The sequence below is a fragment of the Glutamicibacter sp. MNS18 genome (genome assembly GCF_026107515.2).
Lineage (GTDB): Bacteria > Actinomycetota > Actinomycetes > Actinomycetales > Micrococcaceae > Glutamicibacter.
Genome location: NZ_JAPCHW010000008.1, coordinates 57,672 through 115,342 on the forward strand (window position 1 = coordinate 57,672; position 57,671 = coordinate 115,342).

The 57,671-nt window shown below is 63.5% G+C and carries 51 protein-coding genes and 2 pseudogenes (2 of these 53 cut by a window edge); 30 read left to right on the forward strand and 23 right to left on the reverse strand.

All coding sequences use genetic code 11. The features are described 5' to 3' along the window. Both OK351_RS12500 and OK351_RS12505 read right to left on the reverse strand, forming a co-directional pair. Positions 1–39 carry the start of an IS110 family RNA-guided transposase gene (locus OK351_RS12500; protein ID WP_265159422.1) on the reverse strand. 1,026 nt of this gene lie to the left of the window's left edge, so only the first 39 of its 1,065 coding nucleotides appear in the window; its start codon is at positions 37–39; its stop codon lies beyond the left edge, outside the window. Between the two features lie 289 nt (positions 40–328). After that, positions 329–1,276 (reverse strand): annotated as a pseudogene (locus OK351_RS12505) (IS256 family transposase); the annotation flags it as partial. Positions 1,277–1,543: 267 nt separating this feature from the next. Here OK351_RS12505 and OK351_RS12510 point away from each other — a divergent pair. Both OK351_RS12510 and OK351_RS12515 read left to right on the forward strand, forming a co-directional pair. Beyond that, the gene (locus tag OK351_RS12510) at positions 1,544–1,705 is read left to right on the forward strand and encodes a hypothetical protein (RefSeq protein ID WP_265159424.1); all 162 of its coding nucleotides are present in this window, start codon (positions 1,544–1,546) and stop codon (positions 1,703–1,705) included. Between the two features lie 9 nt (positions 1,706–1,714). Continuing rightward, complete coding sequence (locus tag OK351_RS12515) at positions 1,715–2,167, forward strand: HutD/Ves family protein (protein WP_306349490.1); 453 nt, start codon at positions 1,715–1,717, stop codon at positions 2,165–2,167. 240 nt (positions 2,168–2,407) lie between these two features. On the opposite strand, the gene OK351_RS12520 is transcribed toward OK351_RS12515, so the two are convergent. The 5 genes from OK351_RS12520 to OK351_RS12540 are packed head-to-tail and all read right to left on the reverse strand — an operon-like array spanning position 2,408 to position 8,808. Beyond that, positions 2,408–3,883, reverse strand: a complete 1,476-nt coding sequence (locus OK351_RS12520) for a rhamnulokinase (RefSeq protein WP_265159426.1) — start codon at positions 3,881–3,883, stop codon at positions 2,408–2,410. After that, on the reverse strand, positions 3,880–5,931 hold the full coding sequence (locus OK351_RS12525; RefSeq protein WP_265159428.1) for a bifunctional aldolase/short-chain dehydrogenase: 2,052 nt from the start codon (positions 5,929–5,931) through the stop codon (positions 3,880–3,882). The genes OK351_RS12520 and OK351_RS12525 overlap by 4 nt, the downstream gene beginning before the upstream one ends. Positions 5,932–5,939: 8 nt before the next feature. Continuing rightward, positions 5,940–7,232, reverse strand: coding sequence for an MFS transporter (locus tag OK351_RS12530; protein WP_265159430.1), 1,293 nt, complete (start codon positions 7,230–7,232; stop codon positions 5,940–5,942). 16 nt (positions 7,233–7,248) lie between these two features. After that, positions 7,249–8,421, reverse strand: coding sequence for an L-rhamnose isomerase (gene rhaI / locus OK351_RS12535; RefSeq protein ID WP_265159432.1), 1,173 nt, complete (start codon positions 8,419–8,421; stop codon positions 7,249–7,251). A gap of 51 nt (positions 8,422–8,472) precedes the next feature. Further along, positions 8,473–8,808 carry an L-rhamnose mutarotase gene (locus OK351_RS12540; RefSeq protein WP_265159434.1) on the reverse strand — a complete coding sequence of 112 codons (336 nt, stop codon included), beginning with the start codon at positions 8,806–8,808 and terminating at the stop codon, positions 8,473–8,475. A gap of 242 nt (positions 8,809–9,050) precedes the next feature. Here OK351_RS12540 and OK351_RS12545 point away from each other — a divergent pair, with 242 nt between their 5' ends. Beyond that, the gene (locus OK351_RS12545; protein WP_265159436.1) at positions 9,051–10,055 is read left to right on the forward strand and encodes a LacI family DNA-binding transcriptional regulator; all 1,005 of its coding nucleotides are present in this window, start codon (positions 9,051–9,053) and stop codon (positions 10,053–10,055) included. 15 nt (positions 10,056–10,070) lie between these two features. Here the strand turns inward: OK351_RS12545 and OK351_RS12550 are convergent, their stop codons facing one another. After that, positions 10,071–11,837 (reverse strand): plasmid pRiA4b ORF-3 family protein, encoded by a 1,767-nt coding sequence (locus tag OK351_RS12550; RefSeq protein ID WP_265159438.1) that lies wholly within the window; start codon positions 11,835–11,837, stop codon positions 10,071–10,073. A gap of 58 nt (positions 11,838–11,895) precedes the next feature. Between OK351_RS12550 and OK351_RS12555 the strand changes: the two genes are divergently transcribed. The 6 genes from OK351_RS12555 to OK351_RS12580 all read left to right on the forward strand — a co-directional run bounded on the left by OK351_RS12555 (position 11,896) and on the right by OK351_RS12580 (position 19,601). After that, positions 11,896–12,279, forward strand: a complete 384-nt coding sequence (locus OK351_RS12555) for a ParD-like family protein (RefSeq protein WP_265159440.1) — start codon at positions 11,896–11,898, stop codon at positions 12,277–12,279. Next, positions 12,276–12,842, forward strand: a complete 567-nt coding sequence (locus OK351_RS12560) for an ATPase (RefSeq protein WP_265159442.1) — start codon at positions 12,276–12,278, stop codon at positions 12,840–12,842. Before OK351_RS12555 ends, OK351_RS12560 begins: the two co-directional genes overlap by 4 nt. A gap of 96 nt (positions 12,843–12,938) precedes the next feature. Next, the gene (locus OK351_RS12565) at positions 12,939–14,387 is read left to right on the forward strand and encodes a DUF3375 domain-containing protein (protein ID WP_265159444.1); all 1,449 of its coding nucleotides are present in this window, start codon (positions 12,939–12,941) and stop codon (positions 14,385–14,387) included. Then, on the forward strand, positions 14,384–15,064 hold the full coding sequence (locus OK351_RS12570; protein ID WP_265159446.1) for a DUF4194 domain-containing protein: 681 nt from the start codon (positions 14,384–14,386) through the stop codon (positions 15,062–15,064). Before OK351_RS12565 ends, OK351_RS12570 begins: the two co-directional genes overlap by 4 nt. Next, on the forward strand, positions 15,061–18,453 hold the full coding sequence (locus OK351_RS12575) for an ATP-binding protein (protein ID WP_265159448.1): 3,393 nt from the start codon (positions 15,061–15,063) through the stop codon (positions 18,451–18,453). The genes OK351_RS12570 and OK351_RS12575 overlap by 4 nt, the downstream gene beginning before the upstream one ends. Further along, positions 18,450–19,601, forward strand: coding sequence for a Wadjet anti-phage system protein JetD domain-containing protein (locus OK351_RS12580; RefSeq protein ID WP_265159450.1), 1,152 nt, complete (start codon positions 18,450–18,452; stop codon positions 19,599–19,601). Before OK351_RS12575 ends, OK351_RS12580 begins: the two co-directional genes overlap by 4 nt. On the opposite strand, the gene OK351_RS12585 is transcribed toward OK351_RS12580, so the two are convergent. Further along, a complete protein-coding gene (locus OK351_RS12585; RefSeq protein ID WP_265159452.1) occupies positions 19,576–19,902 on the reverse strand; it encodes a hypothetical protein in 327 nt (108 codons plus the stop codon). The two genes, OK351_RS12580 and OK351_RS12585, sit on opposite strands and share 26 nt — an antisense overlap. Positions 19,903–20,003: 101 nt before the next feature. On the opposite strand from OK351_RS12585, the gene OK351_RS12590 reads away from it, so the two are divergent. The 8 genes from OK351_RS12590 to OK351_RS12625 are packed head-to-tail and all read left to right on the forward strand — an operon-like array spanning position 20,004 to position 28,521. Next, positions 20,004–21,029, forward strand: coding sequence for a LacI family DNA-binding transcriptional regulator (locus tag OK351_RS12590; protein ID WP_265159454.1), 1,026 nt, complete (start codon positions 20,004–20,006; stop codon positions 21,027–21,029). Positions 21,030–21,073: 44 nt separating this feature from the next. After that, entirely contained in the window at positions 21,074–22,750 is a 1,677-nt protein-coding gene (locus OK351_RS12595) for an ABC transporter substrate-binding protein (RefSeq protein WP_265159456.1), read from the forward strand. 47 nt (positions 22,751–22,797) lie between these two features. Then, positions 22,798–23,775, forward strand: coding sequence for an ABC transporter permease (locus OK351_RS12600; RefSeq protein WP_265159458.1), 978 nt, complete (start codon positions 22,798–22,800; stop codon positions 23,773–23,775). Between the two features lie 5 nt (positions 23,776–23,780). Continuing rightward, entirely contained in the window at positions 23,781–24,755 is a 975-nt protein-coding gene (locus OK351_RS12605; RefSeq protein ID WP_265159460.1) for an ABC transporter permease, read from the forward strand. Next, positions 24,752–25,669, forward strand: coding sequence for an ABC transporter ATP-binding protein (locus OK351_RS12610; RefSeq protein ID WP_265159462.1), 918 nt, complete (start codon positions 24,752–24,754; stop codon positions 25,667–25,669). The genes OK351_RS12605 and OK351_RS12610 overlap by 4 nt, the downstream gene beginning before the upstream one ends. Continuing rightward, the gene (locus tag OK351_RS12615) at positions 25,666–26,610 is read left to right on the forward strand and encodes an ABC transporter ATP-binding protein (protein ID WP_265159464.1); all 945 of its coding nucleotides are present in this window, start codon (positions 25,666–25,668) and stop codon (positions 26,608–26,610) included. The genes OK351_RS12610 and OK351_RS12615 overlap by 4 nt, the downstream gene beginning before the upstream one ends. Next, positions 26,610–28,199: a glycoside hydrolase family 32 protein gene (locus OK351_RS12620; RefSeq protein ID WP_265159592.1), complete on the forward strand. Its 1,590-nt coding sequence runs from the start codon at positions 26,610–26,612 to the stop codon at positions 28,197–28,199. Before OK351_RS12615 ends, OK351_RS12620 begins: the two co-directional genes overlap by 1 nt. Beyond that, positions 28,180–28,521, forward strand: coding sequence for a Wadjet anti-phage system protein JetD domain-containing protein (locus OK351_RS12625; protein ID WP_265159466.1), 342 nt, complete (start codon positions 28,180–28,182; stop codon positions 28,519–28,521). Before OK351_RS12620 ends, OK351_RS12625 begins: the two co-directional genes overlap by 20 nt. Positions 28,522–29,089: 568 nt before the next feature. Here the strand turns inward: OK351_RS12625 and OK351_RS12630 are convergent. Next, a complete protein-coding gene (locus tag OK351_RS12630; protein ID WP_265159468.1) occupies positions 29,090–29,593 on the reverse strand; it encodes a nucleotidyltransferase family protein in 504 nt (167 codons plus the stop codon). Positions 29,594–29,780: 187 nt separating this feature from the next. Next, positions 29,781–30,143, reverse strand: a complete 363-nt coding sequence (locus OK351_RS12635; RefSeq protein WP_265159470.1) for a ribbon-helix-helix domain-containing protein — start codon at positions 30,141–30,143, stop codon at positions 29,781–29,783. Between the two features lie 483 nt (positions 30,144–30,626). On the opposite strand from OK351_RS12635, the gene OK351_RS12640 reads away from it, so the two are divergent. From OK351_RS12640 to OK351_RS12650, 3 genes are all read left to right on the forward strand, one after another. Beyond that, positions 30,627–31,499 (forward strand): hypothetical protein, encoded by an 873-nt coding sequence (locus OK351_RS12640; RefSeq protein WP_265159472.1) that lies wholly within the window; start codon positions 30,627–30,629, stop codon positions 31,497–31,499. A gap of 223 nt (positions 31,500–31,722) precedes the next feature. Then, positions 31,723–32,766 (forward strand): CobW family GTP-binding protein, encoded by a 1,044-nt coding sequence (locus OK351_RS12645; RefSeq protein WP_265159474.1) that lies wholly within the window; start codon positions 31,723–31,725, stop codon positions 32,764–32,766. Positions 32,767–32,937: 171 nt separating this feature from the next. Beyond that, the gene (locus OK351_RS12650; RefSeq protein WP_265159476.1) at positions 32,938–33,231 is read left to right on the forward strand and encodes a hypothetical protein; all 294 of its coding nucleotides are present in this window, start codon (positions 32,938–32,940) and stop codon (positions 33,229–33,231) included. Positions 33,232–33,681: 450 nt separating this feature from the next. Here the strand turns inward: OK351_RS12650 and OK351_RS12655 are convergent, their stop codons facing one another. Genes OK351_RS12655 through OK351_RS12670 form a run of 4 tightly spaced genes read right to left on the reverse strand, consistent with a single transcriptional unit; the run spans position 33,682 to position 38,824 of the window. Further along, positions 33,682–34,515: a bifunctional allantoicase/(S)-ureidoglycine aminohydrolase gene (locus OK351_RS12655; protein ID WP_265159478.1), complete on the reverse strand. Its 834-nt coding sequence runs from the start codon at positions 34,513–34,515 to the stop codon at positions 33,682–33,684. 10 nt (positions 34,516–34,525) lie between these two features. Continuing rightward, the gene (locus OK351_RS12660) at positions 34,526–35,779 is read right to left on the reverse strand and encodes a DUF6986 family protein (protein WP_265159481.1); all 1,254 of its coding nucleotides are present in this window, start codon (positions 35,777–35,779) and stop codon (positions 34,526–34,528) included. Beyond that, the gene (aceB, locus tag OK351_RS12665) at positions 35,779–37,404 is read right to left on the reverse strand and encodes a malate synthase A (protein ID WP_265159483.1); all 1,626 of its coding nucleotides are present in this window, start codon (positions 37,402–37,404) and stop codon (positions 35,779–35,781) included. Before aceB ends, OK351_RS12660 begins: the two co-directional genes overlap by 1 nt. Before the next feature lie 34 nt (positions 37,405–37,438). Continuing rightward, positions 37,439–38,824, reverse strand: coding sequence for an NAD-dependent malic enzyme (locus OK351_RS12670; protein WP_265159485.1), 1,386 nt, complete (start codon positions 38,822–38,824; stop codon positions 37,439–37,441). A gap of 234 nt (positions 38,825–39,058) precedes the next feature. Between OK351_RS12670 and OK351_RS12675 the strand changes: the two genes are divergently transcribed. Continuing rightward, positions 39,059–39,829 carry an IclR family transcriptional regulator gene (locus tag OK351_RS12675; protein WP_265159487.1) on the forward strand — a complete coding sequence of 257 codons (771 nt, stop codon included), beginning with the start codon at positions 39,059–39,061 and terminating at the stop codon, positions 39,827–39,829. A gap of 204 nt (positions 39,830–40,033) precedes the next feature. On the opposite strand, the gene OK351_RS12680 is transcribed toward OK351_RS12675, so the two are convergent. Beyond that, a complete protein-coding gene (locus OK351_RS12680; RefSeq protein ID WP_265159489.1) occupies positions 40,034–41,887 on the reverse strand; it encodes an ABC transporter ATP-binding protein in 1,854 nt (617 codons plus the stop codon). A gap of 168 nt (positions 41,888–42,055) precedes the next feature. After that, a complete protein-coding gene (locus OK351_RS12685; RefSeq protein WP_265159491.1) occupies positions 42,056–42,385 on the reverse strand; it encodes a hypothetical protein in 330 nt (109 codons plus the stop codon). Between OK351_RS12685 and OK351_RS12690 the strand changes: the two genes are divergently transcribed. Further along, positions 42,375–42,620, forward strand: coding sequence for a MetQ/NlpA family ABC transporter substrate-binding protein (locus OK351_RS12690; protein ID WP_265159493.1), 246 nt, complete (start codon positions 42,375–42,377; stop codon positions 42,618–42,620). The two genes, OK351_RS12685 and OK351_RS12690, sit on opposite strands and share 11 nt — an antisense overlap. A 68-nt stretch (positions 42,621–42,688) precedes the next feature. On the opposite strand, the gene OK351_RS12695 is transcribed toward OK351_RS12690, so the two are convergent. Beyond that, positions 42,689–43,330, reverse strand: a complete 642-nt coding sequence (locus tag OK351_RS12695) for a TetR/AcrR family transcriptional regulator (protein ID WP_265159495.1) — start codon at positions 43,328–43,330, stop codon at positions 42,689–42,691. Between the two features lie 255 nt (positions 43,331–43,585). Between OK351_RS12695 and OK351_RS12700 the strand changes: the two genes are divergently transcribed. From OK351_RS12700 to OK351_RS12730, 7 genes and pseudogenes are all read left to right on the forward strand, one after another. Continuing rightward, a complete protein-coding gene (locus tag OK351_RS12700; RefSeq protein ID WP_265159497.1) occupies positions 43,586–44,380 on the forward strand; it encodes a carbon-nitrogen hydrolase family protein in 795 nt (264 codons plus the stop codon). A gap of 61 nt (positions 44,381–44,441) precedes the next feature. Beyond that, positions 44,442–45,140 (forward strand): response regulator transcription factor, encoded by a 699-nt coding sequence (locus OK351_RS12705; RefSeq protein ID WP_265159499.1) that lies wholly within the window; start codon positions 44,442–44,444, stop codon positions 45,138–45,140. A gap of 467 nt (positions 45,141–45,607) precedes the next feature. Beyond that, positions 45,608–46,657, forward strand: coding sequence for a HAMP domain-containing histidine kinase (locus tag OK351_RS12710; RefSeq protein ID WP_265159501.1), 1,050 nt, complete (start codon positions 45,608–45,610; stop codon positions 46,655–46,657). Positions 46,658–46,837: 180 nt separating this feature from the next. Further along, positions 46,838–48,097 (forward strand): glycosyltransferase family 87 protein, encoded by a 1,260-nt coding sequence (locus OK351_RS12715; RefSeq protein ID WP_265159503.1) that lies wholly within the window; start codon positions 46,838–46,840, stop codon positions 48,095–48,097. 158 nt (positions 48,098–48,255) lie between these two features. After that, a pseudogene (locus OK351_RS12720) lies at positions 48,256–49,654 on the forward strand (IS1380 family transposase). A gap of 333 nt (positions 49,655–49,987) precedes the next feature. Further along, positions 49,988–50,872: a sugar phosphate isomerase/epimerase family protein gene (locus OK351_RS12725; protein WP_265159505.1), complete on the forward strand. Its 885-nt coding sequence runs from the start codon at positions 49,988–49,990 to the stop codon at positions 50,870–50,872. A 26-nt stretch (positions 50,873–50,898) separates the two neighbouring features. Continuing rightward, positions 50,899–51,906: a Gfo/Idh/MocA family protein gene (locus OK351_RS12730; protein WP_265159507.1), complete on the forward strand. Its 1,008-nt coding sequence runs from the start codon at positions 50,899–50,901 to the stop codon at positions 51,904–51,906. Between the two features lie 62 nt (positions 51,907–51,968). On the opposite strand, the gene OK351_RS12735 is transcribed toward OK351_RS12730, so the two are convergent. From OK351_RS12735 to OK351_RS12745, 3 genes are read right to left on the reverse strand one after another with little or no spacing between them, the layout of a single operon-like run. Beyond that, positions 51,969–52,964, reverse strand: coding sequence for a substrate-binding domain-containing protein (locus OK351_RS12735; RefSeq protein WP_265159509.1), 996 nt, complete (start codon positions 52,962–52,964; stop codon positions 51,969–51,971). A 26-nt stretch (positions 52,965–52,990) separates the two neighbouring features. Then, on the reverse strand, positions 52,991–54,175 hold the full coding sequence (locus OK351_RS12740) for a Gfo/Idh/MocA family protein (protein WP_265159511.1): 1,185 nt from the start codon (positions 54,173–54,175) through the stop codon (positions 52,991–52,993). Positions 54,176–54,201: 26 nt separating this feature from the next. Beyond that, complete coding sequence (locus OK351_RS12745) at positions 54,202–55,137, reverse strand: sugar phosphate isomerase/epimerase family protein (RefSeq protein ID WP_265159513.1); 936 nt, start codon at positions 55,135–55,137, stop codon at positions 54,202–54,204. Between the two features lie 232 nt (positions 55,138–55,369). On the opposite strand from OK351_RS12745, the gene OK351_RS12750 reads away from it, so the two are divergent. Beyond that, positions 55,370–56,368, forward strand: a complete 999-nt coding sequence (locus OK351_RS12750) for a LacI family DNA-binding transcriptional regulator (protein WP_265159515.1) — start codon at positions 55,370–55,372, stop codon at positions 56,366–56,368. Positions 56,369–56,438: 70 nt separating this feature from the next. Here the strand turns inward: OK351_RS12750 and OK351_RS12755 are convergent, their stop codons facing one another. Both OK351_RS12755 and OK351_RS12760 read right to left on the reverse strand, forming a co-directional pair. Next, positions 56,439–57,332, reverse strand: a complete 894-nt coding sequence (locus OK351_RS12755) for an ATP-binding cassette domain-containing protein (protein ID WP_265159517.1) — start codon at positions 57,330–57,332, stop codon at positions 56,439–56,441. 26 nt (positions 57,333–57,358) lie between these two features. Beyond that, a protein-coding gene (locus OK351_RS12760) for an ABC transporter permease (protein ID WP_265159519.1) crosses the window boundary here: on the reverse strand, positions 57,359–57,671 show its 3' end. It continues 743 nt past the right edge of the window; 313 of the gene's 1,056 nt are visible here — the last part of the coding sequence; its start codon lies off the right edge, out of view; the stop codon is at positions 57,359–57,361.

Here is a 57,671-nt window from a genome sequence, read left to right on the forward strand (position 1 = left end):
GCCGACGATGAATCGATAGTGATCTGCCACAATTGACATGCGATGTCTCCTTCTAACGTGCGGACGTCGTGACCGGCGTCGGCCCGGGAGAAGATCACTACGAGACATGCCTGTAAGGGGCCACAATCCCCAGGGATCGGGCAGGCTTCTAATCAAGTCATCGCGGTGGGCCGGGGCGGCGCCGGCCCTTCCAACCAGGTGGACAGATCCCGGAAATGACACCCCGAAAGGGTCAGACGGTTCAAGAGTCACACCTGGTCGGAGGAACCAGTACCACTCTGCCAGCTAGCCCCAGGCCAGCCACCTTCAACACTTACAGACGGTTCACGAAGTCCTCCAGGGCCTTGGCCGCGGATTCGATACTCGGAGCGGTATAGATCCCTTTCAGTTGCTTGCTCACAGCCTTGCGGTCAGTGTAGGACACGAACCGGTTCGCCGCCCTGATCAGGTTCACCACACAGGTCTGCACGGTCGCTTTCGCCCATGTTGCCTCGATCGCTTCAGGGAAACCGGTCAGTCCGTCGCAGCAGGCGATGAGCACATCCTTCACCCCGCGGTTGGCCAGTTGGGCGCAGACCTAGGCCCAGAACTTCGCGCCCTCGTTCTCGGTGACCCCGATGGCCAGATGCGCGGCATTGTTCCTCACTTGGTGCCCATCGCGGACCTTGATCACGATCGTGTCCAGGTACAGGATCGGGTAGAACTCCTCCAACGGGCGTTCCTGCCACACGGCAACTTCTTCGAGCACCTCGTCGGTGATCTTTTCAGATCGTGTCGTGGGACAGCTGGGTGCCGATGGTGGTTTCCAGGTGGTAGGCGATATCCCGCACGGGTCTCGACCCGGCATACAGGGAGACGATCATCTCGTCCACCCCGCCGGTGCGGCGTGAGTCCTTGGGTACCAAGGTCGGGGTGAAGGTGCCGGCCCGGTCCCGCGGGATCTGCAGGTCGATATCGCCGACGATGGTGGACACGATTTCGGGTGGGACCCGTTGCGGGAGTTTGGGATGAACCGGCCCTCGGTATCCCCTTGTTCGTAGCCCAGGTGGCTACTCAGTTCGGCTTTCAGCCCGCGTTCCAGACCCGCGCGGATCAGCTGCGCGATGAACCCGTCCTTGCCGTCGAGTTGGATCTCTCCTCGATCGATGAATCCCATAAGCTCATCGAACGCGCCGGAGTCCTTGACCGCGTCCATGGATCCGAGGTTGGCGAGTTTCTCAGCGATGCCGGAGGCGTTTTCCATGAAGGTATCGGCCTGGTCTTTCTGGATGGTCATATCGTGTGTTTCCTAGTCTGCTTGTATCAGTTGACTAGGGCTCTTACACAATCCACCTGACAGGCCCCCGGTATAGTCGCATTGAACCAGCACCGACACTACCCGATCCCACACTGTTGCTACCGGTTCGTCTTACCGGCGCTATCCGAAGCCCCGGCTAAACAGTTAACGAACCGCGAAGCGGGATCTTTAGTGTACGTGACTGCCCAGAACCGACTTTAACGACAATCGTGTCAGCTCTGCTCTTCGAAAGGAAACAACTCTCCGATGAACCCCAAGGAACACCCCGGGACAATCCCGGGCCTCGTGCGGCCCTATGCGGGATCGCACCCGACCCCGTGGCGCAATGGAGGCGGAATCACCCGCGAGATTGCCCGCGGAACATTGGAGGACACCGGTGCGCTGGAAGCCCTCGAAGACGGGCAGTGAGACTGGCGGCTGAGCATTACCGACGTCGATGCGCAGGGCGAATTCTCGGCATTCCCCGGCCTCACCCGGATACTCACGATCATCCGAGGCGAAGGAATGTCCCTGACCATCGACGGAACCGAACAATGGCTGGACAGCTACCGTCCGCTGCGTTTCGATGGCAGCGCCACCACCAGCGCCACCTTGCCCCGCGGACCCATCCGGAACCTGAATCTCATGTTCCGCAGCAGCCGGCTGAACGGCGAGGTTGAACTCAGGAACCTCATCGGGCCCGGCCAACTCACGCTGGGCCAGAGCCAACTGGCCATCCTGCTGCAGGGTGCCGCCCAAGTCACTGCTGGGCACGATGGGCACGCCGTCTTGTCGGAGTTCGACAGCGTCATCGGCAACCAATCCGCCAGCACCACCGTGACCGGCAGCGGGATGCTGGCGGTCATCACCCTTACCCGCATCGAGGGGTGAGGGCCGAATCCGCGATTGCATCAACCCAGCAAAGCGTAGCTTCATGCGCCAGCGGCCAGGTCCCCAGCCGGCTTGGCAGGACCATGAAACGCGGGGCAGTCATCGGGCGGGTGCGCACCGGGTGCCGCGCTTTTCAGGAACCAAAAAAGATCCGCCGTCTTTCGGGTTACGAAAGACGGCGGATCGCATGCCACCGCACCATCAATACGGCGGCATCGACACTAGACGCCCACACGGTGCCTAGGCCACACTGTTAACCTTCTCAGGTTGGTGATGTGTCAAGGAAATCGAGTTTCTCACCAAGTCACGAAGTTTTCCGGGCTCCCAATCGTGTTCATCCAGAGCCCGCAATTGCACCAGGACGTTGCCCAGCGCGGTGCATTCCACCGGGCCGGCAACCACCGGAACCCCGGCCCGGTCGGCGGTGCGTTGGCAGAGCAGTTCACCCTGTGACCCTCCCCCGACCACGTGGATGGATTCGGGTTCGAATCCGGCGAAACGCGCCGCCGCAAAGGACTGCCGCGCGAAGCTCTCGGCCAGCGATTCAATCACCACACGCACCACCTGCGCCTTGGTCCGCAGCGGCTGCCCGCCGGCCGCGACCACTTCCCGGTTGATGCGTTCGGGGATATCCCCCGGGGCCAGGTAGCGTTCGTCCTGCGGATCGATCAGCACCTGGGGAACGGGCAATGTCCCGGCTTCGGCCAACACCTCGGCCAAGGTCACCTGGTGCGAGGCGTCCTGCCCGTTCCAGTAGCTGATCGATTCGCTGAGCAGCCAGGTTCCGGTGACGTTCTTCAGGAACCTCACCGTGGAGTCGATTCCCAGTTCGTTGGTGAATCCGCTGGTCCGCGCCTGCTCGGTGAGGACCGGGGACTGCAGTTCAACCCCGACCAGCCCCCAGGTTCCACAGGACACGTAGGCGCTGCGGCTTCCCTCCAGCGGAGCCGCGGCCACCGCGCTGGCGGTATCGTGCGAGGCCACGGCGATGACTTGCACCCCGACCGGGGCGCCCAATTCCTCGGCAAGCCCGGGACGCAGCGCACCCACGCTCTGCCCTGGCTGGATCAGCTCGGGAAGCTTGCCGGCCAGCTGCAGGTGTTCCACCAGCCCGGTGTCCCAGGTTCCGGTTCCCTGGTCCAGCAACCCGGTGGTGGACACGTTGGTCCATTCACTGCGTGTCGCACCGGTCAGCAACCAGTTGATGTAATCCGGTACCAGTAGCAGCGTGTCCGCCTCGGCCCACCGGGCCTCGTCCTGTTCGGCCTGCAGCTGGTAGACGGTGTTGAACGGCAAATACTGCAGGCCGTTGCGGGCATACAGCTGCTCGCGGCCGAAGTGCTGTTCCAGCACCGTGACCGCACGCTCGTTACGTGGATCCCGGTAGTGCCGCACCTGGCCCAGCCGTTCCCCGCCCTTCAGCAGCGCGTAGTCCACCGCCCAGGAGTCCACCCCGATGGAGGCGATATCCGGGCGCTGGGCGAAGGCCAGCCGCAAGCCGTGGCGGATCTCGGTCCAGAGCCGGTCCAGGTCCCAGGCCAGCGATTCCGCGGGGGCCTGCGGTTCGAAGGTGGCCAGTGGCAGCGCGCCATTGGCGAAGCGGTGGACCAGCTGCAGTTCGACCCTGCCGCCAACCATTTCGCCGATCATCACCCGGCCACTGGTGGCGCCCAGATCGATCGCTGCTACCGGGGCGCCGGAAACAGCCGTACTCATCGCAGGAACGCCGCCGCAACACCGGAGTCCACCGGAATGTGCAGGCCGGTGGTGCGGGTCAGTTCCGGGCCGGTGAGCACGTACACGGCATCTGCCACGTTTTCCGGGACCACCTCGCGCTTGAGGATGGTGCGGTTCGCGTAGAACTGGCCCAGGTCCTGTTCGTCCACACCGTAGGTGGCGGCACGGTTGGCACCCCAGCCGGAGGCGAAGATGCCCGAGCCGCGCACCACCCCGTCGGGGTTGATGCCGTTCACGCGTACCCCGTGCTCACCCAGTTCCACGGCCAGCAGCCGCACCTGGTGGGCCTGGTCGGCCTTGGTGGCCGAATAGGCGATGTTGTTCGGTCCGGCGAACACCGAGTTCTTGGAGGAGATGTAGATGATATCCCCACCCATCTGCTGCTCGATCAGGGCCTTGGCCGCGGCCTTGGAGACCAGGAAGGAGCCCTTGGCCATCACATCATGCTGCAGGTTCCAGTCCGCTTCGCTGGTTTCCAGCAGCGGCTTGGACAGCGACAGTCCGGCGTTGTTCACCACCAGGTCGATCCCGCCGAAGGCCAGCACGGCCTCGTCGATGGCGGCCTGCACCGCCTGCGCGTCGGCCACGTTGGCGGCCACGCCGATGGCCACGTCGCTGGTGCCCAGTTCGGCGGCCGCGGCCTGCGCCTTGGACAGGTCCAGGTCTGCCACCACAACGCAGGCGCCTTCGGCGGCCAGACGGGTGGCAATGGCCTTGCCGATCCCGGAGGCGGCACCGGTGACCAGTGCGATCCTCCCGGCATGGCTCTTGGGCTTGGGCATGCGGGCCAGCTTGGCTTCCTCCAGTGCCCAGTACTCGATGCGGAACTTCTCGGCATCGGAGATCGGGGTGTAGGTCGAGAGCCCTTCGGCACCGCGCATCACGTTGATGGCGTTGAGGTAGAACTCGCCGGCCACCCGTGCGGTCTGCTTGTTCGCCCCGTAGGAGAACATGCCCACCCCCGGGATGAGCACGATCAGCGGATCCGCGCCGCGCATGGCCGGGGAGGCCTCGTCCCTGTGCGCCTCGTAGTAGGCCCGGTAGTCGGCGCGGTACTCGGCGTGCAGTTCCCGCAGCCGGGAGACCTGCTCGTCGAGGCCGGCGGTGGCCGGCAGGTCCAGCACCATCGGCTTGATCTTGGTGCGCAGGAAGTGGTCCGGGCAGCTGGTACCCAGGGCGGCCAGCTGGGCCAGCTTTTCACGGGACAGGAAATCCAGCACCCGCGCATCGTCGGTGAAATGCCCGACCATCGGCTTGTCCCGGGAGGCCAGGCCGCGGATGGTCGGGGCCAGGGCGGCGGCCCGGGCACGGCGCTCGGCCTCGGGCAGGGCCTGGAAGCCGGGTACTTCGGCGCCGAATGGTTCGGGAACCGAATGCTCGTTGATGTACTTCGCGGCGGTGTCGATGATCCACAGCGAGTTCGCCTCGGACTCCTCGCTGGTCTCGCCCCAGGCGGTGATCCCGTGGCCGCCCAGGATGCAGCCCACGGCCTGCGGGTTGGCTTCCTTGACGGCGGCGATATCCAGGCCCAGCTGGAAGCCCGGCCGGCGCCATGGCACCCATACCACCTTGTCGCCGAAGATCCTGCCGGTCAGTTCCTCGCCGTCCCGGGAGGTCGCGATGGCGATGCCGGAGTCCGGGTGCAGGTGGTCCACGTGTGCCGCATCGACCAGCCCGTGCATGGCGGTATCGATCGACGGGGCGGCCCCGCCCTTACCGTGCAGGCAGTAGTCGAAGGCCGCGACCATCTCGTCCTCGCGGTCCACGCCCGGGTAGCTCCCCACCAGCGAACGCATGCGATCCAGGCGCAGGGTGGACAGCCCCTTCTCGGTGAGCGTGCCCAGGTCACCGCCCGATCCCTTGACCCAGAGCAGCTCGATCTGCTCACCGGTCACCGGATCGGTGGCGGCGCCCTTGGCCGAGGTGTTGCCGCCGGCGAAGTTGGTGTTCTTCTTGTCCGCACCCAGCCGGTTGGATCGTTCGATCAGTTCCCGGGCGACGGTTTTACTGATGGTTTGCTCGCTCATGTTCTTCCCTATGCGTTCTGGTTGGCGCCGTAGCGTTCGGTTTCGATTTCTTCCAGGGTCTTGCCCCGGGTTTCCGGGGCCCAGATGGTGCCGATCAGCAGCGCCGCCACCAGCAGTCCGATGATGATCAGCCCGACCTTGGCCAGCCCGATGCTGCCCAGCAGCACCGGGAAGGCCAGCGAGAGCAGGCCGACCATGACCCGGGCGAGCATGAACAGCATGCCCTGGGCGCTGGCCCGGTACTTGGTGGCGAACAGCTCCGCGGTCCACAAACCGTAGAAGGCCTGGGCCCCCAGGCCGGCCGAGATACCCCAGCAGATGGCGAAGGTGAACAGCGAGAACATGCCCGGAGGGGCGAAGACCAGCACCACCCACGCCACGATGCCCAGCAGTGCCCCGCCGAAGTACAGCCAGCGGCGCGAGACCCGGTCCCCGTAGCGCATGAAGCCGAAGTAGGTGGCCAGCGCGGTCAGGGTCCAGACCAGTACCTGCAGCAGGTTCTGCTGGGTGGCGCTTTCCACCCCTGCCGCGGCGTAGACGCGCGGCTGGAAGATGCCGGACTGGCCGGCCACGGTGTTCCACAGGCCGTAGACGCCCAGCAGGAAGGCCAGGGCGCCCCAGTTCTTGCGATCGGAAAGCAGCCCGGCCACCCCGGAGAAGAAGGAGACCTTCACCCCGGTGCGGACCTCCTGGGCACGCTGTTCCTTCCAGCGGGTGGATTCGGGCAACCCGCGGCGGACCCACCAGGTGATCAGCGCGATCACGAACAGGTGGAAGAAGATGATGCGGCTGCCGGTGACCCCCAGCGGGCCGACCAGGATGGCCAGCGCGAATCCGATGGCCGGTCCGACGGACCAGGCCAGCTGGGCGGTGCCCACATGCGCGGCTCGGTGCTCGCTCGGTGCTTCCTCGGCGATGTACGTCCAGGAGGCCGGCACCCCGGCGCCCACGGCGATACCCATCAGGATCACCCCGATCAGCAGCAGCACCAGGCTGGTGCAGAAGGTGATCATCAGGGCACCGACCATGAACACGATCAGGTCGTAGGTGTAGATGAACTTGCGGCCCAGCCGGTCGCACAACGGTCCGCCGATCATGGCGCCGAGGGCCGCGCCGAAGGCGTTGGCCGACAAGGCGGCGATGATGCCCACCATGGAGTCGTCGAAACCGAAGGCGTTCTGCCACAGGGTCAGGCTGGTGGCCAGGGCGATGATCGCACCGGCCTCGATGTAGTTGCTCATGGCCACCGCGATGGTGGCCTTCCATGCGCTCATCGGGCGACGGCCCGCGCGTGGTGTCATGGTCCCGGTGCTCATCCTAGGCACCCCACCCCGCCTGGACCCCGCCCACACGCTCGGCGGCGATCTGCTCGGCGTAACCGGATGCGCGGTAGGCGGCCATCGGGTCCGCCGGCAGGGACCGCGATTCGCGCCAGGCGGCGAGCTCGGCGCGCACATCGGTGTAGAACGCGTCCATGAACACTTCCTGGGCGCCGAGCACGTCACCGGTTTTCTGGGCCACGGCCAGCGCCTCGCGGTCCACCAGCAGTGCACGGGCGGTCATTTCCTGGACGTTGAGCACGCTGCGGATCTGGCCCAGCACCTTGTCCTCCACATTGTGGCACTGGTCGAGCATGAAGGCGATCGGGCTGTCCTCTTCCAGGCCACCGCCGCGCAGCACCTCGAACATGATGCGGAAGAGCTGGAACGGGTCGGCCGCGCCGACGATCAAATCGTCATCGGCGTAGAAGCGCGAGTTGAAGTCGAAGGACCCGAGCTTGCCCAGGCGTTGCAGTTGCATCACGATGAATTCGATATTGGTGCCCGGGGCGTGGTGCCCGGTGTCCAGGCAGACCAGGGCCCGTTCGCCCAGGGCGGCGACCTGGGCGTAGGCGGTACCCCAGTCCGGCACATCGGTGTGGTAGAAGGACGGTTCGAAGAACTTGTATTCCAGCACCAGGCGCTGTTCGCCGGACAGGCGGGCGTAGATCTGTTGCAGGGACTCGGCCAGGCGGTCCTGGCGTCCGCGCAGATCGGCCTGGCCCGGGTAGTTCGAGCCCTCGGCCAACCAGATCTTCAGATCCTGGCTTCCGGTGGCGTTCATGACCTCGATGCAGTCGAAGTGGTGTTCCACGGCCTTGCGGCGGACCGCGGGATCCTCGTGGGTCAGGGCGCCGAACTTGTAGTCGTCATCCTGGAAGGTATTGGAGTTGATGGTGCCCAATTCCACGCCGAGGTCGTTGGCGTAGCGGCGCAGCGCCGTGTAGTCCTCGACCTTGTCCCACGGGTAGTGCAGGGCCACCTTGGGGGCCAGTCCGGTGAGCTTGTTGACCTGCGCGGCATCGGCGATCTTCTCGTAGGGGTCGCGCGGGGTGCCCGGTGTGCCATACACCTTGAAGCGGGTGCCGGAGTTGCCGTAGGCCCAGGAGGGGACTTCGATGGCCTGGCGTTCCAGGGTGGTCAGGATCTGCGGGGTCAGTTTGGCGCCCATGATCACTCCATTCATAAGGGGTTGCGTAAGGGGGAGGTGCTTTATGCTGCGCTAAAGCCGGGCGAGCTGCTCCTCGAGGTTGAAGACCTCGTCCAGGCGCTGGGCGGACTGGTCGGCACGCCCGTCCAGGCTGATGAAGAAGTCGGACATCTCCGCCTCCCAGCGTGCGGTGCGCGGATCGTTATCCAGGGCCCGTTGCGCGGCGGCGTCGTCATCGGTTTCGTAGTATCCGATGAGCAGCCCGTCGGGGCGCAGGAACAGCGAGTAGTTCCGGCGTCCGGCCTCGGCGATGGCCTTGAGCATCTCGGGCCACACCGCACCGTGGCGTTCCCGGTATTCTGCAAGACGTTCGGGTTTGACCTGGAGTTGGAAGCAGACCTTGGCCACGACAGGTTCCCTCCTTCTTCATTGAAGTGCGTTTCCCGTGGGTTGAACGCAAAACTGAATCGTTTCAATTTCTTAGCTTCATGAAGCATAGACCACAAACCGCGGGCTTGACAAGCGTCACAATTGACCCGGATCCCGGAGTTTTGAAACCTTTCAATGCATGTGGATCGTTTACCCAACTCACCGCGGGATATACTCGCAGCTGCGCGGCAAATACATTTTCTCGGCGGTCAGGAGGACCCATGGCGATCAGCGTGCGGGATGTGGCCCGGGAAGCCGGGGTCTCGGTGGGCACGGTATCCAACGTGCTCAACCGCCCGCAGATGGTCGCCCCCGCCACGGTCGCGAAGGTCACTGCCGTCATCGAACAGCTCGGGTTCGTGCGCAACGACGCCGCCCGGCAGTTAAGGGCCGGGCGCAGCCACAGCTTCGGGCTGGTGGTGCTTGATGCCCGCAACCCGTTCTTCATGGATATCACCCACGGGGCGCAGGAGCGCGCGCTGGCTAACGGCTATACCGTGCTGATGGGTGCCAGCGACGACAAGAAGTCCAGCGAGTCCCGGCTGTTGGAACTCTTCGACGAGCAGCGGGTGGCCGGGGTGCTGATCACCCCGGTGGACACCGATCTGAGCCGGCTGTGGAAAATCCGCGAATCCGGGACCCCGGTGGTGCTGGTGGACCGTGGCAGCGGGGACCGCTCCTTTTCCTCGGTGTCCGTCGACGACGTGGAGGGCGGACGGCTAGCCGCCGCGCACCTGGTGGACGGCGGCCGACGCAGGATCGCGTTTGTGGGCGGCCCGCTGGAGATCGAGCAGGTGGCGCACCGCCTGGACGGTGCCCGCTCTGTGGTGGCCGGCACCAGCGATGCGGTGCTTCAGGTGTACGAGACCACCTCACTGAGCGTGTTGGAAGGGCGGCGTGTCGGTGAGAAGCTGGCCGCGCTACCGGAAAACAAACGCCCCGATGCCGTATTCGCGGCCAACGACCTGCTGGCACTGGGGGTACTGCAGGCCCTGGTGATGACCGGGAAGCTGGCAGTACCCGAGGATATCGCGCTGGTGGGCTACGACGATATCGCCTTCACCGAGTCCGCGGTGGTGCCGATCTCCTCGATCCGCCAGCCGGCCGAGGAGATCGGACGCACCGCGGTGGACCTGCTGCTGCGCGAGGCCGAGGCCGGCGCGGATGCGGTGCGCGAGCAGTTCGTCTTCGCTCCAAAGCTCGTGGTGCGTGCCTCCAGCAGGTAGGTGCAGCCGCAACCGCTACAGCCGGGCCAGGATCCGGTTGATCCGCTCCCTGTCGAAGGCCGAACCGTCGAAGTCCTGGCCGTCCTCCAAGTCCAGCCATTCCCGGTAGTCCTCGTACATCTCATGCTCCGGGTCGTTGGCGGCCAGCAGCATGGACTCCCATCCGGGAACCCCGCCACTGTCCTCGGCCGGGGCCGTGCGTCGTCCCCCGGTGCACCGCGGCACCGTGCCGGACTCGTTCTGAAGGACCTTTTCCAGGATGATCTCCAGTTCCCAGTTATCCCCGAAGTCGTACACGTAGCCGATCTTGTCCTTCTCCGAGGACAGCAGCTGACCGATACCCACCGCCTGTTCGTCGATGTCCCCATCGCGCAGCGGCAGGGTCGCAGACTGAGCCTCGGTCAGCTGGTAGGCGTGCAGGTGCGAGTTGTCCCAGTCGAACGCCGCCTGGATCACCTGGTGCAGGTCATCCAGGGTGGCTGCCCCGGACACCAGTACCCGCCGCCAGATCGGGGGCTTGGCGTATTTCAGGCCCAGCTTCAGCTGCAGGACTGTTCCCGCAGCGTGAGCCGCTTCCGTGGGGAACGGGATGATATTGGATTCCCCGGCGGACACGCCGGATTCGGCCACCGGACTGGCGAACGGGTTGGGGTCCGCATCCCACTCCAATTCCCCATCAAGGTCGTCCTCGTCCTCGGAGAACATTCCCTCCAGCAACGCGCCGACGGCCAGCGGGATGTCATAGTGGGTGCCCTTCTCGATCAGCCCGAGGTCCGCCAGTTCCTCAAGGTCAGCGAGCACGGCCTTCCAGGTAGTGTCCCGGACCCCCGATGGCCCCGCGTCGCCAACCGGCACCGGGTCCCCCTCGGCGGCCATCAGCAGCACCTGCACCACCAGGTCCCAGACTTCCACGACCGTTGGGTCCTCGGAATCCGGGGACCCGACGGTCTCCTCCAGGAAGGCGTGGACAAAGGAGAACAACGAACCGAAGGCCACTGCCGGATCCTCGGAGAGGAAGTCCGCGGCGCCGGCGCTGGGTCGCACCTGGTTGTCCTCGATCTCAATGGCCTCGGCCAGGGCCAGGGCCAGATACAGCCGCTGCATCAGGTCCTCGCTGGCGCTGGTGAGGCTGCGCATCCGGGATTCGATCAGGGCGATGGCTTCACGGGATTCGGTGGCACCCAGCTCGCCGCCGGGCTCGATCGCCTTGCCGGTCCCGAGCCAGCGCAGCAGGTCGCGTCCCAGCGTCACCACCTTCATCTCGTTCAGGTTGCCCACCGCGAGCGCTTCCATGCTGGACAGGCCCTCGGTTGCCTCGGAGTCGAGGTCCTCGCCGGCGATGACCTGGTTCACCAGTACCCGTAGCAGTGCCAGGTCGTCGGCCGACCCCTCCCACCGGCCCGTCTGCTCCAGGAAGTCCACGTAGGTTTCCACTGCATCCTGGACGAATGCCACGGCGTCCTGGCCATCAAGCGGATCCCGGGCTTCGTTCTCGAAGTCCACCACGGTTTCGAACACCTCGGCGAAGCGTATCGGGTCGAAGTCCGTGGCCGAGACGGGACCGTCAAAGCTCGCATTGACCGTGAAGAGGTTGCGCATGATCATCAGGTAGGGCATCGCCAGGGTGTCATCGCCCCGGGTGGACTCGTACCAGCGCAGGAACTGCGGCGTGATCTGGTCCACGGCCCGTTCCACCGCGGCCATGGCCGTGCTGATCACCTGTTCCGCCTGCTGCCGACCCGGGTGTCCCTGCTTGCGGTTTTTCTTCTTTTTCTGCGCCACTGGTTCAGCCTTCGATAGGTGGTGGAAATGCCTTGCCTTCAGGCTACTGGGCGGCGGTATGCCCCCACAACGTGTCGCCGACATTGCGCGGAATCCGGGGGAACCCATTCCGCTGGCGCTTGCGGTGCAGGCCCAGACCAGTGGCAAGCTGGCCACTCGAAGCGCTGCCCAACAAATCGATTATTGGGCGAGGATCGGCCGGGAAATTGACGAAGCGCCGGCAATCAATCGTCGTGATATCGATCGCGTCCTGTCCGGCGATCAGTCATATGACATACTCTCGGAGCGCGCGCAGGCAATTATTCGTGCCCAGTGGAAACAGGACGTGGAGCGCCACATCACCGACCTGGATTTCGAAGCGGAGTTCGCCGCCCAGGGGCGTAAGTGGGTTGATGCCGATGCCAGCGGAAAGCTTATCCAGCGCGGACGAGCCGGCGAATGACATCAGTCCTCCATGTGCTCGCCGGTCCTCACGGATCCGGGAAAACGACCTTCGTTGAACGGATCCTGCAGCCTGCAACGCATCTACCATTCGTTAATGCGGATTCCATGGCTGCCACCATCTGGCCCGGGGAAGAAGAAGCCCACGGGCATGAAGCCTCGAAGCTTGCAGTCCGAAAGCGCGAACAGCCCCTGAACACACGGTCTTCTTTCATTACTGAAACCGTGTTCAGCCACCCCAGCAAGGTCGACCTAGTCTCCCGGGCATCTCTACTGCGGTACCAGATCACTCTCCACGTGATCCTGGTTCCGTTGGATCAGGCACTCGTCCGAATCACCGAGCGTGTCCCACTGGGCGGGCGTTCGGTGCCGCCGGAAGAGATCGCTGGCCGCTACGAGCGGTTATGGCGGTACGTGGCCCAGGCCCGTCGGTTCGCGGATGAGACCCACATCTATGACAACTCCCTGGCACGTCACCCGTTCCGGCTCGTCGCCGAGTACCGGCATGGGGTCCTCATGCGCGAAACCCGGTGGCCGCAATGGGCTCCGGACGACATCAGGTAGGACCATGGCCTGTCTCTCGTCAGGTAATGAGGAGCATCCGCCCGCTCTGCGCGAAACCCAGCCCATCTGTCCGGTGCGCCGATTACGATTATGATCATGTCCGCTGTTCACGCCGCCCTGACCGCGCGTCGGCTGCTCGCCGAGAGCCCGGCATGGTCCCTGCTGCGCACCGACAACGCCCCGGTGGCCTTCGCGGTCCTCGGTGCCCGGTTCTCCCGGCAACGCCGGCAGGTGCCGGCGGCTGAGCTGATCGAGGCGGTGGAGGCGGACCTGGACGAGCTGCGTGACCGTGGGTTCGAGTTGCCGCAGACCGCCACCTTGTATGTCAGGAGCTGGCTGGCCGACGGGTTCCTGGTCCGCCGTCCAGGGGTAGCCCGCGAGGAGATCTACGAGCTGAGCGACGGGGCGCTGACCGCCCTGCGTTTCATCGAGGACCTGGCCACCCCACGAACCTCGGTCACCGAATCACGCCTGGCCACGATCGTGGACCGGGTGCGCACCCTGAATGTGGAAACGGATCCGGATATCTCCCGCCGGGTGGCCGCACTGCAGGCCGAACGGGACCGCATCGATGCCCGGATCGCGGCCCTGTCCCGAGGGGAGGTCACCGAGGTCGACGAGCAACGGGCCGTGGATTCGGCCACCGATATCCTCTCCCTGGCCTCCCAGTTGCCCGAGGATTTCGCCCGGGTACGGGCCGAACTGGAGAAGATCAACCGCGGGCTGCGGGCCAAGCTGGTCGAGGACCCGGCCTCCCGTGGCAGCGTGCTGGACGACATTTTCCGTGGCGTGGACCTGCTGGCCGAGTCGGATGCGGGACGTTCCTTCTCCGCCTTCCACTCGCTGCTGCTGGACCCGGAGCAAACCCTGGCGGTGGATGAGGACATCGACCAGATGTTGGGCCGCTCCTTCGCCCGCAGGCTCACCGATGCCCAGCGCCTGGCGCTGCGTGACCTGCTGCCCGGGATGCAGGATTCCAGCGCGGAGGTCAGCACCGTGATGACCGCACTGGGCCGCAGCCTGCGCCGATTTGTGCAGTCCGAGGAACTGGCCGAGGACCGCGCCGTCCACCGCCAGCTGCGTAGCACCATGTCCAAGGCCCTGTCCGCGGCCACGGTGCTCAAGCCCTATACCAAGCTGGAGTTGAGCCTGCCGCTGACCGGGGTGCAGGTCTCCTCCCCCAGCGCCATGAGCCTGCACAATCCCACCGACTCGCAAACCGCCACCCCGCTGCAGGTCCACGAATCCTCTTTCGCGGACCTGGCCGCACTGCGCGAGGCGGTGCGTGCCTCGGAAATCGATTTCACCGAAATCACCGAGAACGTCAACCAGGTGCTGGATGAACACGGGTCGGCCACCATCGCCGAGGTGCTGGACCGGTTCCCCGCCACCCAGGGCATCGCCAGCGTGGTGGGGCTACTGGTGCTGGCCGAAAGCCTCGCGCATCCGGCCGGGGACACCCCCGAACCGGTCAGCTGGGCCAGCGGGGATACCACCCGCCATGCCACCGTCCCGCGTTTCCTGTTCCAGGAGAGGATCCAATGAGCGAGAGCACAACCTTCCACACCGAAGCCGGGGTGGAGGACTCGACCAACCGCGATGCCCGGCTCTGGCCCGAGGACACCGGCCAGCTGGCGGCAGCCTCCCGCAAGGTGCTGGTGCAACTGGTCAAGGGTCCCTATGTCTCGGCCGAACGCCACAAGGACGCCTGGCGGGTGCTGCTCACCGACACCGCCGCGATCCGCTCCCGGCTGGCGGACCTGTTCCTGGACCTGGTGCTCGATGAGGCCCAAGGGGTGGGGTTCGTGCGCAACGCACCGGTGCAGGACGGCACCGCACCGCAGGTGGTACGCACCATGGCATTGACCTTCCTGGATACGGCACTGTTGCTTTTCCTGCGCCGTGAACTGCTGCGTGGCTCCGGCGCCCAGCGCGTGTTCATCGGCAAGGACGAGGTCTTCGACCACCTGAACAGCTACAAGGCGAACGAATCCACCGATGAGGCCGGGTTCCTCAAACGCATCAACGCAGCCTGGACCAAGCTGGAAAAGCACAGCCTCTTGCTGCCCACCGGGATCGGCCAGCGCTACGAGATCTCCCCGATCCTGCGCCTGGTCTTCTCCCCGGAGCAGATCAAGGCGGTGGAGGGTGAATACCTGCGGCTGGCCGGTATCCCCGACCTCGACCCACAGGAGCACACCACCGGAGGGAACGGTTCATGAGCACCGGGCTGTATCCGGGCCAATGGCGCCTGGAACATATCGAACTGGCCAACTGGGGCACGTTCTCAGGGCTGCACACCATCAGGGTTCCACGCAAGGGGTTCCTGCTCACCGGTGAATCGGGGTCCGGCAAATCCTCGATTGTCGATGCGATCAGCGCGGTGCTCACCCCGCGTGGCAAGACCCGGTTCAACGCCGCCGCAGCCGATACCAGTACCCGTGGGGCGGACCGTTCGGTGCTCACCTATGTTCGCGGGGCCTGGCGGCGCAGCGCCGATGACCAGACCGGGGAGATCACCAGCCAGTATCTGCGGCCCAAGGCCACCTGGTCCGGTATCCTGCTGCGCTACGCCAACGGCAAGGGCCAAACCTGGACCCTGGTCAAGTTGATGCATGTCAAGGCCGGGGACAACGCCCCGGCAGAAGTGAAGGAAACCTCGATCCTCAGTCCCGTCCCGTTGGGGCTGGACCAGCTGGAACCACATGCCGCCAACGGGTTAAAGGTCCGGGAGCTGAAGGCCGTGTTGCCGGAGGCCACCGTGGATACCGAGCATTCCCGGTTCTCCCGGCGGATCGCCCGTGCCCTGGGACTCACCGGTGAACGAGCCACCCTGCTGCTGCACAAGACCCAGTCGGCCAAGAATCTGGGATCCCTCGATGAATTGTTCCGCAAGTTCATGCTCGATGAACCGGCCACCTTCGCCAAGGCGGATGCCGCCGTGGAGCAATTCACCGAACTGAACGCCGCCCATGAGGCGGTACTGCGCGCCCGCAGGCAGGTGGAGCACCTGCTGCCGCTACGTGCCCAGGGTAGCGAATACGACCAGGCCAGCCAGGATGCCGAACAGGTTGAGCTGCTGCTGGAGAACCTGGAGGCCTTCACCCATTCAAGGCGCCGCGAGCTGACCATCACCGCGATCGACGATGCCACCACCGTCCAGACCACCCGCCGACAGCAGCTGAGGCAAGCCGATGACGCGCACCGGGCGGCTTTGGAGCAGAGCGAGAACTTCCGCGCCCAGGTGGAGCAGCGTGGTGGTCACCAGCTCTCCTTGCTGGATTCCAGGTTGCAGTCCGCCGAGTCGGACCTGGCCAAAACGCAGGCGGACCATACCGAACTGCAGCGCAAGCTGCAGGCCGCGCAGCTGCAGATGCCCGAAGATGGTGCCCAGTACGCCGAGCTGGCCCGGGAGTGCGCCCGGTTGCTGGCCAACGAGGACGGCGAGAAGCAGAGGCTGGATGAACGCTACTCGCGGGCCGGCAGCCTGCGCCTGGGCGCCCAGTCCGAACTGCAGGAAATCGACCGGGACCTGGCCGCGTTGCGCAAGAACCGCTCGAACCTGCCCCGTGACCTGCTTGCCGCACGCCAGCTGATCTGCCAGGACACCGGGCTGGATCCGTCCATGCTGCGTTTCGCCGGTGAGCTCCTGCAGGTCAGCGAGGAATTCGCCGACTGGACCGGAGCCATTGAGCGGGTGCTGCGCCCGCTGGCGTTGGTCATGCTGGTTCCCGCGGCACATGCCCTGGCGGTCTCCAACGCCGTGAACGCCCGTCACCTGGGTGCCTCGCTGCGTTTCGAGACCATTGGCCGTCAGATGCCGGCACCCAAACAGGCCACGGCCAAGGACACCTTGGCGCACCGCATCGAAGTGGCCCCCGGCCCCATGCGCGGTTGGCTGCAGACCCGGCTGGCCGAACGCTTCGACTACAGCTGCGTGGACAGTGTCGAGGCGCTGATGGATGTGCCTCGCGGCGTCACCCTGGCCGGTCAGGTCAAACGCGGCCCGCAGTCCTTCGAGAAGAACGACCGCCACAAGGTCTCGGACCGGCGCCATTGGGTGCTGGGCTTCGACACTGATTCGAAACTGGAACAGTTGCAGGGCGATCGCCAACGGGCCGACACCAGGCTCGAGCAGGCGTTGGCGGCCGAAAAACTCGCCAAACAGGCCGTGGACCTGCACGCCACCCGTTCCTTCGTGGCCGCGGATGTGGCACACCGGCAGTGGGAGGTGTTTGATACCGACCGGGTCCGTCGCCAGATCTCCGAACTGCGCTCGGCGCGCGCCACCCTGCTGGCCGATGACGGGGACCTGCGGACCGCGCAACACGAGCTGGACCAGGCCAGGAAACGCGAGGCCGAGGCCCGGCAGGTCCAGCTGTCCGCGCAACGGGCCGAAATGTCCACCACCACCGTGCTCGAGGGCCTGCAGGCGGCACTGGCCCGGCTGGATGACCAGCCGCAACCCGCCGTGGATCCGGCGATCGGCCTGAAACTGCGCACCGAATTCGATGCAGTCAAGACCCAGCGCATCACCACCCATGAATCGATCGAGACCGACGCCCGCAAGGCCCAAGCGGCGTTGTCCCGGCGCAAGGAGCAGTTGCGCTCCCGGATGGCGGACCTGCACCAGCTGATGTCCAAGGTCATTTCGGGATTCAAGCTTTCCTGGCCGGAATCCGCGCAGGACCTGGCCGATTCGGTGCAGGATCGTGCCGGTTACCTGCAGGTCCTCGGCGCGTTGGAAGCCGACCGGTTGCCCGAATTCGAGGACCGTTTCTTCCAGATGCTGCGCACCCAAACGCAACAGAATATCGCCCAGCTGCGCGAGCTGATCCAACGGGCGGCCCGGGAGATCCGGCAACGGATCGACCCGATCAACTCCTCGCTGCTGCGCAGCTTCTACTCACCGGGGCGCTACCTGCAGATCCGTGTGGAGGATTCCCGTCCGGCCATGGCCACCGACTTCCTGCGGGATCTGAACACCGTGACCACCGGGGCGCTGGCGGTGGAGGAGGACCGAGCCGAGGCCGAGGCCCGTTTCGCGGTGCTCGCCCGGCTGATGACTCAGCTCGGTTCCTCCGAGTCCGCCCACCGGTCCTGGCGCCTGCAGGTGCTGGATGTACGCAACCACGTACGGTTCACCGCGATCGAGGTGGATGCCGAGCACCATGTCATGGATGTCTACGATTCGGGGGCCGGACGGTCGGGCGGACAAAAGCAGAAACTGGTGGTGTTCTGCCTGGCCGCCGCGCTGCGCTATCAGCTGGCTGGGGAATCGAAATTGCCCACCTATGCCTCGATCGTCATGGACGAGGCCTTCGACAAGGCCGATACAAAGTTCACCACGACGGCCATGGACATCTTCTCGGAGTTCGGTTTCCACATGATCCTGGCCACCCCGATGAAGTTGCTGCGCACCCTGGAAGACTATGTCGGCGGGGTGGCTTTGGTCAGCTGTGAGGATTCGAAGGCCTCGCATATTGCCGAAGTCCCCTTCGAACCGACCGACACGGAGCTTGCCGAGCTGCAAGAACCGGACGAGGGAGAAGCCGAAACGGAACCCAGCGAACCGGACGCCCTGTTCTCCTTCGAGGGCACCACCCCGTGATCAGCGTTGCCGAGGCCCGGCTGCGGCTGGGCAAGGTCTACCAGCGCAGGTTCACCGGATGGGCCACGGACCCCTCCGGGGCATTTGAACCGGTGGAGCTGGGGCTCAAACCGCCCACCGACCGACAGGTGAGCCTCGATATGGCGGCCGTGGGCCACTGGCTGCAGGACTGGAGCCGGGTGGACACCGACGGGGTGCGGATCCACTGGGAAACCCGGCGCTGGCCCAACAGCGGCACGCAGAACATTCCGGTACGCCTTGTGGCCGACTCACCGGCGGCCCTGGCCCGCTTCCTCGGCCGGGGCAGGCATTGGCAGCTGCATGCGCAGCGGGCCCGGCGGTTGCTGGAACTCCACCCGCCAGGGGAAGCCGGGTCCGCCGGCTTCGCCGCCGCCGTGGGCAAGGTCCTGGCCAAGGCCGGTGCTCTGGCGGAGCAGGACTTCGACCGGGTTTTCGACGTGCTGGCCTGGCTGGAGGCCAACCCCCACTCGGGGCTATTCCCCCGCCAGCTGCCGGTGCAGGGGATCGATTCCAAATGGCTCGAACGGCATGCAGGGATCGTGCGCCCGGTGAACGTGGCCCTCGGCGGCACCACGGATTTGGGGCTGAAGACCCCGCCCAAGCTCTACCGGGTCAGGTTCCTGGATCGGTCGTTGGCCCCGGGCGGGCTGGATGACCTGATGGCCTCGGGCAGCGCCTTGGCCCGGTTGCCCATCGCCCCGGCCACGGTGCTGGTGATCGAGAACCTGCAGACCTTGTTGTCCCTGCCGCCCATGGACTCGGTGGTGGCGTTGCACGGGGCCGGGTACGACGTGCGCTGGTCGGCTGAACTTCCATGGGTCCGCAGCGCGAGAGTGCTGTACTGGGGCGACCTGGACGCGGACGGGCTGGCCATCCTGGCGGCGCTGCGCGGCGTGCTGCCCACGGTGGTCTCGGTGATGATGGATGCACCGACATTGCAACGCTTCGACCACCTGGCTGTCACGGACCCCAACGGCCCAGGCAACACCGAGCCAAGGGGCCTGACCGCCGGGGAATCAGCGGTCTTCGGGATCCTTCGCGAGAGTGGCGGCATCCGCCTGGAGCAGGAACGCATCGACTGGGGGTATGCGCTTCAGGTCCTTAATCGGGTAGCAACTCGCGTATGACTGGGTCGCCGACTGCAACGAGACGGTCATTGCCCTGATGGCACACCGTGATCCACGAGCGACTGCCTATGCCATTCGGCAGGATCAATACGCGCAGGTTGCCGTAGCCGGCCACCACCTCGGCACATGGCCGCTGCCGGATGGCTCCTTCCCGGGAGGACGATGCCCTGGGTCCCTCACGGGTGATTTCACTTGCGTCATCGTACAAAAAGTTCGAGTCCTTGCGCGTCATGCCGGCCCGGAACTTCGCGCGCACTCCAAAGGTTTCAAGACGAATACTTGACAGCAATAAGTGGTGCACGTTACATTATTCTCCAACGCGCTAACGCGCGTTACTAAATCGAATTAGCAACCAGGTTTTCATCGGATTTCCCACACCGACAACAGCGCAAGGAGGCGGAAGTGCCGCAGCATTCAGTGACCATGGCGGACGTCGCCAAAGCCGCCGGGGTAAGTCGAACCGCCGTTTCCTTTGTTTTGAATCAACGCACCGACGTGAATATCCCCGATGCCACCAGGGAACGCATCAACGTCGTGGCCCGTGAGCTCGGGTACCGCCCCAACGCGGCAGCACGCACCCTGGCCAGCAAGAAAAGCGCCTGGTTCGGCCTGGTCACCGAGATTGCCACCAGTCCTTTTGCCAGTGGTGTCATCAAAGGAGCCCAGCAGGCGGCCTGGCAGGACGGCCGCTTCCTGCTGATCGCCCCGAGCGATGACGAGCCGGGCATGGAGTCGCTGGCCGTCGAAAAGCTCCTGGAACAGCAGATCGGCGGATTGGTCATCGCCGCGTCGTGGCACCGGGAAATCACTGTTCCGGAGAACGCCATGTCGGTTCCTTGTGTCTTGGTCAATTGCTTCGACGCCGACCAGCGTTTCCCGTCAATCGTTCCCGATGAAGTGGGTGGCGGATACACGGCCACGGACATCCTGCTGAAATCCGGCCATACCAACATCGGCCACATCACCCTCACTCCGGGTATTCCGGCTCAAACAGGACGTGAAATCGGGATGAAGAAGGCGCTGGCAGAGGCCGGCATCACCCAGCCGGCATCAAATATCGTCGCTGGCGACGGAACAGCTGACAGTGGTTTCCAAGGAACACGGGAGCTGCTTGAACTCCCCGACCCCCCGACCGCAATTTTCTGCGGCAATGACCGGATAGCCATGGGCGCATATGACGCGATCAAGGAATCCGGACTTCGGGTGGGAACGGACATTTCCATCGTCGGGTTCGACGATCAAGAGATTTTGGCTCCACACCTGAGGCCAAGACTGACAACCATCGCCTTGCCTTTCGAAGAGATGGGCACCGCGGGGGTGTCGTTGCTGAATCAAATGGCAGAGGGCGCACCGATCGACAATCGCCAGATCACCATCGGTTGCCCTCCACGCATTCGTTCATCCGTGGCCGTGCCTGGCCGCAGATGAGCTTCCCCTCCCAGATACATCAGATGATTGGACGAGGAACTTCCATGATAGTCAAACATTTACGACGGGCGCACCTCATCGCGGCCACGGCAACATTGGCCGGGGCACTGGCCTTGACCGGATGCACCAGCAGCGGTTCCGGGACAGCAGATGCCCAAGGCTCCGGGGCCAGTACGGCACTGCTCACGATTCCCCGCGAGGACATGGGAACCTTCTCGCGGAACTTCAACCCGTTCTCCCCCAACGCTGCCCCGATGACCGGCCAGTCGATCTACGAATCGATGCTGATCTACAACCCGGCCAACGGCGATACCGTACCGTGGCTGGCTACCGAGTGGGAGGCCGGAGACGACGGCAAATCGCTGACCTTCACCTTGCGCCCCGGGGTCAAGTTCTCCGACGGCACCGACCTGTCCTCCGCGGACGTGAAGCTCTCGGTAGAACTGCAAAAGCAGCTCATGGGCGGTTACGACTACCTGGAATCGATTGAGACACCGGATGATTCCACGGTGGCCTTCACGTTCTCACGGGCCTTTTCACCTGCGCTCTACGAGATCGGCCAGCAGTTGGTCATCCCTTCCCATATCTGGTCGGAATTCGAATCACCTGGCAACGAGGAAAATCCCGCTCCGGTAGGTACCGGCCCCTACACCGAGATCGCCAATTTCCAGGCGCAATCCTTCGAGCTGCAGAAGAACCCCCATTACTGGCAGCCGGAGAAGCAGAAGATCAACGGCATCCGCATGTTGGCCTTCGCCGGAAATGACGGCGCGAACCTCGCCGCGATCTCGGGAGATGTGGACTGGGCCCCGCAGTACATGCCGGACATCCAAACCACGTATGTCGACAAGGACCCGGAGCACCGCCACTACTGGTTCCCGCCCACCGGCGCGGAAATCAACTGGCAGCTCAATACCACCAAGGACGAATTCTCCGATGTCCGGGTCCGCAAGGCCCTGAGCATGGCCTTGGATCGTGAACAAATCGTCCAGGTGGGCATGGCCGGCTACACGACCCCTGCCGACTGCACAGGGTTGTCGGGCAGCTACGACGAATGGCGCGATACCGCTCTGGTCGAATCCTGCGATTGGACCGAACGTGACTTGGACGCTGCCGCCGCGCTGCTGGATGAGGCGGGCTACACCCTGGATTCCGCAGGAGTGCGCACCACTCCGGCAGGCAAGCCCTTCGCCTTTGACATCTCGGTGGGATCAACCTCGTCGGATTGGCTGTCGGTCGCCAACATCATCGCGCAGAACCTTGAGGATATCGGGATCCAGGCCACCGTTGATTCACCGGACTGGGCCGCAGTCTCGGCCAGCTACGAAACCGGCGAATTCGATACCGGGATCGTGTGGAGCGCCAATTCACCCACCCCGTACCACTACTACCTTGACCTGATGGGCGAGCAGAAGGTCGAGCCTGTCGGAACCCAGACCTTCGACAACTACCACCGCTTCGGTGATCAGCGTGCCGATGAACTGCTCGACGCATTCGTCGCCACCGGCGACGAGGCGGAACAACGCCAGATCATTAACGACGTGCAGAGCCTGTACAACGAACTGGCCCCGGTCGTGCCGCTGTTCCCCGGCCCGGAGTGGGGCGCCTACACAACCGCGAACTTCGTCGGCTGGCCCAACGAGGACAACCCCTACGCAACGTTGAGCACCCGTTCACCCACGACCGTGCTGATACTGACCACTCTCGAACCCGCGAAATAGCATCGGCCCCTCCTGATTCGGTCCGACCATTCGTGAAGGACGCAAACATGAACTTCCTCTTCCGGCGGATAGGTTTTTACCTCCTGGCCTTCTGGGCATCCGTCACCTTGAATTTCCTTCTCCCGCGTTTCATGCCGGGCGACCCGGTCACCCGTATGCTTTCACGTTCGCAGCAGCGCCTGGAACCCCACCAGGTGGAAGCACTTCGCACCATGATGGGCGTTGACGGCGGTGCGCTGATCCCGGAGTACTTCAGCTACCTCGGTCGCATCCTGCGCGGCGACTTCGGAACCTCCATTTCCCGGTTCCCCACCCCGGTTTCCGAGGTTATCGCCTCGCAGCTGCCCTGGACGCTGCTGTTGGGCGGCACCTCGCTGGTCATCGCGGTCATCCTGGGCAACCTCCTGGGTATCCTGGCCGCCTGGCGGCGTGGCGGAATCCTGGATTCCGTAACCCCGCCCCTGCTGGTCTTCATCGGCTCCTTCCCGTACTTCTGGCTGGCCATGGGCGCGCTGTACGTCTTCGGTATCAATATGGGGGTCGCCCCGCTTCGGCACGCCTTCTCGGTGGGTCTGGTACCGGGATGGAACCTGGAATTCATTGCCGACGTGGCCGCGCACCTGGTCTTGCCGGCGCTGACCATCGTGCTGGTGTCACTCGGCGGCTGGATGCTCGGGATGCGCAATACGATGATTGCCACCAATTCCGAGGACTACATCCTCATGGCCGAGGCCAAGGGCCTGCGTCCGCACCGGGTCATGCTCAATTATGCTGCCCGTAATGCGATGCTGCCCTCGGTGACCAACGTGGGAATGAGCCTGGGATTCATCGTCGGCGGGGCGCTGCTGACCGAAGTGGTCTTCGCCTATCCGGGCGTGGGCTACCAGCTCCTGGCAGCCGTCCAGGGTCTGGACTACCCGCTCATGCAGGGCATGTTCCTGACCATTACCGCCGCCGTACTGATCGCAAATTTCCTAGTCGACTTGGTATATGTCCGACTTGATCCCCGAGTCCGGAAAGCCTGAGAACCATGAGCCAGAACGCAACATTTTCCCAGCCTTCACCCGACGACGAGGCGTTGGCCGATCCGACCAGCAACAGGACGCGTCTGGGGCTCGTCCGCATGCTGCGGACACTGCTACGCAACGGCAAGGCCGTGGCGGGACTGTCCATCCTTGCCGTGTTCATCGCCCTGGCCCTGCTGGCACCGGTCTTCTTCCCCGACGATCCCTCGCGCATCACCTCGGCCGGGGCCAGCGCGCCCAGCCTCGAACACTGGCTGGGAACCACGGCCAAGGGCCAGGACGTCCTGGCCCTGACGTTGTGGGGCTCCCGATCCTCGCTGTATGTAGGCTTCGCGGCCGGTATCCTCTCCACCGTGATCGGTGTCCTGGTCGGTTTGACCGGCGCCTACTTCGGCAAGAGCCTGGACGAGGCGCTGTCCCTGCTGACCAATGTGTTCCTGCTGGTTCCCGGGCTGCCGCTGCTGGTCATCCTGGCCGCGTTCATGCCCCCGGGCCTCGGCACCGTGATCGTGGTGTTGGTCATTACCGGGTGGGCAGGCAGTGCCAGGGTCATGCGTTCGCAGGCCCTGTCCATCCGCGGTAAGGACTACGTGTCCGCCGCACTGGTTTCCGGTGAACGCCCGCTGCGCATCATGATCCGCGAGATCCTTCCGAATATGGCCTCGGTCGTGATGACCACGTTGCTGGGCTGCGTCATCGGTTCCATCGGCGCCCAGGCAGGTCTCGAATTCCTTGGCTTGGGCGATGTCAACACGATCTCCTGGGGAACCAATCTGTTCTGGGCCACCAGTGACGGCTCACTGATGCTCGGCCAGTGGTGGATCTTCGTTCCTTCCGGCCTGGCCATCGCGCTGGTTGCCTTCGCCTTGGCGCTGTGCAACTACGCCGTGGACGAGATCACCAACCCGCGTCTACGCAGGCCCAAGCACGCTGTGACGACCACTTCTGCTACCGCAGTGCACAGAGAGGATTCGAAATGAGCGTCCCGGTATTGGAAATCCAGGATCTGACCGTCGAATACGTCAGCGACGAACGCGCGGTCACCGGTGCCGACCGGGTGAGCTTCACGATTCATCCCGGCGAGATCTTCGGCTTGGCCGGTGAATCCGGGTGCGGTAAGTCCACGATCGCGAACTCGATCATGCGGTTGCTCAAGGCCCCGGCACAAATCACCAACGGCAAGATCCTTTTCGACGGTGCCGATGTGCTGAGCATGAACGACTCGTCGTTACGCTCCTGGCGGTGGAACCAGGTCGCCATGGTGTTCCAGTCGGCCATGAACTCGCTGAACCCGGTCACCCGCATCGGAGAACAATTCATCGATGTGATCCGGACTCACCGTGGGGGTTCCAGGGCCTCGGCACTCCAGCGCGCCCGCGAGCTGCTTCAGATGGTGCACATCGATCCGACACGGCTCAAGTCGTACCCGCACCAGCTTTCCGGAGGCCAACGGCAGCGTGTGGTCATCGCCATGGCCTGTGCCCTGAATCCGCGGCTGCTGATCCTCGATGAACCCACCACCGCCCTGGATGTGGTGGTGCAGCAGGAGATCCTGGAACAGATCCGTGAATTGCAGCAGGAGCTGGGCTTCGCGATCCTGTTCATCACCCACGACATGTCCTTGATGCTTGAGCTTTCGGACCACATTGGCATCATGTACGGGGGCCGCATGGTCGAGCTTGCCCCCGCCGACACGTTGCGCCACGGACCCCGGCACGCCTACACGCAGGCCCTGCTCAATGCCTTCCCGCCATTACATGGACCCCGGGTAAAACTCACCGGCCTGTCCGAAGACACCACGTTCACAGACATCCAGGATCTGGAGCTGGTCGGCGACAACCATTGGGTCGCTCCTGCCCGGAAAACCACATCGGCACTAGGAGAATCGCTATGACTGCAGCCACAGCGCAGCCACGAGCCGGTCAGCCGGCCGTCAGCATCCGTTCCCTGAGCAAATCCTTCACCGCCTCGACATTCCTCCGCCGCAAGCAGGTCCCTGCCTTGCGTGACATCGACCTGGAGATGCGGCAAGGCGAAATCGTGGCCCTGGTCGGCGAATCGGGTTCCGGCAAATCGACGCTCGCCCGTTGCCTTGCCATCCTGGAGACACCGGATTCCGGCGAGATCCGTGTGCATGGGAAAAAGATCAACGGCCTGGGAGGGGCTGCCGCCCGCAGGTACCGCAGCGATGTGCAGATGATCTTCCAGGATCCCTTCGGTTCCTTGAACCCGACCTTCCGTGTGGAGCACATCCTGCAACGGGCCCTGGCCCTGCACCAGCCCAAGCTGACATCGAGCCGCGCCGAAATGGTACGGCTGGTGACTACCGTTGGGCTGGCCCCGGAAGTGCTGGGGTCCTTCCCCCACGAGTTATCCGGCGGCCAGCGCCAGCGCATCGCGATCGCCCGGGTGCTCGCAGCCAAGCCAAGTGTCATCCTGGCCGATGAACCAACCTCGATGCTCGACGTTTCGGTACGGATCGGGGTGCTGAACCTGCTGCATAAGCTGCGCGACGAACACGGGATCACGATCCTCTACGTCACCCACGATCTGGCCTCCGCACGCTACCTGGCCGACAGGATTGCCGTGCTCCATGAAGGGCGCATCGTGGAATCGGGGGAATCGGTCCAACTGCTTGATTCACCCACCCACCCCTACACCAGACTGCTGGTCGGGGCGGTTCCCAACCCTGATCGCGATCACAGCCTCGATGCCCAAAGCAGGGCGGCTCTACGCCAGCAAATCAAGGACTGGTCCGAAGGCCGGAATCTGCGCAAGCGCGTCATCAACGAGGAGGCCCAGCACTGGGTACTGTCGGATGGGAGTGGAGCGTGATGGGCAAGACCCCGCCACAGGACGATAATCCCGGTGTGGCCCGGCGCAGTGTTGTCACCACCCTCGCCTCGGCCACCGCACTGGGTTTGACCGGTTTGGCCGCAGCCCCTGCATCAGCCGCATCCCTCGGGGGAAACGTGGCAAGGAGAACAAGTAACGTGTCCTATCGTCCCCATTACCATTTCAGCGTCCCGGACAACTGGAAGAACGACCCGCAACGCCCGATCCACATCGATGGCGAGTACCTCTACTACTACCTCTACAACCGGGACTACATCCAAGGCGGAGCCGGCACCAGCTGGCGGCTGGCCACCACCACCGACCACGTACATTTCTCCGACCGTGGCGTCGCCCTGGAGAAATCGACCAACGCCAATGGTGATTGCTGGTCTGGGTCGCTTGTCGTTGACCAGAACAACACCGCCGGATACGGCAAGGGTGCGGTCATCGCCCTGGTCACCCAGGCCCCGGATGGCGTCCAGGCCCAATACCTCTGGTACTCCACCGACAAGGGACGCAGTTTCAAACCAGGCGGGCTCGAACCGGTGCTACCCAACCCGGGAACACACGATTTCCGTGATCCCAAGGTCATCTGGGATTCGGCGCATTCCCAATGGGTACTGTTGAACGCCGAAGGGGATCGCATCGGCATCTACACCTCCCGGAACCTGAAAAAGTGGAAGCGTACCGGCGAGTTCGTCGAAACCGGTCTCGGCCTGCTCGAATGCCCGGACCTGTTCCGGATCAGGTCCTCCGACGGGAAGCTGTTGTGGGTGCTTGGCGTCAGCGCCAACGGCAAACCACGCGATCTGCCCGCCACCTACGCCTACTGGGTGGGCTCCTTCGACGGGGCATCCTTCACAACCCGTGATTCGGAACCCCAGTGGCTCGATTGGGGATTCGATTTCTATGGGGCAGTCACTTACCCGGATTACGACGAAAACGGCAAGGAGAATCCCTCGCTGCGTCGCGTGATTGGCTGGGCGAATTTCTGGGACTACCCGCACAATGCGCCGAGCATGGCAGTGGACGGGTACAACGGGGATGACATGATCGTACGCGAGGTACGCATGGTCAGCGGCCACGACGGATACTATCTCGCCTCGGTTCCGGTGAGCCAGTTGCGCCAGCTGGCCGGTGAGACCACCAGGTACAAGCCCCTGCGGGTCACCAACAGCCTGGAGCTGGAGGTTTCGCATCGGGCCTACGAGCTGGAATGCGAACTGGTCTGGGATGCCGACAATCCCCCGGAGAATGTCGGATTCGAGCTCTGCCGGGCCGAGACCGGGACCCGCCATGTGGCTGCAGGATTGTATCTTGCCGAGGGGTTTGCCTACCTCAACCGTAAACCCACCCACAATCCGGGCGACAAGAGCGAGACCCAAAGCCCCATCTCGGTCCCCGAGGGGCGCATCAGGGTGCGGATACTCGTGGATACCTCCAGTGTTGAGGTGTTCTTCGGCGACGGGCGGATCGTCCACTCACATCGGGTATTCCCCTTGGCCACGGACACCGGAATCAAGTTGTTCGTCGCCGGCGGTGAGGCGACATTCAACAGCATGGTTGTGCGTGAGTTGTCTTTCAGGTAGTCGGCCCACCCATGATGCCACGGAAAGCCCGGGTACGGTGCGGCTCCGTCCATCATGGGTGCAGCAGGCGTTGGTCTCGGTGATGATGGATATCGAAACCCTGGAGACGTTCCGCCATCTCGGATTGAGGGAGCCGAATGGAGCAGGTCAGAGCATCCCGGCCGGCCTGAGGGCTGCGGAAGTCGACATGTTATCGCTTCTTCGGGAACAGGATGGGCTGAGACTCGAACAGGAACGCGTGAATGTGGCCCACACATTGGAGAAGGTCCATGGCCTGCTGCGCGACGGCACCTCGGGTTGGGCTGCAGGAGGTGCTCGGTGAGGACGCGCCGCGTCCTCACCCGATGCTGCCAGGAACTACATACCGGCACCTTCAACCAGTTGCTGCGCGGCACGACGGGCCGCCCGGAGTTTGGCCTCACTGATGGGATCATGGCCATATCCAGCGCGCGTCTTCATGGACAGCAGCATCTCGAGCAGTCGTGATGCCTCCCGATCGAGCCCGGCAGAAAGGGCCACAGCACCCCTGTGGTCTTCTCCCCTGGATTGCACCGTCAGTCGCTTTCCACACAGCACGTCGGCGGCCTCGATCCCCGCATGAACTTACAAGGTCACTGCCGCGTCTGCAATTTCCGAGTCGCTCTCGGCAAGGTCGCACGCATCATGGGCAACCCGAATGAATTGACGGGCTTTCGCCAAGCACCCTTCCCAAACAACCCGATCCGATCCGATCCGATCCGAAGGAACAGTACGCACCAAGTTGTGCCGGGGTGTCATGTCGGGCACCGGGTATCCCGTATGCGGCACCGCAACCATTCCGCATCACCGACCAGGTCGACCCGATCGTCAAGTATCGATTGGAATATCGGCGCATCGGCCACCTCGGCGGCCTAGTAAACCAGCGGACGCACATCATTACCGGTCCATGCCCGGATGGTATCGGCCAACGCACCACTGAGGTCAAGTCCCTCTTCTTCGACGCCATCGCGGAAAACGAACAACAAGTCGATATCGCTGTCCGAGCGCATGTCGTTGCGTGCCGCGGAACCGAACAGCTTCGCCGTCGAGGGCTGCAGGCACCATGCCGAGATCATCGCCCGTATTCGATCGATCAATCCCTGGCGCGTGTCGGCTATTGCGCAGATGAATTCCACCAGCAGATGTTCACGGTTCAGGGCATACAAATGGACACGAGGAATCACACGCTGGTTCAAGACACCCTGGTCGGCCAATCGTTTGGCCGCAATACGAATCCCGGGCAGGGATCCCTCCTCCGGGATCAGTGCATGGATTCGCAAGACTGTCAGTTCGGCATCAACACGGGCCGGCACCAACAGGACCTGCGAATCGAGCCCGGTAGGGCTCAACGCGGCGAACGGGTTCTGCAACCGCATGATTGCCCCTTCCTGGTTCCAGGTCACCAGCCGCCCATGCCTAGGGAACTAACCGATCATTCATCTAAATAAACACCTGTGGAAAAATTTGTACAATACCCGTCGAGCGCTGCACCAGTCTTGGGAGAATCACGTTGGCGGGGTTCCACCCGGAAAGACCGGTTGGCAGTCCCCGAAAATCCTGTCATTATCTGCAGGGATAGCGGAAATATACCCTTCGGCTTGATCGGGAAAACGTCAACTCGGCAACCCCCGAAGACAGAACGAACAGTTGTTGCCAACCGGGACGAGCAGACAATTGATCATGCCACGAACCGTGATCCTCAAGCCGCTGCTCATGCAAGGCGGCAAGATGAATGCGCATGCCCTCGGGGCTGATCGCGCGCGAAGGATCAGCGCGCAGGTCGTCGTAGGCGGCAACGACCTCGGTACGTAGCCACTGCTGGACGGCTTCTTCCCGAGAGAACAACGCCCTGAGTCCTTCGCGTATGATTTCACTTTCGCTCGCATAGGCCTCGGAGGCAACGCGCTCCTTCAGGACAGCAGCCATACCCACGGGAAGGGTGATGCTCAGCTGCTCCGTGGTACGTATGTATCCTTCTCACCTTCGATATGATTCATTCCCACTTTTCGTATTCGCAGTGGAGCAGAGAGGGGCGCCGAGGGAGCGGATTCCGGCTGCGGCCACACACGGAGTCCGGCGACAGCAATCGTGTCGAAGTGATCAAGCCAGGAACCCCGCGAGCAATAACATGGTCTTATGTTTCCTCATCCCCCCAGGTATTGAAGTCATTGACCGGTTCTCCGAGTTGAAGGGCGAGCTGGTGTCCTACGCACTGTCCGACGATGTCGCACGACACCTCAGGCGCCACTTCGCCGACGTTCGACCGATGATGGAACAAGGCGCTCTCACGCCAGATGGAGCCGTCGACTCTTCGTTTTCGACTACTCATTTGACGATGGAAGTTCACTGGTCGATCGTTTCCTCAAGCGAACGACGATCGCGGATTCGGACCTTGAGTACATCCGTGGCATGCAACGGAACATCGTCTCAGTTTTCACTGTTCTTGAACCACCACGGAAGGACAAGGCAGACGGGTTCGAGATAGTGCGGGTACGCTGCTGCCAGTCGGACCTCGAACACCTTGTGGTTCCAACGGTCGAGGGCAGCCTGGCCACGCTGACCGAAGGCATGTTCCTCATAGGGCGATTCTGCCCCATTGCCGGCACGGCGTTCTGGACTCCCAGCGGACCGACGAACCTGCTCCCGGCCAGTGCCCACCCCACGGTTGCCGCAATGGTCCAGGAGGACGTGCTCAAACACCCGGAACTGACACACCGCAACCCGGAGTACCTCCAGCCGGCCAGGGAACAGACCGCGCAGATCCACGAGCGTTTCATCGCCCAGAACGCGACGAATCTGATCTTCGGGTCCGGAGAAAACCTCGCCCGAAGGTACGCGGACGCCGCGGTCGATAGTGCCAATCCGAAGGCCGATGCAGAACACCTGGAAAGCTCCCATGACATGGTGGTCAAGGGGTTCATGGACTCGCCGATCGCCGATGAAACGGGGGTCGCCTTGTACAGCCATCCGTTGGGCGGACTGAGTTTTTGTTCGCGGGGTGAAGCGTTCGCCACGGCCTTGTCCACCGCGGCACGACCGGACTCCGATGCCATGGATTTGGTGCGAGAGTATCTGCAGGATGACTCCATCCCGCCACGGTTCATCGAGCAGGTGATCATCGAACGGCTTCCGACCTCACAAGCGGCGCTGGCTCACATCCTGGAGTCACCGGATTTCACCTGGGAAGTGGACGGCCAACGGGTCCTTGACCAGTTGCCCGGGGAGTTGGAACCGCATAATACGTTGGCCATTCTTCCCCTGATCTGCCGCCCGGAAGGATAACCTGGCAGGCGGTTGTCGATGGCCAACGCCCGCATCGCCACGGATCAGCCGGGAGGGCTGTCGAGCGCTTGCGAGAATCCGCCAGATCCTGCGGGAAGAGACGGTTCCGGGGAACCGTCCGCCCAAGGCCGGGACAAAGTCGTCCTCCTCAGGTTCACCGTGGAGGCAACCTACCTTGCGAGAATAGTGGGGAACGAAACCGCCCGAACCGAAGGAGCCACCATTGATCCCCGTCATCGTGCTGACCGGCTATCTGGGCGCGGGCAAGACCAGCCTGCTCAACCGGCTGTTGACCCGCCCGGGAACACGCGTGGGGGTCATCATCAATGACATCGGCAAGGTCAATGTGGATACCGGGCTGATCACCGGCCAGGTGGATGCGGCCGAATCCATCGCCGGCGGCTGCGTCTGTTGCCTTCCGGATAGCGGCGGCCTGGACGAGCTGTTGGAAAAGCTGGCACAACCCCGCCTGCGTCTGGACGCGATCATCGTGGAAGCCAGCGGTGCGGCAGACCCGTTGAATGTGGATCGGCTCCTGCGCTTCGGCAACGCCAAGGGCATACGCCCCGGTGGCATCATCGACGTGGTGGACGCCGTGGAACACCGCCATACCGTGGACACCGCGGCCCTGGCGCCCGCCCGCTTCACCGCCACCAGCCTGGTGGTGGTGAACAAGATGGACCGGATCGCCCCGGAGCACCGGCAAGAGACCCTGCGCCAGATCAGCGCCCGGATCCGCGAAAGCAACCCGTCAGTGGCCATTGTGCCCACATCCCACGCGGCCCTGGACCCGGATCTGGTGTTCGACGTGGCCCAGGGCGAGGACCCCACCGATGAACTTCCGCTGGCTGCCGCGTCCCGTGCGGCGCACGACCACGCTGCGGCGCCCCATGCCCGGGCCGTGACCGTCCGCTGCCCGGCACCGGCCGATCCTGGCGCCCTGCTCGATCTGCTCGAGTCCCCACCCGCCACGGTGTATCGCCTCAAGGGGCACGCCAAGCTGCGTCTTGCCAACGGCGAACGGCGCTACCTGGTCAATATGGTGGGGCGTTCGATCCACCTCTCACCGGCCCGACCCGGCAGTGACCCGGCCGATGACGCCCTGGTGGCCGTGGGAATGAACCTGGATGAACACGCGGCAACTGCGGCTTTGGATACCGCGCTGGCCCCGGCCACCGAACCGCCCACACCCCGGAGCCTGACCCGCCTGGAACGCCGGGTGATCCTCAGCAATAATGCGCAGGCCCCCGAAGCTGGAAAACCATAAGCACCATGGAACGTTCGTAGGAACTTTCGATAGCATATGTCCCAGGCCCTGCTCAAGGGGCACGACGTCGACATACCCGATCAGGCATGTCTACCCGTCAATCCTTGGCCTACCGCAGTGCGGCTACCGGGGATCGAGACCGGTATTTGTCGTACCCTGACGGAGGTAAGCATGGCGGAGCGATTCGCCAAATCGCACATCGCCGAGTGGGCGGCCGAGTTCCTCGGAGCCCGCGAACGGCGCACTTATTCGGAAGGCTATGGCTGGAGCCGGGGCATGCCGATCATCATGGCCCGGGGCAACGAACCGCTGGAGGATGCCATGGTCCTGATGGCCACGCATCCCGGACCAGCGCTGATCACCTCGATCGACCCGGTAAACCTGCTACTGCGTTTCCTGCATGTCTCCACGCCCACCGACGCACTGAAGGATGTGGCGGCGAGCGATTCGGCAGGGAGCGGCTAAGGGAACGGCCACCGAAGGTGCCGGCTTCCAGGCGAGGAAAGCCGGCACCTGGCAAAAAATAGAGGCCGCATCAGCGACCTTGTGTTACCCGGGATCTCCACCGGATACGCATACACCTACCGGGGGGATGAATGCATGGCATCCTTGCCCAACCATTGTGAATGATCGAACTATACGAGAACAGCAGCCCCTTAGTGCCCCGAATACGCCCCGGTCGGTGACATCGCACACTGCGCCACGACTAGATATTCCGTTTGCGGCATATAACCTTTGGCAATGACTGCCCATAAGAAGAGCCGGATTCAGGTCCCGATAGCCACAGGCGATCCCCAAGCCTCCCGAGTGAAACATCACTGGAACAAGGTGGTGGGAAGCCACGGGGAAAACCCTGGCGCTCGGGGCCCGATTCCGGCCCGGATCGTGGGGCGGCCGTCTTAATCGGCCACCGGTTTACAGCATGATCTGGCGGTTCTGGTCCTTGTACAGCAGGTAACGGAAGTTCGAGGGGCCACCGGCGTAGCAGGCCTGCGGGCAGAACGCGCGCAATGCCATGTAATCCCCGGCCTCAACTTCGACCCAGTCGTCATTCAACCGGTACACGGCCTTGCCTTCGAGCACGTACAGGCCGTGTTCCATCACATGGGTTTCGGCAAACGGGATCGAGGCACCCGGCTCGAAGGTCACGATATTGACCCCGAAGTCGAAGGCCACGTCATCCGGGTCCAGCATCCGGGTGGTGCGCCATTTGCCGTCGGTATCCGGCATCGCTCCGGGCTCGACATCACGTTCATTGCCGACCACCGGTCCAGGGGCCGCCACGCCCTCCAATGGTTCGTAGCGCTTGCGGATCCAATGGAAGGTCGCCACCTCGGCGGCGTTGTTGTTGGCGGTCCATTGCGCCCCGGCCGGCAGGTAGGCAAAGCCACCCTCGGTGAGGACGTGGGATTCGCCCTCGATATCCAGGGACAGTTCCCCGGCAACCACGAAGATGAAACCGGCAACTTCCTCCTGCGGCTCGGGCTTCTGCGAACCGCCTCCCGGGCCGACCTCCACGATCGACTGGGCGAAGGTGGTCGGGCCGCCGGCCACCGGCCGGTTCAGCACCCAGGCGCGGGTGTTGGTCCACTCGGGGAAGACACTGGTGACGATGTCACGCAGTACCCCGCGGGGGATCACGGTATAGGCCTCGGTGACGATTGCCCGGTCGGTGAGCAGGTCGGTCTGCGGCGGATGCCCGCCGTAGGTGGTGTAGTAAGGGTTCTTGGCGTTTGCTGGTGCAGTCATCGGGGTTTCCTTAGGCATGTGAACGGTTCAGGGCTAGGGCTTCGAGTTCGTCAAGGGAGATCTGGGCCAGGCTGGTGACCTCGTCCTCCTCCACGGCACCGCAGGCCAGGCCGCGGTGGATGTAGCGGGCCAGGGCCCGGGCGGTGGCCGGTTCGTCCATGATGGCCGACTCGATCTGGTGCACGTAGTTGCGCAATCGGGTGGTCGCTGCGGCCAGGTTCTCACGGAAGAAGGAGAAGGTGGCCAGGTAGCGGGTGGCCAGCTGGTTCTCGTGCAGGTCCCAGCCCTGGTAGATCCCGCGTTCCAGGTGACGGCGGACCAGCCGGGCGTGCAACGCCCAGGCTTCGGCCATGTTCTCCGGATCACCCGCGGGCAGGATGTTCGTTGATCCGTCCGAGAGCTCCACACCGGTACCGGCCACGGCGACCTGCAGCACGTCCTTGGCGAAGTCCGCGACCGGGTGCTCCATGGACTGGTAGGCCGCGGCGACACCCAACGAGGCGGAGTAGTCGTAGGTGCCGTAGTGCAGGGAGGACACCCGCCCCTGACCGGCCTGGATCAGCTGGGCCGCGGGCAGGGTGCCGTTGGCGGCCACGATCACCTGCGGTGTTTCGATCTGCACCTCGAAGCGCAGGCTGCCTTCGGGCAGGCCGTGGGCTTCTTCCAGTTTCCGGCTCAGCAGCACCATGGCCTCGACCTGGGCCACGGTGACCACCATGGGCAGGGTCAAGCGCAACCCTGCCGGCAACGGGCCATGGGTGACCAACCGGGAAATGAACAGGTCCAGGGTGCGCACACCACGGGCCCGGGTCGCAGCGTCGAAGCTCTTGAACCGGATGCCGATAAAGGCCGGGGCCTTGCCTGCGGCCACCGCGCCGGCGATCGCATCCGCTGCGGCCACCGCCGCAGCGTCCTCCTCGGCATCGGTGCGATGCCCGTACCCGTCCTCGAAATCCAACCGGAGGTCTTCGATCGGCTCCCCACGCAGCTTGGCGGCCACCAATGAACCGAGCCGTTCCGGTTCACGCAGCCCCAGGGTTGAGGCCAGTTCGGCCAGCCCCTCGGCTCCGCCCGCCGCGGCCAGCGCGTTGGCACCCCAACGTGGGGGTAGATCGGCCGTGTAGCGGTCGGCCGGGATGTATACGGTGTGCACCGGTTGGCGCGCCCCGGTATCCCCGGCATAGCTGGTGGACATCAGCTGGTCCGTGGCGGCCAGCTGCTGTTCCACGGCGGCGAGGGTCGCCTGATCGAAGACTCTGTTCATTATTTGCTCACGTATTCCTTATCCAGCAGTTCGTAGGCCGGCAGGGTCAGGAAGTCCTCGAAGTCTTCCTCCTTGCCGCTGGTCAATTTGCCGATCAGGTCGGCAGCGGGCTGGTAGTAGGCGGCGAAGCGGGCTTCGTCCTTGACCTCGCCACGCAGTCGCTCGACCTCCTCGGCCAGGATGCCCTTCACCAGGTCGGCAGTGATGGTGTTCCCGGTGTCGGCGGCCACCACCTCGTTGCGGATCTGCTGCCAGATCTGCGAACGCGAGATCTCCGCGGTGGCGGCATCCTCCATCAGGTTGTGGATGGCCACCGCGCCGTTGCCCGAGAGCCACACGGCGGTGTATGCCACGGCCACGTACAGGTTGGCGCGGACCCCGGCCTCGGTGACCTGGCCCGGGGCGCTGGGCACATCCAGCAGCTGCTCGGCAGTCACCTCGACCTCGGGGCGCTGCTTGTGGAGCTGGTTCGGCTTGTCCCCGAGCACCGAGTCGAAGACCTCCTGGCAGATGCCCACCAGGTCCGGGTGGGCCACCCAGGAGCCGTCGAATCCGTCATTGGCCTCACGGGTCTTGTCATCGCGGACCTTGGCGAAGGCCGCGGCGGTGACCTCGGGTTCCCGGCGGTTGGGGATGAAGGCGGCCATGCCGCCCATGGCGAAGGCCCCGCGTTTGTGGCAGGTCTTGACCAGTAGCTCGGTGTAGGCGCGCATCATCGGCGCGGTCATCGCCACATCGGCGCGGTCCGGCATGATGAAGTCGTCGCCGGCTTCACGGAAGGTCTTGATGATGGAGAACAGGTAGTCCCAACGCCCGGCATTCAGCCCCGAGACGTGGTCACGCAGCTCGTAGAGGAACTCGTCCATCTGGAAGGCGGCCGGGATGGTCTCGATGAGCATGGTGGCGCGCACGGTGCCGTAGTCGATGCCGAGCTGTTCCTGGGCGAAGGTGAAGATCTCGTTCCACAGGCGCACCTCCAGGTAGTGCTCCATCTTCGGCAGGTAGTAGAACGGGCCCTGGCCGGAAGCGGCGAGCACCTTGGCATTGTGGAAGAAGTGCAGACCGAAGTCCACCAGCGCGCCCACGGCAGGCTTGCCGTTGATCAGCACGTTGTTCTCGTTCAGGTGCCAACCGCGGGGGCGGACCACCACGACGGCCAACGGGGCGTCATCGCGCAACTGGTAGGTCTTGCCGTCCTCGGAGGTGAAGGACAGTTCGCCGCGGGCGGCGGCGGTAAGGTTGGCGACCGCGTCGATGACGTTGTCCCAGCTCGGGGTGGAGGCGTCTTCCAGGTCGGCCAGCCAGACCTTGGCCCCGGAGTTCAGCGCGTTGATGGCCATCTTGGCCGGCGAGGCCGGTCCGGTGATCTCCACCCGGCGATCACGAAGTGCCGCCGGCGCCTCGGCGACCTTCCAGTCGCCATTGCGGACCTGTTCGGTTTCCGGGTCGAAGTCGATGCGCTTGGCGGCCGAGTACCCGGTGCGGCGCTCGGCGCGGGCTGCGAGCAGGTCGTCACGGGTTCCGGCGAATCGCACGTGCAGCTGCTCAATGAATGCCAGCGCCTCATCGGTCAGGATGTTCTCGGCGTTTGGCACGTTCGGGATACGTGAGATGGAGATGGTCATGGTGCTCCTCATACCTTTTCTGTTGTGATTGCTCTCAATGCTTGTTCGCTGCCCTGACCACGGCGGCGGCCACGTCACCGGCCACCTTCGGGTCGAACACCGATGGGATGATGAATCCCGGATTGAGTTCTTCCTCGTCCACCCGTGCGGCAATCGCATCCGCAGCGGCCAGCAGCATGTCATCGGTGATATCCGATACCCCTGCATCCAGCAGCCCGCGGAAGAAGCCCGGGAAGGCCAAGACGTTGTTGATCTGGTTGGGGAAGTCGCTGCGGCCCGTGGCAACCACGGCCGCATGCTTCCCGGCAGCTGCCGGGTCCACTTCCGGATCGGGATTGGCCATGGCGAAAACGATGGCATCCTGGTTCATGGCTGCGATATCGTTCTCGTCCAGCACATTCGGGGCCGAGACGCCGATGAACACGTCCGAACCGGCCACCGCTTCCTTCAGCGAGCCGCTGAAGTTCTCCGGGTTGGTATTCTCGGCCAGCCAGCTGCGGTGCGCGTCGGTGTACTGCCCGTCGCGGTTGATCGCTCCGTCACGGCCGCAGGCGATGATGTTGGTGGCCCCACGGGCAGCCAACAGCTGGATGATCGCGTTGCCCGCGGCACCCACACCGGAGACCACGATGCGCACCTGGGACAGGGACTTGCCCACTACCAGCAGTGCGTTCTGCAGGGCGGCCAGGGTGACAATGGCGGTGCCGTGCTGGTCATCATGGAAGACCGGGATATCCAGTTCCTCGCGCAGCCGGGCCTCGATCTCGAAGCAGCGTGGGGCGGCGATGTCCTCCAGGTTCACTCCCCCGTAGACCGGGGCCAGCGCCTTGACGATCTTCACGATCTCGTCGCTGTCCTGGGTGTCCAGGCAGACCGGCCAGGCATCCACATCCGCGAACTGCTTGAACAGCGCGGCCTTGCCTTCCATGACCGGCAAAGCCGCGGCCGGACCGATATTGCCCAGCCCAAGCACCGCCGAGCCGTCGGTGACCACTGCGATGGTGTTGCGCTTGACGGTCAGGTTCCGCGCATCTGCGGGGTTCTCGGCGATGGCCATGCACACGCGGGCCACACCCGGGGTGTAGGCGCGGGAGAGGTCATCGCGGTTGCGCAGGGCGACCTTCGGCACCACTTCCAGCTTTCCGCCCAGGTGCATCAGGAAGGTGCGGTCCGAGACATTGCGGACATCCACGCCGTCCAGGCCCTCGAGTTCCTCGCGTACCCGCTGGCCGTGTTCCACATCGGTGGTGTTGCAGCTGACGTCCACCACCATGTAGGCGTGGTGCGATTCGGTGACGTCCAGCGCCGTAATGTCCCCACCGGCCCGACCTACTGCCGCGGCCAGTTCGCTGGTTGCGGTAATCGATGCTGGGGTCTGGACCCGCAGTGTGAGGGAATATCCCGGACTTGGTGCTGCCATGATCGCTCCTCGTGCTAAAAAAGTTTCCGTATAGTGGATATTAGTATCTGTAAAATGAAAACACAACCCATTTTTGTGGACTGGGACACAATTCTTTGTCGATAGCTTTTTCGGATCGTGGAATTACTGGCCTGTCTTCCGGTATTCTTACGAACAAGAACCCACTGAACAGTGCTGCAAATCCCCTGTCGACACTGTGGCGAGACTGTACTGCAGTCAGGCAAGGAGCAGAATATGACCGAGGTTAAGGCCAAGGCCACCGGCGGAGTGCAATCAGTTGAGCGCGCTTTCGAGTTGCTGGAGGTCATTGCCCGGGCCGGCGGCGAGGCCGCGCTCAGCGAGCTGGCGGCCGACACCCCGCTACCCTTGCCGACCATCCACCGGTTGCTGCGTACCTTGGTCGGCGTCGGCTATGTACGCCAGCTACCCAACCGCCGCTACTCCCTCGGCCCGCGGCTGATCCGCTTGGGCGAGGTGGCCAACCGCCAGCTCGGTGCCCTTGCCACCCCGAAGCTCAAGGAGCTGGTGGACCGGCTGGGAGAGAGCGCGAATATCGCGGTGCTCGACGGCGACATGGTCACCTACATTGCCCAGGTCCAGTCGAACCACTCCATGCGCATGGTCACCGAGGTGGGCCGCCGCGCCATGCTGCACTACTCGGGTGTGGGCAAGGCGATCCTGTCGGTTCTCGACGACGAACGCGTGCAGCGCCTGGTGGCCCAGGCGGGCATGCCCGCCAAGACCCCGAAGACCATCACCACCCTGGGCAAGCTGTTCACCGAGGTCGAAGCCGTGCGCGAACGGGGTTATGCGGTGGACGAGGAGGAGCAGGAACTGGGCGTACGTTGCTTCGCGGTTCCGGTTCCCGGCGCTCCCACCCCCATGGCCATCTCGGTGTCGGGCCCGGTAACCCGCGTGGATGCCGAGTTCGCCAAGCGTGCCGTTCCCGAGCTGCAGGCGGCTGCCGCCGAGCTCGGTCGCCAACTGGTCGCCGCGACTGAATAGCCCAGAAACCCTACCCCGGTCCGGGGTGCTCGGGAGCATGGAGACCTGTCACGGTTCATGCCCTGGTAGGGGCTTGTTTGTAAATGTGCATGACCAGGTTTGTAATTAATGGAATCTTGGCGCCTGCCGGAATCCTTGCAAACCAAGGGATCCAGGGGCCTTGTTTGTAATTGTTGGTCGGATGCTCTGTAATTGTTTCGGCTTTTACTGCGCGAACTGGGTTTCGTAAAGCTCGGTGTACCGGCCGCCCATATCCAGCAGTTCACGGTGGGTTCCACGTTCGGCGATCCGCCCCTCCTCGATCACCAGGATCAGGTCCGCGGACCTGATGGTCGACAGCCGGTGGGCAATGACCAGCGCGGTGCGGTTCTCCAACGCCTCAGTCAGCGCCGCCTGCACGGCCGCCTCGTTGGCCGAGTCCAGGGCCGCGGTCGCCTCGTCCAGAATGACCACCTGTGGTGCGGCCAGCAACAGCCGGGCAATGGTCATGCGCTGGCGTTCACCACCGGAGAGGCGGTAGCCGCGCTCACCCACCACGGTATCCAGGCCATCCGGTAGCGCGGTGATGGTCGGCTTCAGCCGGGCGCGTTCCAGGGCCTGCCAGATCTGCTCATCACTGACTTCGGGTCGCGCCAAACGCAGGTTGGAGCGGATCGTCTCGTGGAACAGGTGTCCGTCCTGGGTGACCATGGAGACGGTGGAGCGCAGGGATTCGAGCGTCAGCTGGCGGACGTCGACCCCGGCAAGTTCCACACTGCCCGCATCCACGTCATAGAGCCGAGCCAGCAGGGACGCGATGGTGGATTTGCCGGCCCCGGATGATCCCACCAGCGCCACCGTCGCCCCGGCCGGGACCTCGAAATCGATCCCGTGCAGCACCTGCTGGCCGCCACGGGTATCGAGCACCGATACGTCCTCCAGCGATGCCAGGGAGACCTTGTCCGCACTGGGATACGAGAAATCGACATTGGAGAACTTCACCGACACAGGGCCCGGCTTCGCTACCCGGGCATCCAGGGCATCGGTGATCAGCGGTTTCAGGTCCAGGATCTCGAAGACCCGGTCGAAGCTCACCAGCGCGCTGGTGATCTCCACCCGCGCATTGGCCAGCGCGGTCAGCGGCGCGTAGAGCCGGGTCAGCAGCATCCCCAGCACCACGACATCACCGGCGGCCAAGTCGCCGCGGACCGCGTACATGCCGCCCAGTCCGTAGACGACCGCCAGGGCCAGGGCCGCCACCAGGGTCAGGGTGGCCACGAAGTAGAACTGGCGCATCGCCACCTTCACACCAATATCCCGCACCCGCCGGGCACGCAGCGCGAACTGCTCGGACTCATCGGCGGGTCGGCCGAAGAGCTTGATCAGGGTGGCCCCGGGGGCCGAGAACCGTTCGGTCATCTGGGTGCCCATGGACGCGTTGAGATCCGCCGATTCCTTGCGCAACAGCGCCACCGAACGCCCGAAATGCCGGGCCGGCAACAGGAAGATGGGTAACAGCACCAGGGCCAGCAAGGTCACCTGCCACGAGGTGGAGAACATGACTCCGGCGGTCAGCAGCAGTGCCACGGTGTTGGACACCAGCCCGGACAGGGTTCCGGCGAATGCGGCCTGGGCACCGATGACGTCGTTGTTCAGCCGGCTGACCAGAGCACCGGTGCGGGTCCGGGCAAAAAACGCCACAGGCATCTTCTGGACATGGTCGAATACCGCGGTGCGCAGGTCGTAGATGATGCCTTCGCCCAGACGGGAGGAGAACCAGCGGACCACCACGGAGACCACCGCGTCCAGGACCGCGACCAGGGCGATCAGCAGGGCCACGTTGATGATGATCCGGATTCCGCTGCCGGCCACGATCTCATCCACCACCCGCCCGGCCAGTACCGGGGTGATGACCGCCAGGACGGCCGACACAATGGAGAAGAGCACAAAGACCAACAAGCGGGACTTGTAGCCGGCGGCAAATTCCAGTACCCGGCGTGGAGTGGTGGCCGCATAGGCCTTGCCCTTGTCGCCGGACATCTTCCACAATGAATGCCAGGCTGCGCTTTCCATGCTCATGGGTATAACTCGCGTTCCTGCTCAACGGTACGGTGGGACCAACTCGCCCAATAATCCCACCATGCCACTCCCAGATCTAGGTAGGCTCGGCTTAGGATCGGTGGCTGGGGATCGTCCACCGGTGCTGGCGGTCGCTGGAATGGGATTCCTATGGATCGGATAACCGCTTCAGACCTGCTGACCCGTGCCTTTGCGCGGGTCCCGCAGGATTTGCTCGGCCCCGTGACGTTCATCGGGCTGGAAGATGTTGCCGGGCACGGCTATGCACTGATCCAGCACGACCTGATCGGCGGGTTGATCGCCCACGTAGTCACCTTGGCTCCCGAGGTGGGTGAGTTCGGCTCGATCGAGAATGTGATCGAGAATCCGCATGGGTTCGAATTCGTTCCGCTGGTGGCCCAGCAGCTCGCCACCAGCCTGCGTGACGCCGGTGCCGGTGTCACCTACCAGAGCCAGGCGGTCAAGGCCGGTATCCCCGCAGGACTCGGTGCTGGCCACCGACCTGGAATTCGTTCACGAACCCGAATTCCTGCCGTACCAGGCGGTCTTCGCCGCACGGGAAGAGGACCAGGACGACTCGACCTGGGAAGTCCTGGAGGAGGTCTACCGCTCGCCTGCGGTCACCGAGGCTTATGAGAAGGAGAACCGGGGATTGGGAGTCATCAGCCAGGCATCGCATGATGACCTGTTGGATTACCAGCAACGAACCGAGGAGGTCCTGCAGACACGCTGAGCGCGACTAAGGGAAACCATCGAGCCGGTCCCGGCCTTAGCCGTCGGGACCGGCGTTCGCTGGCGCAATCAAGCTGCTCCGGCTTCCTGCGGAATCTTGATCCGGTCGCCACTGGATGAACCCAGCGGCCAGGAATTGTCGATGGCCGAAGCGTAGTCAAAAGCCTCGTCAAGGATCGCCCGCAACGACTCATCGGGGTATTCGGCCCAACGTTCCAACGCATGGTCGAGCAACGTCAGCGCAATGACAACTGCCGTCTGGGCCAGACGGACATTGGCGCAGAACGGTAGCAGGGCACGGACCAGCTCATCCTGCTGCTGGCGTCGGAGCTCTGCCCATCCGGCGCGCAATGATGGTGAGTCCCAGACCAGACGTATACCTCGAAGTGCCGCTTCCGGGTCATGTTCGGCAGCGCTGAGCGGGAACTCGAAGCTACGCCGCAACAATTCCAGCAGACTCTCACCAGGTAGCGATTCAAGGCCGGAGAACACCTCAGTCAGACGAGAACCCTGGGAACGCAATGCGGTAAGCACCGCATCCTCCTTGGACGCGAAGTACCTGAAGAAAGTGGCCTTGGATACGCCGGCTGCACGGGCAGCCCTCTCGGAGGTGACGTTCCGTAAACCCTCACGCACGAACAACGGGTAGACCTGCTCCGCCAGTTCGATCTTTATCTTCTCGCGGACCCGATCCCGCACTATGTTGGCCATGGAACCACTCTAGACCGATACACCGCACCAAATCTGAGAGACAGTCTCATTTCCCATGTCATAACGGAGTTTTGCCTGTAGGTACTACCGCGTCGAAGACAGCAGGACGGACTCCCACCAGCCGGTCTCAATGGTGCGGGGCACCAAGTAGGCCATGATCGACCCGGTGACATTGCCCCGGGACGGCTCCTATACGTAGAGTCAGGCAAGGGGGCAGCCAATGCCCCGATCCGCTTCGAAAGGAACCGGCACCCCATGAAGATCGCCATGGCCCAGGTGCTCAGCACCGAGAATCCACAACGCAATCTGGAGATCATCCGAGAGCTCTCCGGGCAGGCGGCCGAACAGGGGGGCCGTATCGTGGTGTTCCCCGAAGCCATGCAAATTGCCATGGGTAACGACCTACTCGAAGCAGCCGAACCGGTTGACGGACACTGGGCGAACTCGGTTCGGCAGATCGCGCGCGAATCGGACATCACCATTCTGGCCGGGATGTTCACACCGGGCGTGGGAAGAAGGCTTCGCAACACCCTGTTGGTGACCGGCCCCACTGTGGATACCAGCTACGACAAGATCCACCTCTACGACGCCTTCGGTTTCGCCGAATCCGACTCGGTGACCCCCGGCGAGCGCCCGGTGCAGTTCAGTATCGATGGGGTGAAATTCGGGGTGGCAACCTGCTATGACCTGCGCTTCCCGCGGTTGTTCACGCATCACGCCAACCATGGTGCCGTGGTGAACTTGGTCTGTGCCTCATGGGGTGCCGGCCCCGGGAAGGCCGAGCAATGGAGGACGCTGGCGGTGGCCCGGGCGTTGGATACCACTACCTTCGTGATCGCCGTGGATCAGGCGGATCCGGAATCCACCGGGGTCAGCGTCACCGGCACCGCGCCACTCGGGGTGGGTTTCTCCATTGCCGTTGACCCGCTGGGCCGGATATTGCATCAGGCAGGCATAGGCGAGGAATTGCAGGTGGTTGAGTTGGACCTGTCGCTGATCGACGAAGCCCGCGAGAAATTGCCGGTACTGGCCAACGCACGGGACCTTTAGTCGGCCACCCGCCGGACCAGACAATCGCATCCGACGACTATCGGCGCAGTAGGCTGACAGGGTGTGGATTCTGATCATCGAGGACGAGGCGACCCTCGCCAAGGCCCTGCGCCACGGACTAACGGCCGAGGGGTATTCGGTTGAGGTATGCCACGACGGGGTGAGCGGATACGAGTTCACCCGTCGCGGCAATTTTGATGCCATCGTCCTGGACCTGATGCTGCCCGGCATGAACGGGTACAAGATCCTCGAATCCCTGCGTCAACAGGGGAACACGACACCGGTGCTGGTATTGACCGCGAAGTCGGGGCAATACGACCAGGTCGATGCCCTGGATCTGGGTGCCGATGACTACCTGGTCAAGCCTTTCCCGTTTCCGGTGCTCCTGGCCCGGCTCCGTGCACTGGTCCGTCGTGCTACGCCAGGGGACCTCCTCCAGCTGACGGTCGATGGGTTGATCCTGCACCGAATGAAACGCCGTGCCCTGGTCGAGGATCTTGACCTGCGCCTGACGGATCTGGAGTTCGGGATCCTTGAAGCCCTGGCACTGCACCCGGAGGAACCAGTAAGCCGCGAGGAGATTACGGGTCATGCCTGGGCCGAGGGCGGAGGAACCCCCAACTCACTTGATGTGCGTATCGCGGCCCTGCGGCGGAAGCTGGAGAGCACCGGAACCCGATTGGCCATCGAGACGGTGCGCGGCACCGGATACCGGTTGGTGCGTCGCAGGATGACCAACTCTATGGACCCACGCCCGTGAGCCCGGCTACCCAAGGTCAGCCCCGCAGTAAGTGGCGGGCACGTTCGCTATTCGCCCTGTCCATACGCTGGAAAATCACCCTCGCCACCATGGCGGCCATGACATTGCTTCTGTCTCTGCTCGGCATCGGATCGTACAGGTACGCAGCTAATGCCCAACAAACCTCGCTGATCCAAGCCGCAAATTCACAGTTTAACGTCATCAGGATGTCCCTGGAACAAGGGACTATTCCGGAGGGCAGTCACTCCGTTTCCGGTACTCCCATAGAAGTCTCCGTCGGCAACAAGACGATAATCGCCGATCCCATGATTTCCAGCCTGGGTTGGAATCACACCCTGGGTTCCGTCATGCCAGGCCCCCACCGGTCTGACGGCGACGACGCAGGAATCGGTGTCGTAGACCAATTTCCGATCACGACGACGAAGTCTTGGCATCCATGGGCCAACCGGAATTTCGACATTGCCTACATGGATATCCCGTCCGACCACGTTGGTCTGGATCTCGATGCAGGGCAAACTGTTGTGCGGATCGCCGCGGTGATACATGATGCCACCTCGGAACAGCTGCTGAAGTTTCTGCGCCTTGCCCTGTTTATTGCCATTCCCGTAACGGTAGCGCTGGTCGGGTCCGTTGCCTACGTTGCCGTTTCGTTCTCCCTGCGCCCGGTAGATCGGATCCGGCGCAAGCTCAAGGAGGTCACGGCAGCGAATTTGGGTCAACGGCTGTTTGTCCCGAGGACCGGGGATGAGATCCAGGCCTTGGCCGAGGAAGGCAACGCCGCCCTTGAGCGGCTGGAAATCGCCGAACACAGCCAGCAGCAGTTCATCACCAATGCCGCCCACGACCTGCGCAGCCCGCTGGCTTCACTGTACTCAACCCTTGAAATCGCACGGTTGTACCCGGATTCCCAAAACACCGAGCAAACCCTGGCGGACGCCGAACAACAGGTCAAGCGCCTGATGGCCCTGGCCGAACAACTCTTGGAAATCGAGCAGCTCAACTCGCTGAAGAGCACCGGACTCCATGAGATCGACACCCAGCGGCTGGTCACCGCCGTCGTTGAATTGCATTCCACCCCGGTGCCGGTCACGGTCCACATCAAGGACGATCTGCCGCAACTGGTCGGTATCGGGGTCGATCAACGACTGTTCGGCTCAGCGCTGTCCAATCTGCTCTCCAACGCCCAACGCCACGCCAGATCCACCATCAACCTCCATCTTGCCTACCAAGGCCCCATCACGGCGTCCCCGGATTCGTGTCCCCGGGGCACGATGCTGGTGGCCGTGGCCAATGATGGTCCCCCGATCGCCGAGCAGGATCGGGACCGCATTTTCGAGCGGTTCACCCGTCTCGATGAGGCACGTTCCGCGTCTCAGGGTGGAAGCGGCCTGGGTCTGGCACTCACCGCGCAGATCATGGCGGCGGCCGGTGGCGACGTACAGGTCACCCAGGAGTCCGGCATGACGGTCTTCCGGCTGCGTTTCCCGGCCACGGAAACTTCCACGCAGCGTACCTGACGGTGCCGTCGGGTTCAGTCAGCTTCCACTGCACCGGCCACGGCAAAGTACCTACCACCCGTACTTTTCCTCACTGTCCAGGGAGCTGCCCTCGTGTCGGATACACGCAAATCCCGAACCCAACACCGGTTCGGCATCTGCAAGATTGCTTGGCTGGCGGCAACTGCGGTGGTTATTGCCATGGCCCTCGTCCTCCATCTGGCGGTGCTCTCCACAGTTGATCCGGTGGATTTCCTGGTCTACCGCTACGCGGTGATCGGCGTCTTCGACGGTGTGGACCTGTATGCCGCCAACCTGGTTGGTCCGATGATGCCCGACGGCGGGTTGCCCTACACCTACACCCCGTTCGGCGTCCTTGCCCTGCTGCCGACCGCGTTGTTAGGCCCTTGGAGCGCCTTCGCCGTGTGGTCGCTGCTGACCCTGACGGGTTTCGTCTGGAGCATGTGGCAAGTGATCCCGCAGGATCGGCGCCGCCCATGGTTGCTCCCGGTGTTGGCAGCTGTCGCCAGTGCCACCAGCGTCGTTGCCCACCATCTGCACTTCGGCCAGGTCAACGTGTTCCTCATGATTATGGTGATCTGGGACCTGACCCGCTCGAGGTCCTCGGTAATCAGCCGGCGTCTGCCCCGTGGCGTATTGGTCGGTATGGCTGCGGCCATCAAGCTGACCCCGGGCCTGTTCATGGTGTTTTTCCTTCTCACCCGGCAGTGGCGGCTCTTCTGGGCCTCCACCGTGTCATTCATCGCCTGCACGTCGTTGGCGGGACTCCTGTTTCCGACCATGAGCTGGCGGTTCTTCAGCGACACCTTGTGGAGCCTGGGAACCCGGGTGAGCCTCACAGGGGATTTGGGGACCTCGGGCAACAACTCGATCACCGGATTGTTCACTGCCCTCGGCGGTATTCCCAAACCGTTGATACTTGCCGCGCTCGTCGTGGCCGCGGTGTACATCCTGGGCGCGGCGGGCAAGACTCATTGGCGCGGTGAACACACTGCGGCCTGGTTGATAATCGGGGTCGGTGCCCCACTGCTCTCACCGGTGAGCTGGATCCACCATTGGGTGTACCTGCTTCCGGCCCTGTGCTATCTGGTGGGAACCCGCCGTTTCCATCGCATGTCAATGGTCGGGATAGTCTTGCCGGGGCTGTTGCTGTTGGTCGGCCCGGAAGCCGGGCAGTGGCTGTTTTCCACGGCCCCCTCGTGGTTGTGGCCGGCCGCGGCAATCCTGCGTCAATCCCTGATGGTCGCCTCAGTGGCCGTGATCTTCTGGCTGCAGCGGACCCAGCCCTGTCACAGGCTCCGGCCCAAAGCACGTGAAGACCGCGACCCCCGGTCGCGGTCTTCACGTGCTCATCCGTTTCTTCCCACGCCGGCCAGTGGCGACGATAGTGTCACCGTGGACGGTAAGCCGTTGCCTGTGTCCCCTCGGGTGATGGCCTAGCCCAGTTATTTCATGGCGGTGCACGTAATTAACCGTCGTTAACAAGGAAAAGGTGACCTGAACTGGGAAAATAGAGGTGTTGAAACTATATCTACCTGGTTCGAAAGGGTCACCTTTTCAGTGAACAACCTTACCCGCCTTTCCCTGCCATCCCAACCGTGACGACCAACCAGAACCTGGTCAGCCATGCCGGACTCACCACCCTGACCGGGCTACTGAACAGCGTGGAATTCAAACACCTGAGCGAAGACAGGTTCTCCCAGTTCGCGCCGGCCACGGCCACACACCGGGCAGGGAAAATGATCGCGGACTTGTGCCTGATGCTCGCCGCCGGCGGCCAGCAAGTCAGCGACCTGGACCAGCTACGCACCAACGATGAGGTGTTCGGCCCGATCGCCTCCGAGGCAACGCTCAGCCGGTTCTTCGCACGCATCGCCGAACACCCCGGGGCCTTCGACTACGCGTTCGCCACGATGCAACGCGAAGTCCGCTCCCGGCTATGGGCCGCCGCAGGGGGCCGCAACCCCGCCTTGAAGGCCAGCAGGAAGAACCCGCTGGTCATCGATATTGATGCCTCCCTAGTCCATGTGCACTCCGACAAGGAGAAAGCTGCCGGAACCTACAAGCGCGGGTACGGGTTCGCACCGAGGAATCGCGATGATTGATTACGGCAAGGGCTGCGGTACCGGCGAGGTGCTCGCCGTGCGACTGCGCCCGGGCAACAAGGGCGCCAATAGCGCCGCTGACCACATCAGCATCCTTCATGAGGCACTGGCCCAGCTACCGGACCAGTTCTACGACCAGAACGGGGAGCTGATCGGTGAGAAGATCCTGGTACGCACCGACAGCGCCGGGGCCTCACGCCAGTTCCTGAAGCACCTGCACGACCTGGGAATCCAGTTCTCCACCTCCTACGCGTTACCGGTCATCAACGAACGCTATATCCGGTGGATCAACGAAAAGAAATTATGGGAACCAGCGCTCACCGCGGACGGTGAACTGCGCCAGGACGCGTGGGTCATCGACGCATCCAAGGTGATCGGGCTGAAGAACTACCCGCCGGGAACCAGGATCTACCTTCGGGCCGAACCCCTGCACCCCGGGGCGAAAGCCTCGCTATTCGATACGGAGGGGAATCGGATCACCGCGTTCCTGACGAACTCGCCACGCTACAACCCGCAGTTCCTGGACGTACGCCACCGGGCGCGGGGCCGCTGTGAGAACCGGATCAAAACGCTCAAGGCCGCTGGATTGGGTAAGCTGCCCTTCACCTCGTTCGCCTCGAACCAGGCATGGGCGATGTTGGCGATGTTCACCATGAACCTGGTCTCCTGGTTGCAGATGACCGTGTTACCGGCCGGGCATGTGGCCAGCAGTTGGGACCTGAAACGATGGCGGTACCGGGTCTGGTCCCTGGCAGGGAAACTGGTGACCAGCGGCCGGCAAACCCGGTTGCTGATCAACCACACGACACCGGAAACCGGTCTGGTGCTACTGATCAATGAGAACCTCAGCTTGATGCATCAGCGGTGGCGGGAGGGGCAGCTCGCTGCCTGATACCACCGGTAGCGTCCATCATCAGAACGAGAGCAAGGAAGAACCCGACCGGTGCGTGGAGACCGGCGCTCACACCAGCGCATGGCGCCACTTGGTACACCCGAAAATGCTCAACCCCGCCGGGGCACGATCTGATCGTGCACCAGGCAGGGGTACTACACCACCATGAAAAATCTGGGTTAAGTGGACCACTGCCGGTGGATGTCGTGGTACCCAGCTATGGATTTACGGTATGGGATGCCCTAAAGTTTTCCTGTACGCAATTGTAAGGACATTCGCACATAATCACCGCTGTTGACTTCCGGTGCTTCCAAACCCGTGAGAAGGATACCCATGCCCAAGCTATCCATGAATGTCACCACCACGTTCTACGGCAACGTCGCTAATGACATTGCCACGGCGAAGGCCGCGGGCTTCGGTGGCATTGAATTGCAAAGCCCCAAACTGTACCGCTACCTGGATGCCGGGTATTCGGTGCACAACTTGCCTCCGCTGTTGCAGGGGCTGGACGTCACCGGGATTGGCGCGGTGCTGGACCTGGAGCGCCAGGGTAGCGCCCGCGATGAGTTCCTTTCCGAGGTGGAACGCATGGCGCAGATCGCCACAGTTCTTGGAGCGCCCATCCTCCAGCTGTGTACCGGACCGGTCAACTGGAATGTGGTCAAGGACTTCAAGTCCGGGACCTTGGAGGCGAGCGACCCGCGCTACCGTGGCACCCTGGGGCTGGCCGAATCCGCGGCCATCGATGTCGCGGCCAGCAATGTCGCAGACGCGGCGGTAATCGCCGCGGCCCATGGTCTGGACCTTTATCTGGAGCCGCTGGCCTGGTCGAATATCAATCGCTGCGCCCAGGCCTTGGAGATCATCGAACGTTCGGGGCGCGAAAACGTTGGTATCGCACTGGACACCTGGCACTTCTGGTCGGTGGGCGACACCCTTGAAGAGGTCGCCGCACTACCCAAGGAACTCATCAAGACCGTGCACATTTCCGACGGACTGGATCTCGACCGGCAGAACGATATACCCACTCAGGATGTCCACCGCAACGTGGTCATCGGTGGCGGTGCCATCCCGTTGCAGGAATGGGTCGATGCGGTGAAATCCACCGGCTACGACGGGTGGTGGGTCTCGGAGATGTTCTCCGACAAGGCCAACGAACACGATTTCCTCAAGGTCGCGAGCACCATGCGCAACCTACTGGACATCCTGGTTTCCTAGTTGCCGCCCACCCCAAGGAGCTTTCCATGCAACGCTTTGCACTGATCGGTGCCGGGTTTATTGGCTCAATCCATGCCCGGAACCTTGCCGCCAACCCGGACGTTGACTTCAGCCTCGTCTACGACGTGGATCAGGAGAGCGCAGAATCCCTCGCCCACGCCCACGGCGCCCGCGCCGCGCGCAGCCTGGATGAGGTGTTCGACTCTAGAAGTATTGACGCAGTGTTCATCGCTTCTTCCACCAACACGCACGCCGCCAACCTGCGCCGCGCGGCCGCGAGCGGAATCGCCGCCCTGGTGGAAAAGCCCATCGACATAGACCTGCGGCAAGCCCGGGACACCGTAGCCGCCGTTGAACGGGCAGGTATTCGTGCGATGGTGAATTTCAACCGGCGCTTCGACCGCGACCATTCACGACTCAAGGCGCTGGTTGAGGCCGGTAACTTGGGACCGCTATACCTGCTCCAGCTCACTTCCCGTGGACCAGCCCTGCCACCGCTGGATTACTTGAAGGTGTCCGGCGGCCAGATGCGTGATCAGACCGTACACTTTTTTGATCTGGCCCGATGGATCCACGGGTCTGATCCGCAGGAAGTATTCGTGGCCGGAGCCGCCCTAACCGATCCCCGCGTGGCACAGCTCGGGGATGTCGACACCTCAGCGGCAACCCTGCGCTTTGCTTCCGGGGCACTGGCACAAATCGACAGTGTGCGGCACACCGGGTATGGATACGACGAACGAATCGAGGTTTTGGGTGCCGACGGTATGGCCGAATCCGGTCGTTTGCGCGCCGGCAATATCACCGTGTTCCGGGGCGCCCACTCGCGTGCCGATGGGCTGCACGTCAACTGGTTCGAAAGGGTGCAACCTACCTACGCGTTGGCCCTGCAGGGATTCGTTGACGCACTTGAACGCGACACGGACGTGCCGGTACCCCTGCGCGATGGCCTCAAGGCCCAGGCCATCGCCGAGGCGGCCACCCGCTCGTTGAGCAGTGGGCGCAGCGAGCGGATCGACTACGGGTCCGAAAGCTGAACACAGCTCACTGCAGATGGGACCCAGTGCACGGAATGCACCGGGTCCCATCCCGGCAAAGGCTATCTGATCCCCTCCTGGGCAAAGCGCAGGATATCCGCAGCATTGCTCGAGTCGACGATGGCCGGGCCGGTCAGGATATTCTTCCCACCACCGATTTCGAATCCACCACGATGGTTCTGCCACAGGGCGTCAACGGCGAGATATCCCTGCAGCCACGGCTGCTGGTCCACCGTGAACAGGATTGTTTCATCCACGATCCCCTGGGCCAGCTCGGAGTTCAGGTCGAAGGAGGCGATGGCCGCGTCGCTGCCGGTTTCGGATTTGGAGGTTGCGGCAGTCAACGCGATCGGTGCATCGAGTGCCACCAGCGCATCCGCACTTTGGGTGGCCTGCAGTTTGGCGGTAATCGTTGAAGCCACCTGGGTCATGTCGGTGCCTTGCACGTAGAGGTTCTCGGTGGCCGGAATAATCTCCTTGACACCTTCGCACCTGGCCTCCAGCCCCACATTGCCCTGCTCGTGGATGACGCAGATCGGTGAGGTCTTGCCCTCCTCCTTAAGCCGTTCGCCCACGGCTTCCCCGGCCAGCTTTTCATCGCTACCGAAATGGGCAAAGGCTCCCATTGCCGCCGATACCTCGCCTCCGGAGTTGATCGACACCAACGGAATACCGGCTTCTTCGGCCTTGCCCAGGACCTCTTCCAGGGCCCCGGGCTTGGCCAGGGTCACGATGATCCCGTCAACACCCTGCACCACGTACTGCTCCACCAGCTGGGCCTGGCGCCCTGCTTCAGGATCCGAACTGTAGATCAGCTCAACGTTGTCCTTGGCTGCCGCTTCCTCGGCACCTCGCCGGATGGTGTCCCAGAAGGTATTTCCCGGAGCACTGTGGGTAATCATCGCGACCTTGATCGGATCGGTTGCGGCAACCTGTCCCGCGGGCAGGTCCTCTTCCGCTACTTGCCGGCCGCCCTGTGACGAGCACCCGGTCAGCACCAGCGCTCCGGCGAGCGCCACCCCGGCAAAGCGCGAACCCCTTGAATCGAACCAACGCATGTTGTCCTCCCTCGTTCCGGTTCCGGCTAGCTATGGGCCACAAGGCCCTTGACGGCAACGGATTCCTTGCGCTGATGCGACTCAAAAGCGGCACCAACAACATTCATCATCCGCGCGGCGGTTTCGAAATCGGTGCTCATCGGCTCTGCATCGCGCACGCAGCGCACGAACTCCTGGATCTCGGCCACAAAGGCCTCGGCATATCCGGTGCCGACTCCGGCACCGGGCATCGCGGCCACATCGTTGAAGTACGGGTGGCTGGGGCCGGTGTAGACGGTGCGTGGACCGTTGTACACCCCGTCGGCATCGGCCTTGAAGATCTGGAATTCGCCGCCACGGATGGAGTCGAAGGTGATGCTTCCGGCATCCCCGAACAGCTCAACGCCCAGGGAGTTCGGCACGCCCTGGGCGATGCGGCTCAGCTGCACATGACCGAGGACACCGTTCTCCAGTCCCAGGGTCAGCAGCGCCACGTCGTCATTGGTCACCTCACCGAGCTGGCCAGTAACCGCCCCGCCATGGCCCACTGCTCCGGCGGCCGCGAGCGGGCGCTGCTTGATAACGGTGTTCAGCATCGCATTGTGCACCTCGCTGATGTGCCCGGCCACGAATTCAACCGCATCCAGCGCATGCGCCCCGATATCCAGCAGGGCTCCGCCACCGGATTCTTCCTGGGAGTATCGCCAGGTCAGGGCACCGTCGAGGTTCGCGGCATAGTCGGCATTGTACCACGCTCGTACGGTGTGCGCGGTGCCGATCAGCCCCTCGCTCACGGCGGCCGCCACGGCTGCCAGGCCGGGAAGACGGCGGAAGGAGAAACCGACCCCGGTCACCGCGTCGCTGCCCTGCGCAAGCTGCGCCAGGCTGGTGGCTTCCTGCGGGGTGCGGCCAATGGGCTTTTCGGCGAACAAATGCTTGCCGCTGGCCAGCACCTTCGGTAGCACCTGGGCGTGCAGGAAGTTGGGAAGGGCGACGCTGATGATGTCAACATCCGAATTGATCAGCTCATCGATGTCGGCGGTGGCCTGCTGGAAACCGAAGCGGCGGGCCACCGATTCGGCCAGCTGCAGATTCGGGTCCGCAATGCAGACCAGTTCAAGATCCACCGGTTCGCTGCCGCGAACCATCATGGCGTTGCGGAAGCCGAAGGCGTGGGCCTGGCCGGCCATTCCGGCACCGATGATTCCGACGCGCAGTGCTTTGTTGTTCATTGGTTTTCTCCCTGAAGGCTGGGTGGTTAGCGTGCGGCGACGCGGATGCGCGAGGTGCACGAGGAAATGTGGTTGAAGGTGCGTTGCGCAATGGGTAGTGGCTGGTCCATGCTCTTGAGCGGATACATGTCCTGCTCGACGATCGCGAAGATCTCGCGATCCAGGTTTGCCGCGGCTTGAAGCACCAGAGCGAAGTCGGGAACACCGAATGGCGGTTCGACCATGATTCCCATCTGCACCGCGGTGGCGAAGTCGATGTCGTCCTTGAGGATCTGGGCGATCAGTTCCGGGTCCACCTGTTTCAGGTGCAGGTAGCCGATCCGGTCGGGGCGTTCGGTCATCAGCTTGACGTTGTCGCCGAGGTAGTAGGCGAAGTGGCCGGTGTCCAGGCAGAGGTTCAGGTAACGCGCATCCGTGTTGTCCAGTAGCCGGTCGATGTCCTGCCGGGTTCCGATGGGGCTGTCCGCGTGGGAGTGGAACTGCTGATGCACTCCGTAGTCCTCCAGCAACCGGCGCCCCAGCTCGTCGTGCCCGGTGCAGAAGTTGTCCCATTCCTCGGCCGAGTAGCCACGGCGCCCCTCGACGGCACCACCCTCGCCACGTACCCAGAGTTCGGGAATGACGATCAGGTGCCGGGCTCCGAGGTCGGTGATCAACTGCGCGACCAGGCTGATTTCTCCCCACGCCCGGTCGAGTTCCGCACCACCCAAATGCAAGGAGGTGAAGCTCGTTCCCCCGGTCAACGTCAGCCCGTGCTCTTCCAGCTGCCCGGACAGCTGACCGGCGTCGGTGCCCAGATAGCCGTAGGGGCCCAGTTCCGTGTAGGAGTAGCCGGCCGCTGCGGCTTCCCGCAGATACTGGCCGGGAGGCGGCTGCAGCGGATCCTCGGCGTTCCATACGCCCCACGAGTCGGGCGCGATGCCCACCTTGATTCCGCTGGCCTGCGGTTGTTCTAACGACATCTGTCCTCCATCATCGGGTGTTGTTGGAGTTAATACTAGAGCGCTCTAGATTTGCGGTCAATAGATTTGTCAGAACATATTTACAGATATCATTTCACCAAGTCAGACAAGCTCATAACGTTCCATCCCGGAGAAAAGTGCGCCCCTGGGCCCTGCACTTCCCCTAAGCTGGGTGCTGTGGATGCCGGCCGGCCATCCACTTTAAGGGCACACATCCGAAAGGGGAGCTGTTGTGAAGTCGGTGACCATGGAGGACGTCGCGCGTGCTGCCGGTGTTTCCCGGGCCCTGGTGTCGCTCGCCTACCGCAACGCGCCGGGGGTCAGCGTCAAGACCCGGGAGAGGATTTTCCGAACCGGCCGGGAACTGAACTACCAACCCAACCGCATTGCCGCCTCGCTGGCCAGTAAATCCCAGACGTCGATCGGCGTGTTCCTCTCTGATCTGCACAACGACCTCTTCGCCGATATCTTTGATGGGTTGCGGCAGGGGCTCGGTGACGAATCCAGGCATCTGGTGCTGGCGGTCGGCAGCATCGATGGGCAGCGGGACAATGCGGCACTGGATACCCTGGTGCAGTCCCGTGTTGACCTGATCGTGGCGGCAGGCTTGCTGCTGGCCGATCACGACCTGGCAACGTATACCTCGACCACCCCCCTGGTCAGTACCGCACGTGTGGTTCCCGGGGCGGATAACGTCTTCACCAACAACCTCAGTGGGGCGCGGCAGGCCACCGAGCATCTGATCGGTCTGGGGCATCAACGCATCGTTTTTCTGGCCAACCCGCGGTCCGACGGCTATCTGGAACGGGGTATGGGTTATCGCCAGGCGATGGGTGAGGCGGGACTGGAAACCTGGGAGATCGCCTCTTCCTACGCACGTCATGAGGCCGAGGCCGATATCGGTGCCGTGCTGCGTAGCAGCCATCGTCCCACGGCGGTGTTCGCGCACAATGATCGCAGCGCCCTGGGGGTTCTCGATGCGGCCAGGCACTATGGCCTATCGGTTCCCGAGGACCTGTCGGTGGTGGGATACGACAATTCCTCGGCCAGCAGGCTTCCGGGTCTGGAGCTGACCACCGTGGACATCCATGCCCGGCAACTCGGCGAACTGTCGGCCCACGCGGCCCTGACACGTTTGGCCGAGCCCACGGATGCACTGCAGTCGATCAGCATTGACCCCACCTTGCTGGTGCGCGGTACCAGCTCACACCCGGCCACGGGGAGAAAGTAGCTAAGACCAAGGCATCCCTGCCCCGCAGGGTCTGCGGGGCAGGGATGCCTTGGTCAGTACGAACCGCTGGTCAGGACGATGCCGGTGCGGTGTTGGCGGCACCGGCCTCGGCCTCGGCCAACTCTTCCTTGTGGCCGCCGATCTGCTCCAACTCGTGGGCCAGCTCCGCCAATTCGGCGCCACCGGCCATCTGCGCGGTGAGCTCCTCGACGGTGATGTCCTTCTTGGCGTAGTAGCCGATCGCCCGTCCGCGCTTGAGCAGCAGGAACGAGTCACCTACGGGGAAGGCGTGGTGCGGGTTGTGGGTAATGAAGATGACCCCCAGGCCGCGATCGCGGGCTTGCAGGATATAGCGCAGCACCACTCCGGACTGCTTCACGCCCAGCGCCGCGGTGGGCTCATCCAGGATCAGCACCTTCGCACCGAAATAGACCGCCCGGGCGATGGCCACACATTGGCGTTCACCGCCGGAGAGCTGCCCGATGGGCTGTTCCACATCCCGCAGGTCGATTCCCATATCGGCCAGTTCCTGCTTGGTGACCTCCTTCATCTTGGCCACGTCCAGTTTCTTGAACGGACCCACCCCGGTGGTCAGCTCGGAGCCGAGGAAGAAGTTGCGCCAGATCGGCATCAGCGGCACCACTGCCAGGTCCTGGTAGACCGCGGCGATCCCCGCGTCCAGGGCCACCCTCGGGCTCTTGAGCTTGATGGTGGAACCGTGCAGCGTGAACTCGCCCTCGTCATGCTGATGCAGTCCGGCGATGATCTTGATCAGCGTGGACTTGCCCGCTCCGTTGTCACCCAGCACGCAGGTGACCTTGCCCGGATCCACCACCATGTCCACACCGCGCAGGGCGATGATGTTCCCGTAGTGCTTGCCCACACCCTTCAGCGTCAGCAGGTTGTCGTTGGCCTTGGGTTCAAGCTTGGCCAGAATTTCCTCTTCTTTGATTCGTTTTCCCATGGTCCCGTCCTTGTCCAAATCCGACCCTATTTACTTGATTCCGCGCGCTTCTTCACGATGATGTTCACCACGGTGGCCAGCAACAGCATCAGACCCAGGAAGAACTTGAACCAGTCCGGGTTCCATTCGGCGTAGACGATGCCCTTGTTGGCCATGCCGAAGATGAAGGCACCGATGGCGCCGCCAATGGCCGAACCGTAACCGCCGGTGAGCAGGCAGCCACCGATCACCGCGGCGATGATGTAGAGGAACTCGTTACCGATACCTTCACCGGACTGCACGGTGTCGAAGGCGAACAGGTTGTGCATACCCAGTACCCAGCCGCAGAAGCCCACGGCC

Coding starts and splice junctions, on each gene's coding strand:
- OK351_RS12700 (WP_265159497.1), top strand. CDS start 43,586: ATGAAGATCGCCATGGCCCAGGTGCTCAGCACCGAGAATCCACAACGC.
- OK351_RS12555 (WP_265159440.1), top strand. CDS start 11,896: ATGCCCCCACAACGTGTCGCCGACATTGCGCGGAATCCGGGGGAACCC.
- OK351_RS12660 (WP_265159481.1), bottom strand. CDS start 35,779: ATGAACAGAGTCTTCGATCAGGCGACCCTCGCCGCCGTGGAACAGCAG.
- OK351_RS12510 (WP_265159424.1), top strand. CDS start 1,544: ATGAACCCCAAGGAACACCCCGGGACAATCCCGGGCCTCGTGCGGCCC.
- OK351_RS12675 (WP_265159487.1), top strand. CDS start 39,059: ATGACCGAGGTTAAGGCCAAGGCCACCGGCGGAGTGCAATCAGTTGAG.
- OK351_RS12630 (WP_265159468.1), bottom strand. CDS start 29,593: ATGCGGTTGCAGAACCCGTTCGCCGCGTTGAGCCCTACCGGGCTCGAT.
- OK351_RS12565 (WP_265159444.1), top strand. CDS start 12,939: ATGTCCGCTGTTCACGCCGCCCTGACCGCGCGTCGGCTGCTCGCCGAG.
- OK351_RS12560 (WP_265159442.1), top strand. CDS start 12,276: ATGACATCAGTCCTCCATGTGCTCGCCGGTCCTCACGGATCCGGGAAA.
- OK351_RS12650 (WP_265159476.1), top strand. CDS start 32,938: ATGGCGGAGCGATTCGCCAAATCGCACATCGCCGAGTGGGCGGCCGAG.
- OK351_RS12615 (WP_265159464.1), top strand. CDS start 25,666: ATGACTGCAGCCACAGCGCAGCCACGAGCCGGTCAGCCGGCCGTCAGC.
- OK351_RS12655 (WP_265159478.1), bottom strand. CDS start 34,515: ATGACTGCACCAGCAAACGCCAAGAACCCTTACTACACCACCTACGGC.
- OK351_RS12735 (WP_265159509.1), bottom strand. CDS start 52,964: ATGCGTTGGTTCGATTCAAGGGGTTCGCGCTTTGCCGGGGTGGCGCTC.
- OK351_RS12520 (WP_265159426.1), bottom strand. CDS start 3,883: ATGAGTACGGCTGTTTCCGGCGCCCCGGTAGCAGCGATCGATCTGGGC.
- OK351_RS12745 (WP_265159513.1), bottom strand. CDS start 55,137: ATGTCGTTAGAACAACCGCAGGCCAGCGGAATCAAGGTGGGCATCGCG.
- OK351_RS12575 (WP_265159448.1), top strand. CDS start 15,061: ATGAGCACCGGGCTGTATCCGGGCCAATGGCGCCTGGAACATATCGAA.
- OK351_RS12595 (WP_265159456.1), top strand. CDS start 21,074: ATGATAGTCAAACATTTACGACGGGCGCACCTCATCGCGGCCACGGCA.
- OK351_RS12525 (WP_265159428.1), bottom strand. CDS start 5,931: ATGAGCGAGCAAACCATCAGTAAAACCGTCGCCCGGGAACTGATCGAA.
- OK351_RS12755 (WP_265159517.1), bottom strand. CDS start 57,332: ATGGGAAAACGAATCAAAGAAGAGGAAATTCTGGCCAAGCTTGAACCC.
- OK351_RS12620 (WP_265159592.1), top strand. CDS start 26,610: ATGGGCAAGACCCCGCCACAGGACGATAATCCCGGTGTGGCCCGGCGC.
- OK351_RS12600 (WP_265159458.1), top strand. CDS start 22,798: ATGAACTTCCTCTTCCGGCGGATAGGTTTTTACCTCCTGGCCTTCTGG.
- OK351_RS12695 (WP_265159495.1), bottom strand. CDS start 43,330: ATGGCCAACATAGTGCGGGATCGGGTCCGCGAGAAGATAAAGATCGAA.
- OK351_RS12635 (WP_265159470.1), bottom strand. CDS start 30,143: ATGGCTGCTGTCCTGAAGGAGCGCGTTGCCTCCGAGGCCTATGCGAGC.
- OK351_RS12710 (WP_265159501.1), top strand. CDS start 45,608: ATGGATATCCCGTCCGACCACGTTGGTCTGGATCTCGATGCAGGGCAA.
- OK351_RS12725 (WP_265159505.1), top strand. CDS start 49,988: ATGCCCAAGCTATCCATGAATGTCACCACCACGTTCTACGGCAACGTC.
- OK351_RS12740 (WP_265159511.1), bottom strand. CDS start 54,175: ATGAACAACAAAGCACTGCGCGTCGGAATCATCGGTGCCGGAATGGCC.
- OK351_RS12570 (WP_265159446.1), top strand. CDS start 14,384: ATGAGCGAGAGCACAACCTTCCACACCGAAGCCGGGGTGGAGGACTCG.
- OK351_RS12670 (WP_265159485.1), bottom strand. CDS start 38,824: ATGGCAGCACCAAGTCCGGGATATTCCCTCACACTGCGGGTCCAGACC.
- OK351_RS12730 (WP_265159507.1), top strand. CDS start 50,899: ATGCAACGCTTTGCACTGATCGGTGCCGGGTTTATTGGCTCAATCCAT.
- OK351_RS12605 (WP_265159460.1), top strand. CDS start 23,781: ATGAGCCAGAACGCAACATTTTCCCAGCCTTCACCCGACGACGAGGCG.
- OK351_RS12545 (WP_265159436.1), top strand. CDS start 9,051: ATGGCGATCAGCGTGCGGGATGTGGCCCGGGAAGCCGGGGTCTCGGTG.
- aceB (WP_265159483.1), bottom strand. CDS start 37,404: ATGACCATCTCCATCTCACGTATCCCGAACGTGCCAAACGCCGAGAAC.
- OK351_RS12680 (WP_265159489.1), bottom strand. CDS start 41,887: ATGAGCATGGAAAGCGCAGCCTGGCATTCATTGTGGAAGATGTCCGGC.
- OK351_RS12640 (WP_265159472.1), top strand. CDS start 30,627: ATGCAACGGAACATCGTCTCAGTTTTCACTGTTCTTGAACCACCACGG.
- OK351_RS12715 (WP_265159503.1), top strand. CDS start 46,838: ATGGCCCTCGTCCTCCATCTGGCGGTGCTCTCCACAGTTGATCCGGTG.
- OK351_RS12610 (WP_265159462.1), top strand. CDS start 24,752: ATGAGCGTCCCGGTATTGGAAATCCAGGATCTGACCGTCGAATACGTC.
- OK351_RS12530 (WP_265159430.1), bottom strand. CDS start 7,232: ATGACACCACGCGCGGGCCGTCGCCCGATGAGCGCATGGAAGGCCACC.
- rhaI (WP_265159432.1), bottom strand. CDS start 8,421: ATGGGCGCCAAACTGACCCCGCAGATCCTGACCACCCTGGAACGCCAG.